Consider the following 57,460-nt stretch of genomic DNA (forward strand, 5'->3'; position numbering starts at 1 on the left):
AAAAGCCAGAATGTGACATCTGGTGGTAATAAGAAAGAAATTCGGTGGAGCGGTAGTTCAGTCGGTTAGAATACCTGCCTGTCACGCAGGGGGTCGCGGGTTCGAGTCCCGTCCGTTCCGCCACTTATAAAAAAATTATGCCTGCTTAATCAGCGGGCTTAATAATAAGCGTTATTTAGGGGCGTAGCTCAGTTGGTAGAGCACCGGTCTCCAAAACCGGGTGTCGCGAGTTCGAGTCTCTCCGCCCCTGCCATATAATGATCCTTTGCTTCGGCAAAGGATTTTTTTTTCCTAAAATTCCTCAAGGTTATCCCTCAAATCTACAAAAGCGCATTACTGCGCCATAAGTGGTGTCTTTAATAACTCTTTGATTGTGCTTTGTTTATCACTATTTTGTAGCCAGATCGCATACAAAGGGCGCGAAAGTGTATTTGTATCGGGTACCTGGTAAATTCCTTCGCATTCTTTGGCCCATTCGATGGGTAAAAATGAACAACCATTGAGCGGTGCCAACAATTTATAGGCTATTTGTGCTGAGCTTGTCGTTAGAACTGGAATGCTATCATTGTTGATAAGGCCCGCTTCATGTTGTTGAAAATCAGGACCCCACTCCAGACGTAAATACGTTAACCCTGTTTTTGAGCTTTGTTGTGAAGAAGAAAATAGTGCCAGGTTAAAATGCCCTAATAACTGGCATGAAAACTCGTCCATCTTTGGCGATTCCGTCGTGATCAGCAGATCAAGTTGACGTTCATGCAATTGTTTAACTAGCGACTGGCGTTGGGAAATACGGGCTTCAAATTGAAGTCCTTTGTGCTGTTGATACAGAGCAACAAGCCATTCAGAAAGCATGCATTCCCAAAGTGAAGAACTAGCACCAATCGTTAGCTCATTGTGCTGAGATGTGTTGGAAACTTCTTTTTTGGCAGCGAGCCAGGTATTCATGAGGTTTTCTGCATAAGGCAACAAACGCTCACCTGCTGTCGTCAGGCGAATATTATTACGATGACGAGTAAAAAGATTCACGCCGAGTTGATTCTCTAATTGACGAATTCTGAAGCTAACTGCTGATTGCGTTAGATAAAGAGCCTCTGCAGCCCGCCCAAAATGCCGCGTTCGGCTCACTTCTAGAAACGTTTTTAATAATTCAGTATCCACAACTCTCTCCCAAAAAAAATTTGTCGTTATGATTTAAATGTTTTGTTTGACGCTCTGTCAAGCGTAACTAATACTCCGCGCCATAAATAGCTCGACCAAGAGAATTAGGAGCGTGCAGGATGGCGGAAAGCTTTACGACGACTAATCGGTTTTTCGACAATAAACATTATCCACGCGGGTTCGCTCGCCATGGTGATTTCACCATCAAAGAAGCCCAGTTATTAGAGCGTCATGGTTATGCGTTCAATGAGCTGGATCTTGGCAAGCGTGAACCTGGTACTGAAGAGGAAGTTCTGTTTGTAGCTGTATGCCGTGGTGAACGTGAGCCGGTGACAGATGCAGAACGTGTGTGGAGCAAATACATGGCGCGAATTAAGCGCCCTAAACGTTTCCATACCCTCTCAGGTGGCAAGCCGCAGGCGGATGCGGTTGAAGACTATACCGACAGTGATGATTAATAAAAATGGGGCGAAAGCCCCATTTTTTATCCTGTTAACTGTTGTAGATGAATGAGTAAGCGATCAATCGCCCGATAGCTCAATGCTTCTAGAAGATGTTCCCTCTGTATCTGTTTATGTTCCTGAATATCTGCAATTGTTCGTGCAACTTTTAATAATCGATGCCATGCACGTACCGACAACCCCAACTTTGCCAATGTCTCTTCAAGCCACATGGCATCATTGTGCTCAATGACACAATGTTTTCTGATTTCATGGTTATCCAGTCTCGCATTTAACTTTTGCTGTCTCTCATACTGCCGCTGTTGTGTAGCGATGACTCTTGCTCTTACGTCTGCGCTACTTTCGCTGCTCACACCTGGATTACTTAGCATTCCAGGTGGCGGAAGTGGGATCTCTGCGGATAAATCAAATCTATCAAGAAAAGGCCCTGAAAGACGGCTAAGGTAGCGCAGCGTTTGTTCGGGTGTGCAGCGATTATGCTTACCTTGATAGTGACCTGTTGGACTTGGGTTCATCGCAGCCAGAAGTTGAAAATTGGCAGGGTAGCTAATTTTTGCACGGGTACGGGAAATATGAATTTCCCCTGATTCTATAGGCTCGCGTAATGCATCAAGCACACGGCGTTCAAATTCCGGGAGTTCATCGAGAAATAACACACCGTTATGTGCCAGAGATATTTCACCGGGTCTTGGTATTGAACCTCCACCAACCATTGCACTCAGTGAAGCGCTATGATGAGGCGCTCTGAATGGGCGCTGACGCCACTGTTGCTGTAACGAATGTGGATTGACCAGGCTTAGAATGGCAGCACTCTCCAGCGCTTCACTGTCGCTTAAAGGGGGGAGTAAAGTATTCAGTCGGCTGACCAGCATGGTTTTACCCGTTCCTGGAGGGCCAATGAGTAATAGGTTATGCCCACCAGCTGCGGTGATCTCTAGCGCTCGCTTCCCCTGAGACTGGCCAAAAATTTCATTAAGGTCTTGCCGATATTCAATGTGTTGCTGCGGCCGCTTTTCTGGAGCAGATAATTCGGCTCTGCCTTCAAGGAATGCGCAAACTTCAGTGAGGTGGTTTGCAATAAGGCAGCCAGCTTGTGTTATCAAACTAAGTTCAGCGGAGTTTTCATCGGCAACGATTATTTTCTTCCCTGATTTTAAAGCCTCCATAGCAGATGAAATTGCGCCTGGGACGCCTCGTAACGCCCCGGTAAGTGCGAGCTCACCAACGAACTCATATTGACTTAACTTATCAATAGAGAGCTGCTCAGACGCTGCCAGCAATGCCAGAGCAATAGGTAAGTCATACCTGCCGCCTTCCTTAGGAAGATCTGCCGGCGCGAGATTTATCGTGATTTTCCGGGCCGGGAAAGTATAGCCACTATTGATGATGGCACTTCGCACTCTGTCTCGCGCTTCACGGACTGTCGTTTCCGGTAAGCCCACAAGCGTCAAACCTGGCAACCCTTGACTGATATGAACCTCAACGGTTACCAATGGGGCGGCAATGCCTAATGCTGCTCTTGTATTAACAACTGCCAGTGACATAGCTCTTTCCTCTGGGTGAACTTTCATCCTGTCAGCTTGCTAATGATGCTGAAAGAGGCGAAATAATGTTCCTCGCAACGCCTTCCAGACTTTCGGGTGAGATTTCTTTTTTGAAAATTATTCTGCGATGCGCTTCGCAAAAGATTTATTTTTGGAAGAAATTTTGAGGAGAGGAATAAGAATTCGCTCTATATGAAATATTTTCACTATCTCCTTATGTGCTGAAAACAAAAAGTTTTTTTGTTGACTGATTTTTGTATCCCCTTTCTCGCCATAAAAAAATCTTGTGCTTGTCTCTGACTCTGTGATAACTCTGTAGGCATTACTTCGAACAAGTAGACAGAATAAACAAACATGAAAGCCCTCCTACAAGTGATTAGCCTGGTCGTGATTAGCGTGGTGGTGATTATTATCCCACCGTGCGGGGCTGCACTTGGAGAAAGAAAGGCTTAAAAATCAAGCCTGAATCGAAAAGAACCCCCGCACCGAAAGGTCCGGGGGTTTTTTGTTGGGCAAAGAAATACGGAGAGGAACAGATGATGCGTTGCAGAATAAAATGCTGTTTCTCCGATAATGAGACGGGGAACTAACTATGAATGGTGCGCAGTGGGTGGTACATGCGTTGCGAGCGCAGGGTGTAGAGACAGTTTTCGGCTATCCGGGTGGCGCAATCATGCCCGTCTATGATGCGTTGTATGACGGCGGGGTCGAACACTTGCTCTGTCGCCATGAACAAGGCGCTGCAGTGGCAGCCATTGGGTATGCACGTTCTACTGGAAAAACAGGCGTTTGCATCGCCACTTCCGGGCCTGGCGCTACCAACCTAATCACTGGCCTTGCCGATGCGCTGTTAGACTCCGTTCCAGTCGTTGCCATCACAGGCCAGGTCGCCGCCCCATTCATCGGTACCGATGCGTTCCAGGAAGTGGATGTTTTAGGATTATCCCTCGCGTGCACCAAACACAGTTTCCTCGTTGAATCATTCGATGATTTACCTCGCGTCCTTGCAGAAGCCTTTGAAATTGCAAACTCTGGTCGTCCGGGCCCCGTGTTAGTGGATATCCCTAAGGATATTCAATTAGCACAAGGCGATCTGGAGCCGTGGTTATCGACAGTTGAAGATGATTTTGCAATGCCGCATGCCGAGCTGCAACAGGCTCGCGAAATGATAGCCAGTGCCCGCAAACCTATGCTGTATGTCGGCGGTGGCGTCGGCATGGCTCAGGCGGTTCCTGCGCTGCGCGAATTCATTGCGGTTACCAATATGCCTTCTACGGTCACCTTGAAAGGTTTGGGTGCCGTTCCAGCAGAGCATCCGTTTTATACCGGCATGTTAGGTATGCACGGCACCAAAGCAGCTAACTTCGCGGTGCAAGAATGCGACTTGCTGATTGCCGTCGGCGCCCGTTTTGACGACCGTGTTACCGGAAAATTGAATACCTTTGCCCCTCACGCGAAAGTGATCCATATGGACATCGACCCGGCTGAATTAAGTAAATTGCGCCAGGCACATGTTGGGTTGCAGGGGGATTTGGTCCAGTTATTACAGGCGCTGCAGCAACCGCTGGATATCGCGGACTGGCAGCAAGAAGTAGCCACTTTGCGCGCTAATAACCCATGGCGCTACGATCATCCTGGCGAAGCCATTTTTGCCCCGTTATTACTGAAACAAATCTCTGACCGCAAGCCGCAGGAATGCGTGGTGACCACTGACGTGGGCCAGCACCAGATGTGGACGGCTCAGCATATGTCATTCACACGTCCGGAGAATTTCATCACTTCCAGTGGCCTGGGAACGATGGGTTTTGGTCTGCCCGCAGCCGTAGGCGCACAGGTAGCCCGGCCGAACGATACGGTTATCTGTATCTCGGGTGACGGCTCTTTCATGATGAACGTTCAGGAGCTGGGCACCGTAAAACGAAAACAGCTGCCGCTCAAAATCGTTTTACTGGATAACCAACGTTTAGGAATGGTACGCCAGTGGCAGCAGATGTTTTTCTCAGAACGATATAGTGAAACCAATCTCTCCGATAACCCCGATTTCCTCACGCTAGCCAGTGCCTTCGGTATCCCAGGTCAACACATTACTCGTAAGGACCAGGTAGAAGCCGCCATCGATACGATGCTCAACAGTGATGGCCCATACATGCTTCACGTCTCGATAGATGAGTACGAAAACGTCTGGCCGTTGGTGCCACCAGGTGCCAGTAACTCTCAAATGCTGGAGAAATTATCATGATGCAACATCAGCTCGCAGTAACGGCCCGTTTTCGTCCAGAAACGCTGGAACGCGTGTTACGCGTGGTGCGTCATCGTGGTTTTCAGGTCTGTTCTATGAACATGGTCACGGTGGGGAACACTGACGATATTAATATTGAATTGACCGTTGCCAGCCTGCGCCCGGTCGAATTACTGTTTAGTCAATTAAGCAAACTGGTTGACGTTGGACGCGTCGAAATCCAGCAACAAACAACACAACAAATCCGCGCCTGAGCGCAGAAGGAAGAGAACAATGACAACGAAGAAAGCTGATTACATCTGGTTCAATGGTGAGATGACGCCGTGGGGCGAAGCAAAGGTCCATGTAATGTCCCATGCGCTGCATTACGGCACATCGGTCTTTGAAGGCATCCGTTGCTATGAATCTCACATTGGTCCAGTGGTGTTCCGCCATCGTGAACACATGCAGCGTTTGCGTGATTCCGCAAAAATCTATCGTTTCCCTGTATCACAAAGTGTTGATGAGCTGATGGAGGCTTGCCGTTCTGTTATCCGTAAAAACAACCTGACCAGCGCGTATATCCGCCCGTTAGTTTTTGTGGGTGACGTCGGTATGGGCGTGAACCCGCCAGACGGTTACACCACTGATGTGATCATCGCAGCCTTCCCATGGGGTGCATACCTCGGCGCAGAAGCGCTGGATCAAGGGATCGACGCAATGGTTTCCTCATGGAACCGTGTAGCGCCAAACACTATTCCTACTGCGGCGAAAGCCGGTGGTAACTACCTCTCTTCCTTGCTGGTTGGCAGCGAAGCTCGTCGTCATGGTTATCAGGAAGGCATCGCGCTGGACGTGAACGGCTACCTGTCTGAAGGTGCGGGTGAAAACCTGTTTGAAGTAAAAGACGGCATCCTGTTTACCCCGCCATTTACCTCTTCCGCGCTGCCGGGCATTACCCGTGACGCCATCATTACGCTGGCGAAAGACCTGGGTATCGAAGTACGTGAACAAGTGCTGTCCCGCGAGTCCCTCTACCTGGCCGACGAAGTGTTTATGTCAGGCACGGCGGCAGAAATCACGCCGGTTCGTAGCGTTGACCGTATTCAGGTAGGCGAAGGCCGCTGTGGCCCGATTACCAAGCGTATTCAGCAAGCATTCTTTGGCCTGTTCACCGGCGAAACCGAAGACAAATGGGGCTGGTTAGATCAGGTCAACCCTAAGTAAAAATATAACCAGGCGGATGGTGATTACCGTCCGCTCGACAGACAGACTGGAGTAAATAAGCATGCCTAAGTACCGTTCAGCCACTACCACCCATGGCCGCAATATGGCGGGTGCCCGCGCATTGTGGCGCGCAACCGGGATGACCGATGACGATTTCGGCAAGCCAATTATTGCGGTAGTTAACTCCTTTACTCAGTTCGTGCCAGGCCACGTTCACCTGCGCGATTTGGGTAAACTGGTTGCAGAGCAAATCGAAGCATCGGGCGGTGTGGCGAAAGAGTTCAACACCATCGCGGTGGATGATGGTATCGCCATGGGCCACGGTGGCATGCTTTATTCTCTGCCGTCACGCGAGCTTATCGCTGACTCCGTGGAATACATGGTCAACGCGCACTGCGCCGACGCCATGGTGTGTATCTCCAACTGCGACAAAATCACCCCAGGGATGTTGATGGCCTCTTTACGCCTGAACATTCCGGTTATTTTCGTTTCCGGCGGCCCGATGGAAGCCGGGAAAACCAAACTGTCTGACCAAATCATCAAGCTCGACCTGGTTGATGCGATGATTCAGGGCGCTGACCCGAAAGTGAGCGATGAGCAAAGCGAGCAGGTAGAACGCTCTGCATGCCCAACTTGTGGCTCTTGCTCCGGTATGTTCACGGCTAACTCCATGAACTGCCTGACCGAAGCGCTGGGTTTATCTCAGCCGGGTAACGGTTCTTTGCTGGCAACACACTCAGACCGTAAAGAGTTGTTCCTCAATGCCGGTAAACGTATCGTCGCTCTGACCAAACGTTATTACGAGCAGGATGATGAAAGTGCTCTGCCACGTAGCATCGCCAGCAAAGAAGCGTTTGAGAATGCCATGACGCTTGATGTCGCCATGGGGGGCTCAACGAATACCGTTCTGCACTTACTGGCAGCAGCTCAGGAAGCAGAACTCGATTTCACCATGACCGATATCGACCAGCTTTCTCGTAAAGTGCCACAGTTGTGTAAAGTCGCACCGAGTACCCAGAAATACCATATGGAAGATGTGCACCGTGCGGGTGGCGTAATCGGTATTTTGGGCGAGCTGGATCGCGGTGGCTTACTGCATCGCAATGTGAAAAACGTTCTGGGTCTGAACCTGACGCAAACGCTGGAACAGTACGATGTCATGCTGACTAAAGACGAAAGTGTGAAAAGCATGTTCTCCGCAGGCCCGGCCGGTATTCGTACCACGAAAGCATTCTCACAATCTTGCCGCTGGGATTCTCTGGATGTTGACCGTCAAAACGGTTGTATCCGTTCGAAAGAACATGCTTACAGCCAGGAAGGTGGTTTGGCTGTGCTGTACGGTAACTTCGCAGAAAACGGCTGTATCGTGAAAACGGCTGGTGTAGACGATGAAAGCCTGGTATTCCGCGGGCCTGCAAAAGTTTACGAAAGCCAGGATGATGCTGTTGAGGCAATCCTTGGTGGCAAAGTCGTCGCGGGCGATGTGGTTGTTATTCGTTACGAAGGGCCAAAAGGCGGGCCGGGCATGCAAGAAATGCTTTACCCAACAACCTTCCTGAAATCTATGGGGCTTGGTAAAGCGTGCGCACTGGTCACTGATGGTCGTTTCTCCGGCGGTACTTCCGGTCTTTCTATCGGCCACGTTTCTCCGGAAGCAGCAAGCGGTGGCAATATCGCGCTGATTGAAGATGGCGACATGATTGCCATTGATATCCCGAACCGTGGGATCCAACTGCAATTGAGCGATCAGGAAATGGCCGCTCGCCGTGAAGCACAAGAAGCTCGCGGCGACAAAGCCTGGACTCCACGCGCACGTGAACGCCAGGTTTCCTTCGCTCTGCGCGCTTACGCAATGCTCGCTACCAGTGCCGATAAGGGCGCGGTGCGCGATAAAAGTAAGCTTGGAGGCTAATGATGGCCGAGTCACAACCACTGCCTGACGCCCCTTGTGGGGCGGAATATCTGCGAGCCATTCTGCGTGCCCCGGTTTATGAAGTCGCGCAGGTTACACCGTTGCAGAAGATGGAAAAGCTGTCATCACGGCTGGATAACGTCATTCTGGTGAAACGTGAAGACCGCCAGCCAGTGCACAGTTTCAAACTGCGTGGCGCATACGCGATGATTGCCGGGCTGAACAGCGAACAAAAAGCCAGTGGTGTGATTACCGCTTCTGCGGGAAACCACGCTCAAGGTGTTGCGCTTTCTTCAACACGTTTAGGTATCAAGTCTCTGATTGTCATGCCCGTGACTACGGCGGATATCAAAGTGGATGCGGTCAGAGCGTTTGGTGGAGAAGTATTGCTGTACGGCGCGAACTTTGATGAGGCGAAAGGGCGTGCCATCGAGCTTTCGCAGCAGCAGGGGTTCACCTATGTACCTCCGTTCGACCACCCGGCAGTCATCGCCGGGCAGGGCACGCTGGCGCTTGAACTGCTGCAACAAGACGCCCATATCGACCGCATATTTGTACCGGTTGGCGGCGGTGGTCTGGCAGCAGGTGTGGCGGTGCTTATCAAACAGCTGATGCCACAAATCAAAGTGATTGCTGTTGAAGCGGAGGATTCTGCCTGTTTGAAAGCGGCACTTGATGCGGGCAAGCCGGTTGATTTGGCGCGCGTCGGTTTGTTTGCTGAAGGTGTTGCGGTTAAGCGTATCGGCGATGAAACATTCCGTTTGTGTCAGGAATATCTCGACGACATCATCACGGTGGATAGCGATGCTATCTGCGCTGCGATGAAAGATTTGTTCGAAGATGTTCGTGCGGTCGCTGAACCGTCTGGCGCTCTGGCGCTGGCAGGGATGAAAAAGTACATCCAGCAGCACCAGATCCGTGGTGAACGCCTCGCGCATGTTCTATCTGGTGCGAACGTTAACTTCCATGGCCTGCGTTACGTTTCCGAGCGTTGCGAGCTCGGTGAACAACGTGAGGCATTGCTGGCGGTCACCATTCCTGAGCAGCAAGGCAGCTTCCTGAAATTCTGCCAGGTGCTGGGCGGGCGTTCTGTCACTGAGTTTAACTATCGTTATTCCAGCTCGGCAGAAGCCTGCATCTTTGTGGGTGTGCGCTTGACTCGTGGTGTTGAGGAACGACAAGAAATTATCGCACTGCTTAACGAAGGTGGTTACGGCGTTGTCGATCTTTCTGATGACGAAATGGCGAAACTGCATGTGCGCTACATGGTGGGCGGGCGTCCGTCTAAACCACTGCTTGAGCGGTTGTACAGTTTCGAATTCCCTGAGTCGCCGGGCGCTTTACTGAAATTCCTGCAAACGCTCGGCACCCACTGGAATATTTCACTGTTCCATTACCGCAGCCACGGTACAGATTATGGCCGCGTACTGGCGGCATTCGAACTGGGCGACAATGAGCCCGATTTCGAAACCCGAATCAATGAGCTGGGTTACGATTGTCATAACGAGACAAATAACCCCGCGTTCCGCTTTTTCCTCGCGGGCTAAGTGCCGCTTAAAGCGGGAGATAACCTGTCTGGGTTATCTCCCGTTTTCCTTTTTCCGCTTTATTTTTCATAATCCGCCGAATTATTTCTCTGTCAACGAATCTCAACGATAAAAATGTGACGTAATTAATAATAAAATGCTCACCGCATTGCGCCAGCCTGAGTACATCTTTTGGGGGCAATATTTGTCGCCCGCTTTCTGCTCCTGAATTAACATTATCTCTAGTTAATTCTTAGCGGTTAGAGAGGATATTCGGATGAGAACGGATATAATTGATGCCCCGAATGAAAGTGCGCAAGGATGTGAATATTTTACACCTCAGCTCACATTTCTGGATAAACATTATAATAATTCCACTGACTTTTTTTCTTCGATATTTTTGCTGCTTAAAGAGCAAGGCTACGTCCGGGACTCTTTTCTTGACGCCATCATCGCCCGTGAAAAGGCGTACCCTACCGCGCTGCCAACGCTGCCGGTGGCCATTGCGCTTCCTCATACCGATCCTCAGCACGTTATTCGCCCCTTTATCTCCGTGACGCGGCTGTCTACACCCATTGCCTGGCAGGAAATGGGTAATGATGACAACACGCTTTACGTTCATTTTATTGTTTTACTTGGTTTTATTGACCACAGCAGCCACCTAACCGCGCTGCAAAAGCTCATGGACTGCCTTGCGGATGAAGAGGTTGTCCAGGCCCTACGCGAAATAGACGATGTAGAAACCTTTCTCTGTACCCTCACATCAAGACTGCAATTAGATAAGGATATATAAGATGAAAAAAGTCATTGTTGCATGTGGAAGCGGCGTTGCTACCTCACAAACTGTTGCCAGTAAAGTGACCCGCTTATTGAATGAACGTCAGCAGTCTCATATCAAAGTTGAAGTCATCGACCTGAAATCGCTTGATAGCCATATAAAAGACAGCGCGGCTTATATCGCCATTACCAAAGTTGATAAGCAATATCCTATCCCGGTAATTAATGGGATTGCTTTTCTTACCGGCATGGGAATGGAGCAGGAATTACAAAAAATTATTGATGCCTGCAAATAAGGTGTAGCTCTTTAATCCGTATAATTATTTTAGTGGAGAAGTGCTATGGACTTTCTTGGTGTAGTCATAAATTATATTCTGAATTTAGGCGCGCCGGTTTTTGTGCCCTTTATTATGCTATTAGCCGGGCTGGTGGTGCGGATGAAATTCCGCGATGCGGCCTCGGCGGCCATCACGCTGGGCGTCGCCTTCGTTGGGATGAGCATGCTGATTGGCTTTATGGTTGATGCCATCGGTGTTGCCGCGCAGACCATGATGAACCGTACTGGCCTTGAGCTAAGTATCGTCGACGGCGGCTGGACGACGATGGCGAATATCTCCTGGGCCTGGCCTTATGCGTTCGCCATGTTCCCGCTTCAGGTTGGCGTAAACATTGTGATGTTGATGCTGAACAAGACCAATACCTTCAACGCCGACCTCTGGAACGTGTGGGGGAAAATCTTTACCGCGTTTATCGTGGTGAGCGTCACCACCCCATTGTTTGGCCCGGTCTGGAGTCTGGTACTGGCGTTCCTCGTTGCCGCTTTCCAGATCATTATGGAACTGAACGCGGGGGATATTCACCAGCATCGTATCGAGAAGCTCACGGGGATCCCGGGGGTGACCTGTACGCACCGTATGGTTTTCTTTGGTGCCATCTATTACCCGTTCGATCTGCTGCTGCGCAAAATTCCGGTCTGCAATAAGCCGATGGATGCCAGCGCGCTGCGCGCTAAAGTCGGGGTCTTTGCTGAAAACCACATCATTGGTTTTATTCTGGGGATCCTGTTTGGGGTGATTGCGGGCTACAGCGTTGCGAAAACGCTGATGCTGGGTGTGCAGGCCTCAACGGCGCTGGTGCTGTTCCCGATGATTTCAAAGCTCTTCATGCAGGCGCTGTCGCCGATCTCTGAGGCCATCAGCGACTATATGAATAAGAAATTCTCCGGTCGTAAGCTGTTCGTGGGTATCGACTGGCCGTTTATGGGCGGTGCAAGCGAGATCTGGTTTGCCATTATCGTTGCCATCCCTTTCACCCTGCTGTGGGCGCTGATTCTGCCGGGAAATAAGATCCTGCCGTTTGCTGGCATCATTAATATTGCGCTGATTGTTCCGGCCTATCTGGTGACGCGCGGTAACACGCTGCGCATGGTTATCCTGAGCATTATTGGCGTACCGTTTTTCCTGTTCGTTGGCACGCAGTTTGCGCCAATGATTACCGACCTCGGTCTGGCCACTAAAGCGATCACCATCCCGGCAGGGCAGCTGATTTCGAACAGCTCGATTGATGCGCCTGTCTTCACCTATGCCTTCTCTTTCCTGTTCAAATTCCTGGAAGGCAACTTTATCCCGCTGATCTTCGCGTTGTGGTGGGGCTGCGGCTACTTCTTCTACTCCCGCGAACTGCGTCGTGAAAGCAATCTGGCACAGCAGGAAGCCGAGCAGCAGGAAAAGGTTCAGCAGGCGTAATTCTGGGTTTCATGTTCGTGTCTGGCGGCAGGCGCCGCCGCCAGGCTTTTCATTGCAGGAGAGTCGGCATGGCTATGGATAAACGCGTGGTTGCAGTGCTGGATGCCATTGTGAACGATTCCGGCATCACGGGGACGAAGCTTGAAGAGCAGTTTTGCCTGACGCGCAAACAGCTGAGCTATACGCTGAAAAAGGTGAATGACTACCTGGAGTCGAACCACTTCGACCGGATCAACCGCCTGAAAACCGGGAAGCTGCATATCCCGCGCCATGTGATTGAGCATTTTCGCCAGAATCAGACCTCTGAAACCGAGCATCGCTATCTCTACTCGGAAGAAGAACGTGGGCAGATGATTATCTTTATGTTGCTGACCCGCAGTGAACGACTGTCATTGCTGCATCTCTACTCTTCGCTGAGCGTTAGCCAGAATACGATTGTCAATGACCTGAAAAAGGTACGAGCTGAGGTTATCGAGCACGGGCTGGAGATAAGCTACGACCGGAGCAACGGCTACCATATTCTTGGTGAGGAGCTGGAAAAACGCTACCTGCTGCTTAACTGTTTACGTCGGGTGCTGGAAATTCCGGTCGCAAAAAATATCCTCGCCCACTACAACAACGTGATGAGCGACTATCTGGAAAAGGTCGGCAATGTTTTTAGCGAAATTGAAAAGCGTTTTAAAATTCAGTTTACCGACCGTCAGCTTCAGGAGCTTATTTATTTTATCTGCTTTGTCCTGCACCGTATTGATTCAGGGAAAGGTCTGGTCAATATTCCGAGTAGCTACGCCGATATTATTGGCAGCAGAGAATTTACCCTGATGCAGAGCGTTATCAGTAAAATCAATATCAATAGTGAAAATGAACTGGTTTTCCTGACGGCACTGATCCAAAGTTCCAATATTCAAAGTATTGCCGATAAATATTTCCACCTGGATACGCTGCAGCGCGAACACGTTCAGTTTGCTACTTCGCTGCCCGGTGACTGGCAGCAGGCGATTACCGAAGCTTCAGCATCGCTGCTGGAAAACGGGGTGATTGAACCGCGCTACCTGCAAATTATGCTGAATAAAATCGCCGATGAGCAGCCCTATATCATGCTGGCTGATGGCGTAATTATCGCCCACGCGGGTGTCGATGATGGCGCGCTGGAAACGGGGATGACGTTATTACGCCTGCCCTCTAAGATTGATTTCGCCGGTTATATGCAGGCCGATATTATTATCGTCCTGGCAACGAATAATCCGCAAAAGCATCTTAAAGCGCTCGCGCAATTAAATGAATTTCTCGAATTCTATGATGGCGGCAATGTTATTCGCCGCGCACAGGATGAATATGCACTGATAAATGAATTTGCCCGTCATTCGTAATTATTAATTAAACGCCGTTGCAGCTTAAAAACTGCAACGTTATTTCCCGGCAATCATTGTCGCGACATCGCTCGCCCCTATAACCGTATACAGGATAAATATTATGCTAGAAATTCAGAAAAAACACGTCGTTGAAATGGCCAGAACCGCTCAGCAATGGGGACTCTGTAAACATAAAGCGGGTAATTCCAGCGTACGGGATAAAGAGACGGGGCTTATTCTGGTGACCCCAACCACTATCGACAAAATGCATTTAACGCCGCGGGAGATCGTGGTGATGGACGTTGAAGCCAACGTGATTGAAAGCGAAGCGGGATTGCGCCCAACCAGCGAATGCCTGATGCATATCGAGATTTATAAAGCGCGTCCCGACGTGTTCGCGATTTCCCACACGCACTCTCTCTACGCGACCTCCTTTGCCGTGCTGAATAAACCCATCCCGGCGGTGGTGTACGAGTGCGCCATTCTCAACCTCAAGGATGGGGTGATCCCGGTCGCGCCGTATGGCCGCCCCGGCACCCGGGCGCTTTCCGATAGCGTGATCGAACCTATCAAGCGTGCCGATGCCATCCTGATGGAAAAACATGGCGCAATCGGCGTGGATAAAGACCCGTATGAAGCGGTGCTGAAATCCGCTTACCTGGAGGAGATGGCGCAGATTTACTACCACGCGCTGGTGATTAACGGCGGTAAGGAGCCTGAATCCTTTGCGCCGGAAGAGCTGCAGCGCTGGGCCTACCCGTCACAGATCAAATTTGCCCGCTAATTGACGCGCCCGTCCGTTCGGGCGGGATATTCATGGAGAGAACGCATGAAAAAATTTCTGAATCAGGCGGAGGATTTTATCCCAGAGATGCTGGAAGGTATCTATCTGGCGCACCCCGATGAGTTCCGCTTTGTGAATGAGGATCTGCACTGCCTTGCCACGGCGCGCCCGGTGCCCGGCAAGGTGGGGATTGTCACCGGTGGCGGATCCGGGCACCTGCCGCTGTTCCTCGGCTACGTTGGGCAGGGCATGCTGGACGGCTGCGCCATTGGCGATGTGTTCCAGTCACCGTCGCCGGAGCAAATTCTGGCCGTCACGCAGGCGGTAGACAGCGGTGCGGGTGTGCTGTACCTGTACGGCAACTACAACGGCGATATCTTCAATTTTGACATGGCGGCGGAAATGGCCGACATGGAGAGCGACATTCGGACCTGCACGGTCGTTGCCGCCGATGATTCTGCCGGTTCCGTGCCGGGTGGCGGTGCCACCACACGACGCGGCGTGGCGGGGATTTTCTTCGTCTACAAATGTGCTGGCGCATCGGCCGGCAGGATGGATGACCTCGACACCGTCCAGCGTATCGCGCAGAAGGCCGGGGAACGCGTGCGGACACTGGGCGTGGCGCTGTCGCCGTGCATCGTGCCGCGTATCGGTAAGCCGGGATTCCATATTGGCGACAACGAGATGGAAATCGGCATGGGTATCCATGGCGAAAGCGGTATCCGCCGCGGGCCGCAGCTGAGAGCTGAAAATATTGCTGAAGAGATGATGTCCTGGCTGATTGCCGACTCGCCCTGCCAGCAGGGCGATGAAGTGGCGGTGCTGATTAACGGCCTCGGTGCGACGCCGCTGGAAGAGCTGTACCTGATGTATCGCCACGTGCACCAGATTCTGGCGCAGAGCAACATCCGCGTCTTCCGCGTATGGGTGGGGGAATTCGCCACGGCGATGGAGATGACCGGCATGTCCATCAGCCTGATGCCGGTAGACGATGAGCTTAAGGCACTGCTGAACGCGCAGGCCGACACGCCGATGTTCCGGCAGTTTCCCGCCTAAGGAGGCGCTATGACGTTAAACAGCGAGAGCTTACGCCCGCTCTTTGCCGAGTGGGCGCGGGTGATGCAGGGCAACAAAACGGTACTGACTGAACTGGACAGCGTGGTGGGCGACGGCGATCTGGGCCTCACCATGAGTGATGGTTTTGCCGCGGCGTCGGACTATGCGCAGCATAGCGATGAACCAGATCTGGGACGGTTTTTCTATCTGGCGGGTAAAGCCATGGCCTCGGCAGTGCCCTCAACGATGGGTACGCTGATGGCTTCCGGCCTGATGCAGGCGGGAAAAGTCTTTAAGGGGCGAGAGACGATGACGCTGTCGGACGTGGGCGACTTTTTCCAGTCCTGGTTTGATGGCGTGCAGCAGCGCGGCAAAGCGCAACTGGGCGAAAAAACCTTTCTTGATGGGATGGCTCCGGCGCTGGTGGTGCTGCGTGGTCAGGGCGACCCGCTGAGCGTGGCGCGGGAAGCGTTGTTAGCGGCACAGCAGGGTGTGCAGCAGACCACCACGATGGTGGCGAAGCACGGGCGTGCGGCTATCCACGGCGAGCGATCCCGTGCGTTCGTCGACCCAGGCGCGATGGTCGCCCAGCTTCTGATTCAGGGCTATTTTAACGTCGTTCAGACTATGTACCTGGCAAACGGGCAGTAAGTAAGGAACCGAAATTATGTTGAAAGAAGTGGTGAAAATCAGCAACCTGCACGGTATTCATGCCCGCCCGGCGGGCGTACTGGCAAAGGCGTGCGCGCAGTACCAGTCGCGGATCGAGATGATCTACGATGGCAAAACCATCAAGGGAAAAAGCATCATGAGTATCCTGGGGGCCGGGATCAAAGGCCGAGGATCGCTTGAGATCATCTGCAGCGGCAGCGACGAGCAGGAGGCGATGGCGAAGTTGAAGGTGCTGTTCGCTGAAGGCTTTGGTTTCGATTAGCCAGGCATCTCAGACCGAATAAAAAAGGGTTCATGCCCAAGCATGAACCCTTTTTACGGCAGCATCAAAAAATTACAGCGTGATCACGTCGAATTCAACTTCGGTGTTCACGTCAGCGTCGTAGTCCACACCGTCGAGGCCAAAACCGAACAGGTTCAGGAATTCCTGCTTGTAGCCTGCATAGTCGGTTTCTTGCGCCAGGTTTTCAGTGGTGATCAGCGGCCATAGGTCGCGGCATGCCTGCTGAATGTCTTCACGCAGTTCCCAGTCATCCATACGGATACGCTGGTTGTCATCAAGCGCCACTTTGTCACCGTACAGGCTGGTGGTTATCAGACGGTTGATCTGCTCGATACAACCTTCGTGAATCCCCTGTGCTTTCATCAGCTTGAAGACCATAGAGATGTACAGCGGCATCACTGGAATGGCGGAAGACGCTTGGGTTATGACGGACTTCAGTACCGCAACGTTGGCAGAACCGTTCAGCGGAGCCAGTTGGTTGCGCAGTTCAACCGCCGCACGGTCGAGGTCTTCTTTCGCTTTACCCAGCGCACCGTGCCAGTAGATTGGCCAGGTCAGGTCGGTACCGATGTAGGAGTAGGCCACGGTTTTCACGCCTTCAGCCAGCACGCCAGCTTCGCTCAGCGCGCCCATCCACAGTTCCCAGTCTTCGCCGCCCATAACGGTAACGGTGTTCTGAACTTCTTCTTCGGTTGCCGGCTCAATGCTGGCGGTTATGATCTGATCTTTGTTGGTATCAATCGCTTTAGAGGTGTAAACCTCGCCGATTGGCTTCAACGCAGAACGGACGACTTCACCGGTTTTCGGCATTTTACGCACTGGGGAAGCCAGTGAGTAAACCACCAGATCAATCTGACCCAGGTCTTCTTTGATGAGTTTGATCACTTCATCGCGGCATTCGTCAGAGAACGCGTCGCCGTTGATGCTTTTGGAATACAGACCTTCACGCTTGGCCGCTTCGTCGAAGGCGGCAGAGTTATACCAACCTGCGGAACCTGGCTTGGTGTCCGTGCCTGGTTTTTCGAAAAATACGCCGATAGTGGCGGCACCACTGCCAAAGGCGGCGGAAATTCTGGAAGCAAGGCCGTAACCGGTGGAAGCACCGATCACCAGCACGCGGGAAGGGCCGTTCTCGATTTTGCCGTTTTGCTTAACGTACTCGATCTGTTTTTCCACATTGACTTTACAGCCAGTCGGATGGGTCGTTGTACAGATGAATCCACGAATTTTTGGTTTGATTATCATAATGATGGCTAATTAAGTTTGTATTTTCGCTGTCAAGCACGCAATGACACCGTCTGTTCTGGCTTGTTTAACGACATGGTTAACAATCCCCCCACTACAATGGATCGCAACATTATACAGAAAAGGAGCACCAATACTGAATCTACCACTGATTTTAGCCGTCAGACGTCGGACCGCAGGCCAGAAAAGGCCATGCGTAAACATGGCCCCTGTGGACGTTGAGCGCTATTGCAGGTTAGTTCTGATGGGCAAATTCCGCCATAAACTGCAGGATCAACGCCATCGACACCGCGCCTGGGTCGCAGTGGCCAATGGTCCGCTCACCCAGATTTTTGGCGCGCCCAAAGCGCGCAACCATCGCGCTGGTGCCCTCTGCGCCCGCCATTGCCGCCTGCGCGCAGTGGGTAAGCGCTTCCGGCAGCGCTAGCGCTACGTCCGCTTTGGCGCACTCGGCGGCGGCGGCCAACGCATCGACCATCGTTTTATCCCCCGGCTCGGCGCCGCCGCGCTGGTGGATGGCCTGCATGCCGATCGCCAACCACTCGGCGAGGGTGGCAGCATCCAGCTCAGTGCGCCCAGTCAGGCCTTTACCCCCAGCGCGGAAAAGGGTACCGAAAATGGCCCCGGACGCGCCGCCCATGCTGGTCATCAGGCGAGTACCGCTTTGCAGCAGAGCGTCACCAATATCAGTGGCGGTAAATTCTTGTGCGGCGAGCAGTGCGTTAAGCGCGATAAAGCCGCGTTTAATGCCGATACCGTGATCGCCATCGCCAATGACCTGATCGAGCACGGTCAGTCGTGGTTCACTGGCGATCATCCCCTCAGAGACGTACCGCAGGCAGGCGATAAATTGTGTGGTGTTCATCTTAGTTTCTCCAGCCGAGGGTGCGGATTGGGTGGTCATACAGGCGCTGCATTTCGTCGTCCAGCCGCAGCATGCTCAGGGAAAAACCGGACATTTCCAGCGAGGTACAGAAATGGCCAACCTGCACGTCGTAGGTTTTGATTCCCCGCGTCGTCAGCGCCATGCCGACTTTACGGGTGACCACCATTAGTTCGGTGTTGCTTAGTGCACCGAGGTTGTTGACGCACACGCACACGCTGTCGCCCTTCGCGAAAGGCAGGTCGTTGCACAGGCGTTCAATCATCATCTCGACCAGCTCATCGCTCTGTGGCATCGGAATACGACACAGCCCAGGTTCACCGTGGATGCCAATGCCCAGCTCGATTTCGTTATCGGCCAGCGTGAAGTTAAAGGCATCGGCCTGCGGCAGCGCGCAACCGCTGAGCGCGACACCAATGGTGCGGGTGTTATGGTTGGCTTTTTTTGCCAGCGCTTCCAACTCTGGCAGGGCGTAGTGCTCAAACTGGGCTGCGGCGCCGGTCAGCTTGTACAAAAACGCTAGCCCACCCACGCCGCGGCGGTCGGACATTCTTTCCGGCGGTGCCGAGGCAATATCATCCGTGGCACGCACGGTGCGGCACTCGATCCCTTCTTCAGCAAGGATTTCAGCAGCGATATCAAAGTTCATGCCATCGCCGGAGTAGTTGCCGTAGAGGAACAGCACGCCGTTGCCCTGATGAACGGCACGGCTGGCTTCAATGATTTGGTCGGGAGAGGGGGAGGTGAAGACTTCGCCCAGCGCGCAGGCATCGATGCCGCCTTCGCCGACGAACCCGGCAAACGTCGGCTCATGGCCGCTGCCACCGCCGCTGACGATAACGGTCTGGCCGTTTTGCGCCAGCGTACGATAAACCGCGCAATACTCCGGCAGGGCGTGGATCTTACCGCGCCCCGCGTACACCAGCCCTTCCATGATTTCGCTACGAATATTATCGGTGTTATTGAAGATCTTTTTGGGTTTTTGCATCGTCACTCCCTCTCGTAAGGTCTTGTTTCTTTAGTGACGATTTTACCTGCGGAGCCCGTTTACACCTGGCACCTTTGATACCAATTAATCTCCCGAACCAGGGGCATGACTGGGGGCTGAATGCGTTAACACTATTCGGCGATTTTGCGCTCCAGAACAATCTTCCAGAAGGCATCCACCAACGGTTCATGCAACCGCTTTTTCTGTACGCAAACACCCAGTTCAAACGGTGTTTTCTCATCGCTACGTTCAAGGATCATCACGCGGTTACGCACCGGCTCGGGACTATTTTCCAGCACGATTTCCGGCAGCAGCGCCACGCCGCAGCCCAGCGCTACCATAGAGACCATCGCCTCATGGCCGCCGACGGTGGCATAAATCGACGGATTGCTGATTTTCTGGCGGCGGAACCATAGCTCAATACGGCGGCGCACCGGGCCTTGATCCGGCAAAATAAACGGCACTTTTGCCCAGTCGGGATCTGGCTGGTTCACCTGCGCCCGCACCGGACACGGTAGCGCTGGGGCGATAAGTGCCACGGATAAATTATCCAGAATAGAGAATGCGACGCCGGGAGGTAATGTTTCTGGCTTACCGGCAATCGCAAGATCTGCTTCGTCTGAATCGACTTTTTCTACCGCATCCGCTGCATCGCCGGTCGTCAGCTTGATCTCTACATTGGGATGTTCCGCACGGAATCGGTCGAGAATCGGGGGTAAATGGCTGTAGGCGGCGGTAACTGAGCAAAACAGATGCAGTTCGCCGGTCAGCGATGGCCCTTCCTGACCGATGGTGTGGCGCATTTGCTGATACTGCAACAGCGTGTGCTGGGCGAACTGTTTTAGTTGTTCCCCGGCCTCAGTCAGCGTCACGGTGCGGTTATCACGTAAAAACAAAGGCTGGCCTAAATCGTCTTCAAGGCGCTGGATCTGGCGCGAAAGCGTAGAAGGGCTAACGTGCATGGCGCGCGCGCTCCTGCCAAAATGGCGGCTTTCCGCAAGATGAAGAAACGTTTTCAGATCGCGTAAATCCATGGTCATCAGCCCTCGTTTTCACGTTGCAAAAACTGCAACGTCACGTTGTTAATATATCAATTTCAGCAACGCATTTCCTGTCATATAGTGAGTTCATTATCGCAAGCAAGACACGGCTGGCGAACCTTACAAAGCACAACACAACAATTACGGAGTACCACCACGATGGCTAACTATTTCAATACTTTGAACCTGCGTCAGCAGTTGGCGCAACTGGGTAAATGTCGTTTCATGGGCCGTGCAGAATTCGCCGATGAAGCAAGCTACCTCAAAGGCAAAAAAGTCGTCATCGTCGGTTGTGGCGCGCAAGGTCTGAACCAGGGTCTGAACATGCGCGATTCCGGTCTGGACGTGGCTTACGCTCTGCGTGCAGAAGCTATCGCTGAGAAACGTGCTTCATGGCGTAAAGCGACCGAAAACGGTTTTAAAGTGGGTACTTACGAAGAACTGATCCCGCAAGCGGATCTGGTTGTTAACCTGACGCCAGACAAACAGCACTCTGCGGTTGTTAAGGCTGTTCAGCCGATGATGAAAGACGGTGCAGCATTGGGTTACTCCCACGGTTTCAACGTGGTTGAAGTGGGCGAGCAAATCCGTAAGGACATCACCGTGGTGATGGTTGCGCCAAAATGCCCGGGTACTGAAGTTCGTGAAGAATACAAACGTGGTTTCGGTGTTCCGACGCTGATTGCGGTTCACCCGGAAAACGATCCGAAAGGCGAAGGCATGGCCATCGCTAAAGCCTGGGCTGCAGCAACTGGCGGCCACCGTGCGGGCGTTCTGGAGTCTTCCTTCGTGGCAGAAGTTAAATCTGACCTGATGGGTGAGCAAACCATTCTGTGTGGAATGCTGCAGGCCGGTTCTCTGCTGTGCTTCGATAAGCTGGTGGAAGAGGGCACCGACCCGGCATACGCTGAAAAACTGATTCAGTTCGGCTGGGAAACCATCACCGAAGCGCTGAAACAAGGCGGTATTACTCTGATGATGGACCGTTTGTCCAACCCGGCGAAAGTCCGTGCTTATGCGTTGTCTGAACAATTGAAAACCATCATGGCTCCATTATTCCAGAAACACATGGACGACATCATCTCCGGCGAATTCTCTTCCGGCATGATGGCTGACTGGGCAAATGATGATAAGAACTTGCTGACCTGGCGTGAAGAGACCGGCAAAACTGCCTTCGAAACCGCTGCACAGTTTGACGGTAAGATTTCTGAGCAGGAATACTTCGATAAAGGCGTTCTGATGATCGCAATGGTGAAAGCGGGCGTTGAGCTGGCGTTTGAAACCATGGTTGATGCGGGCATCATCGAAGAGTCTGCTTACTACGAATCTCTGCACGAGCTGCCGCTGATTGCCAACACCATCGCACGTAAGCGCCTGTACGAAATGAACGTGGTTATCTCTGATACCGCTGAGTATGGCAACTACCTGTTCTCTTACGCAGCAGTTCCATTGCTGAAAGAGTTCATGACAACTTTGCAAGCGGGTGACTTGGGTAAAGAAATCCCGGCTGGTGCGGTTGATAACGCGCAACTGCGTGATGTTAACGAAGCGATTCGTAACCACGAAATCGAAACCGTTGGCAAGAAACTGCGCGGCTATATGAAAGATATGAAGCGTATTGCAGTAGCAGGATAATACCCCGTCGTCTTTCGATTCGCCGCTGTGTTGGCGGCGCTCGTACACCCCAGTCACATAGTTGTCTATGCTTCCGGGACTGTACTTACTTGCCGCCTGGCTGCAAATCGAAATCCATAGGGGTATAGCATTGATACAGGCCCGGTACGCTTAACGCTACCGGGCTTTTTTTAGTTGCGGTATAACACTTTGATAATGTGGTAACCAAACTGAGTATGCAGCGGGCCATATGGCTCCAGCAGCGGGCAGGAGAAAACCACTTTATCGAACGCCGGAACCATCTGGCCCTGACGGAATTCACCTAAGTGACCACCTTTTTTGCCTGATGGGCAGGTGGAATGCTTTTTAGCCAGTTTCTCAAAGTCGCCGCCAGCTTGAAGCTGCGCCAAAATTTCCTGAGCCAGTTTTTCTTCCTTAACAAGGATATGCAATGCTGCCGCGGTTTTTGCCATGATAGTGCCTTGATTGGGTGAATATAAATCTGGCCGCAATAATAGCATGCGTCATGTGATAGCCAAATTTGGTTTATTTTCCTTTTACTTTGCAATAATCCCTTCTTTACCAGTACCAGTCTTTCAGCCGTCGGGCATATGCACTTTGGCGTAGCAGGACAGATGTCCCATCCGATTGAAGGAATCGGGAGGTGGGCAACCTTTTTAAAGGCCTTCTCCCCATTACGCAGGACACCCGTCCTGTCTTTCCCGTTATGGAGAGCGCTATCATAAATATAATGAAAGAGACTGAATTTTCAGATGGTTGGTTATCAGGGCTGACACAGGTTGTGCGTGATCCAGTGCTGTATGAACTATTAAAAAATTGCCCACTGGAGATTATGCAGCGCTGGATTTTTGAAGAAGTGCCTCGTGGAGCAATGCTTTGCCGACAGGGGGATAAATGCCAGCGTTTTTCATTAATTGTTGCAGGTGAAGTTGATGTCTTCTTTGAAGCTGAGGATGGCCGCCGTTATCGGCAGGCTCGTTACTACAAAGGTGACATGTTAGGTGAGCTGGAAATATTTGAATCACGGCATTACATCTGTTCCGTTTCTGCTGTCACTAATACGCAAATATTGAGCTTATCTCAGACACATTTTTGCCGTTGGTTGGAGCTCGATAATTATTTTAACCAGCGGATGCTACGATTTTTCAGCCAGCAATATTACCAGCTGTCCAGGAAGGCCAGCAGCGACAATCTTTATTCACTTCATCAGCGGGTATGTCAGGCGCTCTGGCTGCAGTTTCAACAGCAGAAAACGACTGAAATATTTATTGATAAACAAAATATCAGTCAGGAGTTTGCGGCCACAACGCGCAGTGTTAATCGCATTTTACATGACCTGAAATCGCTTCGGATTATTGATACTGAAGGAGAAAGAGTTGTATTGCTGGCCCCTGAGCAACTCAGGCAGGAGGCTGATATCTAAATAAAGGAAAAGATAAGGAGAGGGATGATGTCGCTTCAGCCACATATTCGGCTTGATCATAATATGACGAGTGCGAAGTACGCTTTGTTACCCGGTGATCCAGATCGCGTAGATCGTATTGCCAGTTTTCTGGATAACCCTAAAAAACTGGGGCAAAACCGTGAGTTTCGGGCCATGAGCGGCTGGTATCAGGGTATTGAAATTCTAGTGCTATCCACGGGGATCGGTGGCCCATCGACGGCGATAGCTATTGAGGAACTGTGCCAGATTGGTGTGAAAACGATGATTCGTATTGGCAGTTGCGGTGCGTTGCAAGATAGCCTGGCACTGGGGGATATCGTTATCGCTCACGGAGCCGTCGCGGATGACGGCACCAGCAGAACCTATGCACCAGCTTGTTACCCGGCCTGCGCCGATCCGCTGTTAACCGCAACACTAGTTCAGCAGGCAAAGCAGATGGGCATCCCCGCCGTTTATGGGTTGGTGCGTAGCCATGACAGTTTTTATACTGATCGAGAAGTGCTGCTGGATGCGGAATGGTCAGCAAGGGGGATCCTGGGCGCGGATATGGAGAGTGCGGCGTTGATGGTTGTTGGAGCATTACGCGGGCTGCGCACAGCGTCACTATTGAATGTGGTTGTCGAACATAACGGTTGCCTTGATAGCAGTATCAACGACTACGTGCAGCAGGAAACTTTGTGTCTGGAGGGTGAAGAACGCCAAATCCTGCTGGCACTACGCGCAATCTATGCTGATAGTCAGCAAGGAGAAGAATAATGGATTTTTTCAGTATTAACAATGTGATGGTCTCGATCCCTTTGGGTGAAGGTGGCTATGCACTATCGTGGATTGAAGCGATTGGTACACTGTTTGGTTTGCTATGTATCTGGTTCGCCAGCAAGGAAAAAATCATCAACTATTTGTTTGGGTTGATTAACGTCACGCTGTTTGCGGCTATCTTCTTTCAGATTCAGCTTTATGCCAGCTTGCTGCTGCAAGTGTTCTTCTTTGCCGCCAATATTTATGGATGGTACGCGTGGAGTCGGCAGACCGAAAATAATGAGGCCACGCTCAAGGTTCGTTGGTTATCTCGTCAGCAAACCGCCGTACTGGGTGCGATTTGTATTGTGGCAATTTTGTTGATGACGTTATTTATCGACCCGGTGTTTGCGGCGCTAACCTACATGATGATTTCCGTCTTGCAGGCTGTGGGTATTTCCGTAGTGATGCCAGAGCTGCAACCTGATGCGATGCCGTTCTGGGACTCAACCATGCTGGTGCTTTCGATAGTGGCAATGGCGCTAATGACCCGTAAATATGTGGAAAACTGGCTGCTGTGGGTCGTGATTGACGTGATAAGCGTGGTTATTTATGCCATTCAAGGTGTTTACGCGATGTCGCTTGAATATGTTTTGCTGACGGCAATTGCGGTGATGGGTTCCTGTAGCTGGGTCGCCCGTGCAAAACGTAATGGCTATGCGCCTCTGGCTTCTGCCTCCTCCTGATTTTTCGGGCAGCTCGATTGGGCTGCCCGCTGCACCATCTGCACCACTTCTGCTACAATCCTTCCCCCGTTCGAAGATTGAGCAATACATCATGCGTTTAAACCCTGGCCAACAACAAGCCGTCGAATTTGTCACAGGACCCTGCCTGGTCCTGGCGGGCGCTGGTTCCGGCAAAACGCGTGTTATCACCAATAAAATGGCGTATCTGATCCGCGAATGCGGTTATCAGGCTCGCCATATCGCCGCCGTGACTTTTACCAACAAAGCAGCGCGTGAGATGAAAGAGCGTGTGGCGCAAACGCTGGGGCGCAAAGAAGCTCGCGGTCTGCTGATCTCCACGTTCCACACGTTAGGGCTTGAGATAATCAAACGTGAATTCGCCGCTCTCGGCATGAAGTCTAACTTCTCGCTGTTTGACGACACCGACCAGATGGCGTTGCTAAAAGAGCTGACGGAGGGTTTGCTCGAAGACGATAAAACGTTATTGCAACAATTGATCTCGACGATCTCAAACTGGAAAAACGATCTGCTGACCCCGTCGCAGGCCGCAGCGCAGGCGAAAGGTGAACGTGACCGAATCTTTGCCCACTGTTATGAGCTTTACGATACGCATTTGAAATCGTGCAACGTACTGGATTTTGACGATCTGATTTTGCTGCCAACGCTGCTTTTACAGCGCAATGAAGAAGTGCGCGAGCGTTGGCAAAACCGCATCCGCTATTTGCTGGTGGATGAATACCAGGATACCAACACCAGCCAGTACGAACTGGTGAAGCTGCTGGTGGGCGCGCGAGCAAGGTTTACCGTAGTGGGCGATGACGACCAGTCGATTTACTCCTGGCGTGGCGCACGACCACAAAACCTTGTTTTGCTAAGCCAGGATTTCCCGGCGCTTCAGGTCATTAAGCTTGAGCAGAATTACCGTTCTTCCGGGCGCATTCTGAAAGCGGCAAACATTTTGATCGCCAATAACCCTCACGTGTTCGAAAAGCGGCTGTTTTCGGAGCTGGGTTACGGCACCGAATTAAAAGTGCTGACCGCGAACAGTGAAGATCATGAGGCCGAACGCGTAACTGGCGAGCTTATTGCCCATCACTTCATCAATAAGACCAACTACAAAGATTACGCCATTCTCTATCGCGGGAATCACCAGTCGCGCGTGTTTGAAAAAATGTTGATGCAAAACCGCATTCCTTATCGTATTTCTGGTGGAGCTTCATTCTTCTCACGTCCTGAAATCAAAGATCTGCTGGCCTATCTGCGTGTGCTGACCAACCCGGATGACGACAGCGCATTCATGCGGATTGTGAATACGCCGAAACGTGAAATTGGTCCGGTTACGATGCAAAAACTCGGTACCTGGGCAACTCAGCGTAATAAAGGTTTATTTGGCGCAAGCTTTGATATGGGTTTGAGCCAAACGCTAAATGGTCGTGGTCTTGAGTCGTTGCAGCGTTTTACTCATTGGTTACGCGATGTGGCAACGCTTGCTGAGCGTGAACCTATCGCAGCGGTACGTGATTTGATTCACGGCATCGACTACGAAAGCTGGCTGTATGAAACCTCCCCCAGTCAGAAAGCCGCCGAAATGCGCATGAAGAACGTTAACCTGCTTTTCAGCTGGATGACGGAAATGCTTGAGGGTTCAGAAATTGATGAGCCGATGACGCTGACTCAGGTCGTCACACGCTTTACCCTGCGCGATATGATGGAACGTGGCGAGAGTGATGAAGACACAGACCAGGTGCAATTAATGACCCTTCATGCCTCGAAAGGGTTGGAGTTCCCGTACGTATTTTTAGTCGGGATGGAAGAGGGCATTCTGCCGCATCAGAGCAGCATCGACGAAGATAATATTGATGAAGAGCGCCGCCTGGCTTACGTGGGGATTACTCGTGCACAGAAAGAGCTAACCTTCACGCTTTGCAAAGAGCGACGTCAGTATGGTGAACTGATCCGCCCGGAACCGAGTCGTTTCTTGCTGGAATTACCCCAAGATGATTTGCAGTGGGAGACTGAACGTAAAGTGGTATCGGCGGAAGAACGTATGACGAAAGGGCAGAGTAATGTCGCCAACATCCGTGAAATGCTGGCAAAAGCGCGTAAAAGCTGAGTTATTTAATTATCAAAGGCCAGTGGACATAACTTTGCCACAGGCTTTCTTGTTCCAGCAGTTCAGCACCTAGAGGGTGGCATTCCAGCCACTTTTCAGGAAGCTCGAGATTTAAGGTTTCACCCTCAACTTTCAGAGTAATTTGCGGCAAGATATCGTCCCGTCTGCGGCTGGCGAAGATAATAGCCAGACGTAACAAGCGACAGAGATGTTCCGCAATACGAGGTGGTACGGCGTTTTGCTGGTGGAGAGAAGAGAGATCGACTGGGTTTGTCTGGTTCAACATTAGCGTTGCCAGCAGCTTTTTCTGCGCTGGTGTATATCCCGGAAGATCAAGATTCTTCACCAGATAGGCGGCATGTTGCGGCGCCTGTTTGAAATCAACACTCAGGCCAATTTCATGCAGCAATGCTGCACTGCTGAGCATTTCTATGCTGAGTGGAGTGAGATTCCATGCATCCGCGACCTGGTTTGCAAGAGCTTGAGCCAACTGTTGGACACGTTCTGCCTGGCTGGTATCAACCATAAAACGGCGCTGAATATTCCGCACTGTGCGGCTGCGGATTTCCTGATTCACCGTCAAATGAAGCATTCCGTAAACCAGGCCTTCGCGCAATGCGCCACCTGCAAGTGTCATACATTCTATTGATAACTCTTCAAAGATAGCGATCAAAATTGCCAGCCCGCTTGGAAAAACCAGCGCTCTTTCCAGCGTTAAGCCTTCGATTTCCAGCTCTTCAAGACGCCCGCATTGAATGGCTCGTTGCTTCAGTTGTTGAAGTTTTGCGAGCGTAATGCGTTCATCCATGCCTTGCGCCATCATGATTTCTTGCAGTGCTTGCACGGTGCCTGACGCACCGACACACACTTTCCAACCGTGGTGTTTTAACCGGTCGCAAATTGGCCTGAGAACCTCTTTTGCAGCGCTTTCGGCAGTATCGAAGTTTTCTTTGGCAAGATTTCGGTCACTGAAAAAACGCTCAAGCCAGGTCACGCAACCCATCGATAAGCTAAAGAGTGCGGTGGTTTGCGCCCCCGAGCCGGTAACCAGTTCTGTGCTGGCACCGCCGATATCAACTACTAAGCGTTGATCGGCACCGCCTGTCGTATGGGCAACACCCTGATAAATCAGACGTGCTTCTTCTTCACCATGAATAATTTGCACCGGGCAGCCGAGGATTTTTTCAGCCTGCTGGATGAATTCACTGGCATTCGTGGCAAGGCGGAGTGTCGCGGTTGCGACAACGCGAATTTGGGTTTGAGGAATATCTTGAAGACGTTCAGCGAACAAGCGCAGGCATTGCCACCCGCGCTCCATTGCTTCACGTGAAAGCGTATTGTCGCTGCTTAAACCAGCAGCAAGGCGTACTTTTCGCTTAATCCGGGCAAGGGTTTGTATGCTCCCTGCCACCTCACGTACAACCAACATATGAAAGCTATTAGAGCCTAAATCTATTGCAGCATACAGCGAGGTGGAGCTGAGCATAAATTTTTAACCTGTGCGACGGCGATTACCGCGAGGAGCGCCACCATTACGGCGAGGACCGTTACCCGGACGGGCGCGAGTCAGACGCTTCGGTGGAGGAAGTTCGCTTAACAGTGCTTCAGTTTTGTATTTGCTGACTGGAATTGAGTGACCAATGTAAGTCTCAATCGCAGACAGGTTCAACGCATAATCTTCACACGCAAGGCTAATGGAATGACCACTTTCGCCAGCACGACCGGTACGGCCAATACGGTGAACGTAATCTTCGCAGTCATCAGGAAGATCGTAGTTGAAAACGTGTGTCACTAACGGGATATGCAAGCCACGCGCTGCAACGTCGGTTGCAACCAGAATATCGAGGTCGCCACGGGTAAATTCTTCAAGAATGCGCAGACGTTTTTTCTGAGCAACATCGCCGGTCAGCAAACCAACACGGTGCCCATCGGCTGCAAGGTGACCCCAGATATCTTCACAACGGTGTTTGGTGTTGGCAAAGATGATGGCGCGATCTGGCCACTCTTCTTCGATGAGGGTCTGCAGCAAACGCATTTTCTCTTCGTTAGAAGGGTAGAACAGCTCTTCCTGAATGCGGTGACCGGTTTTTTGCTCCGGCTCGACTTCCACGTATTCCGCGTTGTTCATTTGCTCGAATGCCAGTTCACGCACACGGTAAGAGAGTGTGGCGGAGAACAGCATGTTCAGGCGTTGAGTGACTGGCGGCATACGGCGGAACAACCAGCGAATATCTTTAATAAAGCCCAGATCGTACATGCGATCGGCTTCATCCAGCACCACAACCTGAATTGCGCCTAAGTTAATGTGGTTTTGCTTGGCATAATCAATCAAACGACCAGTTGTGCCGATAAGAATATCAACACCGCTTTCCAGCACTTTAAGCTGTTTATCGTAGCCGTCGCCACCGTACGCCAGGCCGAGTTTAAGGCCGGTCGATTGTGCTAGTGGCTCTGCATCAGAGTGAATTTGGACTGCCAGTTCACGAGTCGGCGCCATAATTAAGGCACGCGGCTGGTTCACCTGGCGATTCTCTGGAACCGGGTGAGAGAGTAAATAATGGAACGTTGACGTTAAAAACGCCATCGTTTTGCCAGTACCGGTTTGCGCCTGCCCTGCAACGTCACGATTCGCTAGTGTCAGCGGTAGTGCCAGTGCCTGAATAGGGGTGCAGTTATGGAACCCTTTATTTTCAAGGGCTTCAATCACCTTAGGGTGCAGTGCGAAGTCGGAAAACTTCTGTTCGGTCAAATGTGTTTTGCTCATAGTGTGGTAGAATATCAGCTAACTATTGCTTTACGAAAGCGTATCCGGTGAAATAAAGTCAACCTTAAGTTGGTTAATGCTACACCAACAAGGTAGACATAATCCTGCGGAGTAGAACATGAGCGATAAAATTATTCACCTGACTGACGACAGTTTCGACACGGACGTGCTAAAAGCTGATGGGTTGATCCTGGTTGATTTCTGGGCAGAGTGGTGTGGTCCATGCAAGATGATCGCCCCGATTCTTGATGAAATCGCTGATGAATATCAGGGCAATCTGACCGTTGCTAAACTGAACATCGATCAGAACCCGGGCACGGCACCAAAATATGGTATCCGTGGTATCCCAACTCTGTTGCTGTTCAAGAACGGTGAAGTGGCTGCGACCAAAGTTGGCGCGCTGTCCAAAGGCCAGTTAAAAGAGTTCCTCGACGCTAATCTGGCATAATGGAATCTCAGCCGGTGCGTGCGTGGTTCGCAATTTTTTGTGAGCCGCTGGACGCCCGGCGTCAGTCATGCTAAGTTACTTTTACTGCATTTAGAACTTGTCTTGTAGTTTGAATCTTTGTAATACCCAATGCTTCCAGTTTCTCTTCACTAAGACGCTGTTTTACAGTGAACATACGGTCGCATAATCGATTTCGGGCGTATCACCCATTCCGTCGTGTCGTTTCAGTTCTGCGTTTTTCCTATGACCAGGCAGCGATAAGACATGTGGTGGTGGCCATTAAACAGGCATGGATGATCCTGCCATACCATTCACGATACATGTTCGAGATTTACCCCGAGTTTAAGAACCCACCATTATGAATCTTACCGAATTAAAGAATACGCCGGTTTCTGAGCTGATTACTCTCGGCGAAAATATGGGGCTGGAAAACCAAGCCCGTATGCGCAAGCAAGACATTATTTTCTCCATCCTGAAGCAACATGCGAAGAGTGGTGAAGATATCTTTGGTGACGGTGTACTGGAGATATTGCAGGACGGATTTGGTTTCCTCCGCTCTGCAGACAGCTCCTACCTCGCCGGTCCTGATGATATCTACGTTTCTCCCAGCCAAATCCGCCGTTTCAACCTCCGCACAGGGGATACCATCTCCGGTAAGATTCGCCCGCCGAAAGAAGGTGAGCGTTACTTTGCACTGCTGAAAGTTAACGAAGTCAACTACGACAAGCCGGAAAACGCGCGTAGCAAAATCCTGTTTGAAAACTTAACCCCGCTGCATGCTAACTCTCGTTTACGCATGGAACGTGGTAACGGTTCTACCGAAGACTTAACTGCACGTGTACTGGATCTGGCATCGCCAATCGGTCGCGGCCAGCGTGGCCTGATTGTGGCACCGCCAAAAGCCGGTAAAACCATGCTGCTGCAAAACATTGCAACCAGCATTGCATATAACCACCCAGACTGCGTGCTGATGGTTTTGCTGATCGACGAACGTCCTGAAGAAGTAACCGAGATGCAGCGTCTGGTTAAAGGCGAAGTGATTGCTTCTACCTTTGATGAGCCAGCATCACGCCACGTTCAGGTTGCCGAAATGGTTATCGAGAAAGCGAAACGTCTGGTTGAGCATAAGAAGGACGTTATCATTCTTCTCGACTCCATCACTCGTCTGGCCCGTGCGTACAACACCGTTGTACCTGCATCAGGTAAAGTATTGACTGGTGGTGTGGATGCTAACGCCCTGCATCGTCCAAAACGCTTCTTCGGTGCTGCACGTAACGTAGAAGAGGGTGGTAGTCTGACTATCATCGCTACAGCGTTGGTTGATACCGGTTCTAAAATGGATGAAGTTATCTACGAAGAATTTAAAGGTACCGGCAACATGGAACTGCATCTGGCGCGTAAAATCGCTGAGAAGCGTGTGTTCCCTGCTATTGACTACAATCGTTCAGGTACACGTAAAGAAGAGTTGCTTACTACCCAGGAAGAACTGCAGAAAATGTGGATCCTGCGTAAAATCATCCACCCAATGGGTGAGATTGATGCAATGGAATTCCTCATCAACAAGTTAGCGATGACGAAAACCAACGAAGACTTCTTTGATATGATGAAGCGCTCGTAAGTAACAAAAACTCGGGGAACGCCACGCTTAGACGTGGCGTTTTTCATTTCTGGTATATACGATATAGCTGTAATGATCGCAGCTAAGCACATAATTGTGGCAAGGAATGCCATTATGTTATTTACAGCAATGCTGGATGATGTTGTTTGAATAATAACCAGGTTGTTCAAGGATTAGATGTATATAACCATTGGACGGGGTAGACTTCAAAGAAGTTGTCCTTGACCTTTTATTTTGCAGAGAGCTTGCACTGTGAATTTAATCACCGCTGGAACTGACCTGGTTTGTATTTTTTTATTCACCACTATCTTTCTTTTTTTTGCGCGCAAAGCGGCAAAAAAAATCGGTCTGGTAGATAAACCCAACTTCCGTAAACGCCATCAAGGACTCATTCCTTTGGTCGGCGGTATCTCGGTTTATGCTGGGATCTGTTTTACTTTTCTGATTGCTAACTACTATATCCCGCATGCATGGCTTTATTTGATATGTGCTGGAGTGCTGGTATTTGTCGGCGCCCTGGATGACCGTTTTGATATCAGTGTAAAAATTAGGGCTTCGGTTCAGGCTTTAATCGGCATTGTGATGATGGTGGTCGGAAAATTGTACCTGCTCAGCCTCGGCTATATTTTTGGCTCGTGGGAAATGGTTCTCGGCCCGTTCGGTTATTTTTTAACCTTATTTGCGGTTTGGGCCGCAATAAATGCTTTCAACATGGTTGACGGTATCGACGGTCTGCTGGGTGGGCTTTCTTGCGTATCCTTTGCGGCAATGGGGATTATTCTTTATTTCGATGGGCAATTGAGTTTGGCTATGTGGTGCTTCGCAATGATTGCTGCCATCCTGCCTTATATTCTTTTAAACCTTGGGATACTTGGTCGTCGCTATAAAGTCTTTATGGGCGATGCGGGGAGTACTCTTATTGGTTTTACCGTCATCTGGATCTTGCTTGAAACTACGCAGGGCAAAACTCATCCTATTAGTCCTGTCACCGCATTATGGATTATTGCCATTCCATTGATGGACATGATTGCCATCATGTATCGTCGACTACGCAAGGGTATGAGTCCATTCTCACCAGATCGCCAGCATATTCACCATCTGATTATGCGAGCCGGTTTTACTTCTCGGCAGGCATTCGTACTCATCACAGCAGCAGCAGCTCTGCTTGCGTCAATTGGCGTAGCGGCTGAATACATGCATTTCATTCCAGAATGGGTCATGTTGGCATTATTCTTGCTTGCATTTGTTCTCTATGATTACTGTATCAAACGAGCCTGGAAAGTTGCTCGTTTTATAAGACGTCATAAGCGTCGGCAACGTAGAAATACCAGCAGTATTTCTTAATTCTGAAAGTAGTCGGGGAAGTGATGAAACAAAACGTGCCAGGAAGTAATCCGGGAATGGTGGACAACGAGTTGGACATTCGTGGTTTATTCCGGACACTGTGGCAAGGAAAGCTGTGGATTGTTGGTCTGGCAGTGTTATTTGCGGCCATTGCATTTATCTACACTTTCTTTGCCAAGCAGGAGTGGAGTGCTAACGCGATAACCGATCGCCCAACAGTTAACATGATGGGTGGGTATTATTCGCAACAGCAATTCCTGCGCAATCTTGATGCAAAAGCTAATATGGTTTCCGTCGATCAGCCTTCGGTGATGGATGAAGCCTATAAAGAGTTCATCATGCAGTTATCTGCATATGATACTCGTCGTGATTTTTGGCTTCAGACCGACTATTACAAACAGCGTCAGGTTGGCAACAGTAAAATTGATGCCGCGCTGCTAGATGAACTAATTGATAATATTCAATTTTCAGCTGGCGATTCCACACGCAATATCAGCGATAGCGTGAAACTCATTGCAGAAACAGCTGCTGATGCGAATAACTTGCTGCGCCAGTACGTCGCTTTTGCCAGCCAGCGTGCTGCGAGTCATCTTAACGAAGAACTGACGGGCGCCTGGGCTGCTCGTACAATCCAGATGAAAGCACAAGTTAAGCGCCAGGAAGCGGTGGCTCAGTCAATTTTCGACCGCAAAGTGCACAGTGTGGAACAAGCGCTGAAGATTGCGCAGCAGCAAAATATTGCAAAGAGTGAAACAGAAGTTCCCGCCGACGAGTTGCCTGATTCTGAAATGTTCATGTTAGGACGCCCTATGCTGCAAGCTCGTCTTGAAAGCCTGCAAGCTGTTGGTCCGAGTTACAGCATCGACTACGACCAGAATCGAGCCATGCTGGCGACTTTGAACGTTGGGCCAACGCTTGACGCACGCTTCCAGACATATCGCTATTTACGTACCCCTGAGGAACCTGTGAAGCGTGATAGTCCACGCCGGGCATTCTTGATGATTATGTGGGGTATGGTTGGGGCCCTGATTGGCGCGGGTGTGGCATTAGCTCGCCGTCCAAAATATTTGTAACGCCCTTACCCGGTGAAGGCTCGATGGACGGCCTTCACCTTTTTTAACAAAAGAGAATTGCTGTGAAAGTGTTAACTGTTTTTGGCACGCGCCCGGAAGCTATCAAAATGGCTCCTCTGGTTGATGCGTTGGCAAAAGACGCGTTTTTTGACGCAAGAGTATGCGTGACCGCGCAGCATCGCGAGATGTTGGATCAGGTGCTGAATTTATTTTCTATCGAGACGGATTATGATTTAAACATCATGAAACCGGGGCAGGGGCTTACGGAAATTACCTGTCGCATTCTCGAAGGATTGAAACCGATACTTGAGTCATTCAAGCCCGATGTTGTTCTGGTTCATGGTGATACTACAACTACAGTTGCCACTAGTCTTGCCGCATTTTATCAGCGGATTCCTGTAGGACATGTTGAAGCAGGTTTGCGCACTGGTGATCTGTATTCTCCGTGGCCGGAAGAGGCGAACAGAACTCTGACCGGGCACCTGGCTATGTATCACTTCGCCCCGACTGAGAATTCTCGACAAAACTTATTACGCGAAAATATCAGCGACAATAAGATTTTCGTCACCGGTAACACTGTGATTGATGCGCTGATTTCTGTTCGCGATCGTGTACTTGCGGATGATGCTTTGCATAGCTCTCTGGCGCAGTGTTATCCGTTCCTGGATAGCAGCAAAAAGCTGATTTTGGTCACTGGCCACCGTCGTGAAAGCTTTGGTGATGGTTTTGAGCGCATTTGCCACGCACTGGCGCAGATTGCCAAAGAAAACAGTGACGTCCAGATTGTTTACCCTGTGCACCTGAACCCGAATGTCAGCGAGCCTGTGACGCGCATTCTTGGCGATGTCAAAAATGTGGTGCTGATTGACCCACAAGAATATTTGCCATTTGTCTATTTGATGAACCATGCGTACCTGATTCTTACTGACTCAGGTGGCATTCAGGAAGAAGCACCGTCACTGGGTAAACCGGTGCTGGTTATGCGTGATACCACTGAGCGTCCTGAAGCTGTTGATGCAGGCACCGTTCGTCTGGTCGGTACGGATACACAAGAAATTGTTCGCCAGGTTACGCGGTTGTTGAAAGACGAAGATGAATATCAAGTTATGAGTCGGGCGCATAATCCTTATGGTGATGGCAAGGCTTGTGAGCAAATTTTGGCTGCATTGAAAAAGAATCAGGTGACACAACAATGAGTTTTGCAACCATCTCTGTGATTGGTCTTGGTTATATCGGTTTACCAACTGCGGCTGCATTTGCTTCAAAACAGCGAAACGTTGTCGGTATCGATATTAACCAACATGCTGTAGATACCATTAATCGTGGTTCTATTCATATTGTTGAACCAGACCTGGATAAGGTGGTTAAAACGGCTGTAGAGGGTGGTTTCTTACGCGCCAGTACACAGCCGGTTGAGGCAGATGCTTATTTGATTGCAGTGCCAACGCCTTTTAAAGGCGATCATGAACCTGACATGGTTTTTGTTAAAGCAGCTGCAGAGTCCATCGCGCCTGTGCTAAAAAAAGGCGCTCTTGTGATTCTGGAATCAACTTCCCCTGTCGGCTCCACCGAGCAAATGGCGGGTTGGTTAGCGGATCTGCGTCCTGACCTGACTTTCCCTCACCAGGCTGGTGAAGCGGCAGATATCAATGTTGCCTATTGCCCTGAGCGTGTACTGCCAGGCCAGGTGATGGTTGAGCTTATCAAAAACGATCGCGTAATTGGCGGTATGACCCCAGTTTGCTCTGCTCGTGCCAGCGAACTCTACAAAATCTTCCTTGAAGGCGAGTGCGTGGTGACGAATTCCCGCACTGCTGAAATGTGCAAACTAACCGAGAATAGCTTCCGTGATGTGAATATCGCATTCGCCAACGAGCTATCGCTGATTTGTGCGGCTCAAGAGATCAACGTATGGGAATTGATTCGTCTGGCTAATCGCCATCCGCGAGTCAATATTCTGCAGCCGGGCCCGGGAGTGGGTGGTCACTGTATTGCAGTTGATCCATGGTTTATCGTTGCTCAAAACCCTGAGCAAGCACAGCTGATTCGCACTGCGCGTGAAGTCAACGATGGCAAACCACACTGGGTAGTAAACCAGGTGAAAGCTGCTGTCGCTGATTGCCTTGCTGAAACCGGCAAGCGCGCCAGTGAAATTACCATTGCCTGCTTTGGCCTTGCGTTTAAACCGAATATTGATGACCTGCGTGAAAGCCCAGCCATGGAAATCGCTGAGCTTCTCAGCACCTGGCATAATGGTAAAACGCTGGCTGTTGAGCCAAACATTCACCAGTTGCCGAAAAAACTGATCGGTAGTTGTGAATTAGCCTCTATTGATGACGCTCTTCAACAGGCTGATGTGTTGGTGATGCTGGTTGATCACCAGGCATTCAAAGCCATTCCTGGTTCGCAGGTTCAGCAAAGCTGGATTGTTGATACCAAAGGGGTCTGGCGCTAGGTTCTGCCCGAGGTTGGTGAAGCCAATGACGACTTGCTCTGTTCCTGTTCACGCAAGAATTGAATCTCTTAACTGGGAGAATCAGTTCTTTGCGGTGAACAGCGCTATCGTTCGTTTTGACGATGCAGCCTCCTTGCTTACCCCGCAAAGCCTTGATGCGTATTCCCGCGTGCAGGCGAAAATCCCTGCTCAGCGGACCGATTGGCTTGATGGTTTACAGCAGCTTGGTTTTCAGCTGGTTGAAGGGGAAATCGATCTTGCTCTGCAGCCTGGCATACAAAATGCAGCACCTTCTGTCGAGTTAGCCACAAGCGCTGACATTCCTGTATTGCGGGATTTAGCGGCAAGAATTTTCACACAAAGTCGGTTTCGTGCACCCTGGTATCAACCTGCTGACAGCGGCCGTTTTTACGCACAATGGGTTGAAAACGCTGTGCTAGGCACCTTTGACCATGAATGTCTGTTGTTGAAGAACAGTGGCGCGATTCAGGGCTTTGTGAGCATGCGCCAACTTAATGAGAGCGAGGCGCGTATTGGTTTGCTGGCAGGACGAGGCGTGGGTGGTCCGTTAATGGATGCCGCGCGTTTTTGGTGCCAGCAACGCGGAGTAGAAACGCTGCGCGTGGCAACGCAAACCAGTAATACCGCAGCCCTGCGACGTTATATTCAAAGCGGTGCCAATATTGATAGCACCGCCTTCTGGTTATACAGGTGAAAAAATGATCCCATTTAATGCTCCTCCAGTAGTAGGTACGGAAATCGAATACATGCAGGCTGCGATGGGTAGCGGCAAGCTCTGTGGTGATGGCGGTTTCACCCGTCGTTGCCAGCAATGGATGGAGCATCGTTTCGGCAGCAAAAAAGTACTGCTCACCCCTTCCTGTACTGCATCGCTGGAAATGGCCGCGTTACTGTTGAATATTGAGCCCGGCGATGAAGTGATTATGCCGAGTTATACCTTTGTTTCTACTGCCAACGCCTTTGTGTTGCGTGGTGCAAAAATCGTCTTTGTCGATGTGCGCCCGGACACCATGAATATTGATGAAAAGCTGATTGAAGCGGCAATTACTGAGAAAACTCGCGTGATTGTGCCCGTTCACTACGCCGGTGTAGCCTGCGAAATGGACACCATCATGGCCATTGCGGACAAACATAATCTGTTTGTGGTTGAAGATGCCGCACAAGGCGTGATGTCGACCTACAAAGGCCGCGCACTGGGTTCAATTGGTCATATCGGTTGCTTCAGCTTCCATGAAACCAAAAACTACACGGCAGGTGGTGAAGGTGGCGCGACCCTGATTAACGATCCGTCGTTGATTGAGCGTGCAGAAATCATTCGTGAGAAAGGTACCAATCGTAGCCAGTTCTTCCGTGGTCAGGTGGACAAATATACCTGGCGTGATATCGGTTCAAGTTACTTGATGGCTGATCTCCAGGCTGCTTATCTCTGGGCGCAGTTGGAAGCGGCAGAAAAGATTAACCAGCAGCGTCTGAAGCTGTGGCATACCTATCATGATGCCCTGGCTCCGTTGGCAAAAGCCGGGCGTATCGAACTGCCATCGGTTCCAAAAGACTGTGTGCAGAATGCGCATATGTTTTATATCAAATTGCGTGATATTGAAGACCGCAGCGCTCTGATTGCGTATTTGAAAGAGGCAGAAATTCTGGCAGTGTTCCACTACATCCCACTGCATGGCTGCCCAGCTGGTGAGAAGTTTGGTTACTTCTATGGCGAAGATCGTTTCACTACTCAAGAAAGTGAGCGCCTGCTGCGCTTGCCGCTGTTCTATAACTTATCTCCTGCGAACCAACGTACTGTCATTAATACGTTGTTAAGCTTCTTCTCCTGATATGTCGCTCGCTAAAGCCTCAGTGTGGACCGCCGGGTCCACACTGGTAAAAATTGCTGCCGGTTTGCTGGTGGTGAAGTTGCTTGCGGTGGCATACGGGCCGAGCGGAGTCGGGCAGGCGGGAAACTTCCGCCAGATGGTTACCGTATTAGGCGTACTTGCCGGGGCGGGAATCTTCAACGGCGTGACCAAATACGTCGCGCAGTATCACGATCAGCCCGAGCAGTTACGCAAAGTCATCGGTACTTCATCGGCCATGGTATTGGGCTTCTCAACGCTATTGGCGATCATCTTTGTTGTTGCCGCGAAGCCAATCAGTCTGGGCCTGTTCGGGCATGAAAATTACCAGGGATTAGTACGCCTGGTGGCGTTAGTGCAGATGGGCATCGCCTGGGCAAACTTGTCTTTAGCCATCATGAAAGGGTTTCGTGATGCTGCCGGTAATGCGCTGGCACTGATTGGTGGCAGTATCATTGGCGTGATTGCCTATTACCTCTGCTATCGCCTCGGCGGCTATCAAGGCGCGTTGTTGGGTCTGGCATTAGTGCCTGCACTGGTGATCATTCCTGCGGGAGTTATGCTGGTTCGCCGCGAACATGTGCCGCTTAGTTACCTGAAACCGCAGTGGGATAAAGTGTATGCCAGCAGCCTTGGCAAATTCACCATCATGGCGCTAATCACGTCGGTGACACTGCCAGTGGCTTACGTGATGATGCGAAATTTGCTGGCGGCCCACTATAGCTGGGATGATGTCGGTATTTGGCAAGGGGTGAGCAGCATTTCCGATGCTTATCTGCAATTCATCACTGCCTCGTTTAGCGTTTATCTTTTGCCAACGCTTTCGCGCTTAACCAGCAAACATGACATCAGCCGTGAGATTGTTCGCTCCCTGAAGTTCGTTCTGCCCGCGGTTGCTCTGGCAAGTTTCACCGTCTGGCTGTTACGCGACTTCGCGATTTGGCTGCTTTTCTCGCATAAATTTATTGCGATGCGCGATCTCTTCGCCTGGCAGTTGGTAGGCGATGTGCTGAAAGTCGGCTCATATGTGTTTGGTTATCTGGTGATAGCGAAAGCATCACTACGCTTCTATGTTTTGACTGAAATCAGCCAGTTTGCGTTGTTGACTGGTTTTTCACATTGGCTTATACCTGCGCACGGTGCTTTAGGGGCTGCTCAGGCTTATATGGCAACGTATATTATTTATTTCACGCTCTGTTGCAGCGTTTTCCTCATTTATCGTAGACGAGCATGACAACACTGATTCACGTTTTGGGATCGGATATCCCGCATCATAACCAAACGGTGCTGCGCTTCTTCAATGATGCTCTGGCTGCCTCAAATCCGCATGCGCGCCAGTTTATGGTGGTTTCGAAGGACGACTCAATTTTGTCCTCTTTTCCGGCGCTTGCCGTGACACTCTATCCAACGAAAAAAGCGTTGGCGCAGGCCGTTGTAGCAGCAGCTCGTGCTAATCGCCAGCAACGCTTTTTCTTCCATGGCCAGTTTAATAGCTCACTGTGGATTGCGTTGCTAACTGGCGGCTTGAAACCGGCTCAGATGAACTGGCACATTTGGGGCGCTGACCTTTATGAGGCCTCAAAAAGCTTCAAGTTTCGGGCGTTTTATTTGTTGCGCCGCATTGCGCAGGGGCGAGTGGGGAGAGTGTTTGCTACACGAGGTGACCTGAATTATTTCCATGAGCGCCACCCACAGGTTCCAGGTGAGTTAATTTACTTTCCGACGCGTATGGACCCATCTCTAAATACTCTGGCCAACAGTGAAGAGAAAGTTGGCAAAATGACGTTTCTGGTAGGTAACTCCGGCGATCATAGCAACCAACATATTGCAGCATTAAAAGCGATTCATGCACAGTTTGGTGACTCGGTACGCGTGGTAGTACCGATGGGCTATCCAACAAACAATGACGCTTATATCAATGAAGTTCAGCAGGCTGGACGCGCGCTATTTAGTAAAGAAAATCTCCATATCCTGAAGGAAAGCTTGGCCTTTGATGATTATCTGGCTCTTTTGCGTCAGTGCTCACTGGGCTATTTCATTTTCGACCGCCAGCAAGGTATTGGCACGCTTTGCTTGCTGATTCAGGCGGGTATTCCTTGCGTGCTGAGCCGTAAAAATCCGTTCTGGCAGGATATGACTGAACAGCATATTCCCGTGCTGTTTGCCGGCGATACGCTAAACGAGCAGATCGTTCGGGAAGCGCAGCGTCAACTACGCTTACTGGATAAGCAACAGATTGCTTTCTTTAACCCTAATTATATCGACGGTTGGAAGCGGGCGCTGGACGTAGCATCAGGAGAAGCCGCATGAGTTTGCTGGAGTTTGGCGGTTTATTTGCGGTCTGGTTTTTATCAGTGATGTTCATTGGTATTTTAACGTACCAGGAATTCCGCCGGGTGCGTTTCAATTTTAATGTGTTCTTCTCATTACTATTTCTGCTGACGTTTTTCTTTGGCTTCCCCTTCACCTGTACGCTGGTATTTCGTTTTGGGGTCTCGGTTGTACCGGCAGATGTGCTTCTGCAAGCGCAACTCGCTGCCGTCTGTTTCTATGGTATTTACTATGTCGCCTACAAAACCCGGCTGCGGGAGAAACGAACTACAAAGGTTCGGCGTCAGTTGTTTACTATGAACCGTGTTGAAACTCATCTGACGTGGGTCATGCTGATGGTGGTGGCGTTGGTGAGTGTCGGCATCTTCTTTATGCACAACGGTTTCTTACTGTTTAAGTTGCATTCATATAGTCAGATCTTCTCCAGCGAAGTATCTGGTGTCGCGTTAAAACGTTTCTTCTACTTTTTCATCCCTGCGATGCTGGTTGTCTATTTTCTTAAGCAAGATGGTCGAGCCTGGATGTTTTTCCTGGTGAGCACCGTGGCGTTTGGTCTACTGACTTACATGATTGTTGGTGGGACTCGAGCCAATATTATCATCGCGTTCGCCATCTTTTTGTTCATCGGTATTATTCGCGGCTGGATCTCGCTGTGGATGCTGGCGGCGGCGGGTGTATTTGGCATCGTCGGTATGTTCTGGCTGGCATTGAAGCGATATGGGCTAAACGTCAATGGGGAGGAAGCGTTTTACACCTTCTTGTACCTGACTCGCGATACCTTTTCGCCGTGGGAAAATTTGGGATTACTGCTGCAGAATTACGACAAAATTGAGTTCCAGGGTCTGGCACCAATCATACGTGATTTCTATGTCTTTATTCCTACCTGGTTATGGCCTGGCCGTCCGGGGATTGTCCTGAATAGTGCGAACTACTTTACTTGGGAAGTTCTTAACAACCACTCTGGCCTGGCAATTTCACCGACCTTAATCGGTTCACTGGTGGTTATGGGGGGCGTGTGGTTTATCCCATTAGGCGCAGTTGTAGTCGGGCTGATTATTAAATGGTTCGACTGGTTGTATGACCTGGGTAATCGTGAAACCAACAAGTACAAAGCCGCCATTTTGCATAGTTTCTGCTTTGGAGCGATTTTTAACATGATTGTATTGGCGCGTGAGGGATTGGACTCTTTTGTCTCCCGCGTGGTGTTTTTCATGGTTATCTTTGGTGTCTGTTTGCTGTTCGCGAAGCTGCTTTACTGGCTATTTGATAGTGCAGGGCTGATACATCAACGCCTACGCCGTTCACCGCCAGTTGTTTCTGGCTCTCAAAATGTATCGCAGGGAATATCATGACAGAACTCACGACTGCCCCTTCTTATACGATTCGTGGCTTGAGCCTACTGGGTTGGCGCGATATGCAGCATGCATTGGATTATCTCTACGCAGGAGGCTCGCTGCGTAGCGGTACGCTGGTAGCGATTAATGCGGAGAAAATCCTTTCCGCAGAACGTGACCAGCAAGTGAGAGTGTTAATCGATAACGCAGAATACAAATACGCTGACGGTATTAGTGTGGTGCGCTCGATTCGCAAAAAGTTTCCAGGTGCTGCTGTGTCTCGCGTTCCGGGAGCCGACCTCTGGGAGGCATTAATGCAACGGGCAGGCGGAGAAGGCACTCCCGTTTTCCTGATCGGTGGAAAACCTGAAATACTGGCGCAAACCGAAGCCAAACTGCGTAAGCAGTGGAACGTTAATATTGTTGGTAGCCAGGATGGATACTTCAAAGCCGAGCAACAGCAGGCTCTGTTTGAGCGTATTCGGGAAAGCGGTGCCGCTATTGTCACTGTAGCGATGGGATCGCCGCGGCAGGAAATCTTTATGCGCGATTGCCGCAAGGTTTACCCTGATGCTCTGTATATGGGAGTGGGTGGAACATACGATGTCTTTACCGGGCATGTGAAACGCGCACCAAAAGTTTGGCAGAATCTGGGTCTTGAGTGGTTGTATCGCTTATTGTCGCAACCGAGCCGCATCACACGGCAAATAAAGTTGCTGCGTTATCTGGCCTGGCATTACACCGGCCGCCTATAAAACGCAGCCAGGTATCGCGTTAAAGTGAGTATTACGGCTGAATTTGGCTGGATAATCATCAGAATGTGCAAAGCGTAACCAAATGCGCATTTTATTTAAATAAGCACTAGACAGCTGACCATGAAGCCCGTAATATCCGACCCCGCAACGGCGCTATGCGCCCGTAGCTCAGCTGGATAGAGCGCTGCCCTCCGGAGGCAGAGGTCTCAGGTTCGAATCCTGTCGGGCGCACCATTGATTGAATGGGGCCAGAGCTGCGGCGGTACTTCTTGTTAAGAAGGTGGACCGCGCGAAAAGACTTACAGTGGTGGCTATAGCTCAGTTGGTAGAGCCCTGGATTGTGATTCCAGTTGTCGTGGGTTCGAGTCCCATTAGCCACCCCATTTAATTTAGTGATATTGCGAAGGTGGCGGAATTGGTAGACGCGCTAGCTTCAGGTGTTAGTGTTCTTACGGACGTGAGGGTTCAAGTCCCTCTCTTCGCACCATCTCTAAGTTAAGCAGTACGAAGTAAAAGCAGTATTTCGGCGAGTAGCGCAGCTTGGTAGCGCAACTGGTTTGGGACCAGTGGGTCGGAGGTTCGAATCCTCTCTCGCCGACCAATTTCAAGAAAACCCAATCGAAAGATTGGGTTTTTTTACGTCTGGAGTTTATGAGGATGAGAACCTCCGAAGGAGGTTTGAGCCGAGCGAAGCGAGACAACGTTGCTTTAGCAACGGCCCGTAGGGGAATAATCCTTTCTCGCCGACCTATTTCAAGAAAGCCCAACCGCAAGGTTGGGCTTTTTTACGTCTGTAGTTTACCGTTTCGTCGATCGGATTAGTTCAGCGAGGCCGACAAAACCGCCAATCGCAAACCTTCGTCTCAAAATCACGACATCGCGATTTTTATTGTCGCTGTTTGGTGACTCTTAACTCATTGATAAAAAATAATAATTACAAACTTCAATTTAAGTGTCTCTAAAAAGAGACACTATCGCAGCACTACCCTGGTACAAAAATAGCCCATCTATTGCTTAAGGCATCTGAGGTAACATCATGAATATAAAATGATTCCAGGCTAAGGGTAATTATGAATTCAAACCTGGCATGCATCGTGCAATAATATATCTGTAGATGCTCATTCCACTTCTTATGTTTGCTTCGGCTTCATAAACCAAGGAATGACGCAGAGCCGATTACGGTGCTTATCGTCCACCGACAGATGTCGTCTTTCAGACCTCATCCAACACCATGGACATAACGTTGAGTGAAGCACCACTTAGTTGTCTTAAAGACCTGTTTTGACACCTGCCAATTGGCAGGTGTTTTTTTTTGCATGAAGAAAATGGGGAAGGGCGACAGTTATCGCCCTTGGGGTGTTATGAATTGGGGTTGTTTTGCAGGGTTAACAGCAGGCCATCACGGCGCATCAAGGCCGCCTCTTCTGGGTTATGCAGACGATCCAGGCAATCAGCCAACCATGCATAATCAAAGGCATCAGGACGCTGTTTGAGTGCTTCACGGAAAGCATCGCTCGCTTGTTGCCATTCGCCGTGTTTCATCAGTAACTGACCGAGTGTGCTATTAAGCAATGGACGATCGCCTTGTGTCTTGATCTGCTGGCGAAGGGCTTTTTCAAGTTGCTCCGGGTTGCCTGATTTCAGACGTGGCATCAGTAATATCAAACGCTCGTCGTACTGGCGTTTCAGGCCATCAAGAATGATTTCCTGTGCCGCATCATGATCGTCACACTCAATAAGATGCTCCGCCATCGCGACCTGTAGCACGGTTTCATGGCGTGTCTTACGGCTTTGATTTTTCCACCAGGCCTTCAGCCCATCGTTACCCTGATCCGCCATTGCTTGATCCATCAAGCCAATCCAGGCCTGTTGTTGCAATGCGGTGCGGTGGACTTCATCGCCAACCTGTACTTTGTCCATTGCGGGTAAAATGTCGAGCAGCGATCCCCATGCACCAGTGCGGACATATGCCATTTCCGCAAGACGTAGCACTTCAGGGTGACGTGGTGCCGTCTCCAGTAACTTATCAACGCCATGGCGGGCAGCATGGTTTTCGTTACGCGCCAGTTGCAGACGCACACGGGTAATTTCTACCGGGAGTTGGTCGCTGTCTGCCAGTTCGGCTGCGCGTTCCAGATGCTGATTGGCACGAATTTCATCGCCACGCTGTTGTGCGGCTTCTGCTGCCAGTAAATAGTTTACGACTGGCTGTTCGGCATGATCGGCATTTTTCAGCATCAGCTTCTCAACTTGCTGATAATCACCTTCAGCCAGTTTCAGTAATGCCGCTTTGGTTTGCTTGCGCGCGCGACTGCTTTTACGCCCAACAAACCAGCCACGGGTACGAGCCCCGGTGCGGAAAACACGGCGCAGTATCCATTCAATAGCAAACAGCACTACCATTGTCAGGATCAGGATGATCACCAGGCCAGTGACGCTGGTTTCCACGTTGTAATTATCGGTCTGAATCAACACATAACCCTGATGTCCGGCCAGCATTGGTCCAAGGACGATCCCGGCGATCAACAGTAGGAAGAGTAATAAGACTTTAATCATGCTTATTCTCCCTGAGTTGGTGCAGGCGCTTGTTCAGGCGCGGCAGGTTGTTCAGCAGGAGCGGTTGCGCTCGCTGCAGGTTGGGCAAGCAAATTACGCACCCGGGTCTGCATCAGCTTTTCCAGTAGAGGCTGGCTTTCCAGCGTTTGCGGTACATCCATGTTGATGCTTTGCTGGCTGAGAGAATCCAGCTCATCAAGGAAGGATTTTGTCACGCTGTCGTTGGTGTCGTAATAAGCACGAACCCATGTGGAAACATTCTCCAGCGACTGCTTATACGTTTCGTCCTGGTGGCGAGGAACCGCTTGTGCTGCAACTAACAAACGCGAGCGGATATTTTCACGCAGGTAAACATCCTGGTTTGGTGCCAGAAGCGGAACGGCAGTTTCATCGCGGCGGCGAATAGTAATGAAACTATCCATAAAGTTGTGCCAGCTTTTAGTTAGATTTTGACGCCATTCCGTCACTGTAGAAGAAAGCTCGCTACCGTCGGAATCCATAGGCGTGTCGTCGGTATTGTTGTCTGCCAGACGCAGATTATCGACCTGGTTAGAAAGCTGATTGAGCTTGAGGATAATCCCGTCGTAATCAACCTGAGTAATCGCGGAGAGTGCGGAAATATCGTCTGTCAGCGCACGACGCACGGCAATCAGGCTCGGATCGTTCATATCGGCCAGGCTGGCATCAGCACTCTTCAGCAATGCGGCGGCGGTCGTGACATCCTGATCGCTCCACAATTTCCGTCCGGCCAGTTTCACCAGGAAATCGGATTGTGCTAACAACCAGGTTTTTGCATCGCTGCCGGAAATAGTGGCCACTTTTTGCTGAACTTCGTCAAGCTCGCGCGCCAGATTTGCCTGCTGGCGATCCGACTCCTGGAGTGCAGTTGCCTGCTGCTTGATGGTAGTTTCCAGAGAAGCTTGCTGCTGTTCTTGTTGCTTTTGTAAAGCGGTGAGCTGCGTTGCCAATGCATCGGTGTTGGCATTTTGCGCCGCTGCCTGATGCTTACCATAACTGTAAAGACCGCCACCTAACGCAAGGGCAATAGCAATGGCGATCGCACCCAACGCAATTCCGGCAATACCACTACGATTTTTTTGTGGTGGCTGTTCTGAAAGCGGAGCGCTTTCTACCGCAGGTGTGGTCTCTTCAACCATGGCGGAGTTATTCTGTTGTTCCGTCATTGTGGCGTCCCATATTGTATACCCTTCATTCTTCAAGCTGCGTTGGTGCAACTCGAATTATTTTGGGGGTTGATTTATTGTAACGCGCGAAGCAGCGCGTCATTGTCTGCGTTATCGGCGACCCGAATATCTTGCCAGCCCAAATCCCGGGCAAGGTCTGCCAAACGCTCACTGACAACTAACAGTCGGCAGTGTAGTAACCAGTTTTTTCGATACCATTCCGGAATGAGCGCATAAAGTTGTTGTAGCATTTCACCGCTTGTCACGACCAGCGTTGAAACCCCACGTTCGCGCCAGCGAAAGGCTTCTTCCGTTCCGTCATAAATTCTGGCACTTCTTTGGTAGCATTCGCAGAAAGTCACTTCTGCGCCGCGTTCTGCCAGCGTTTCGCCTAACAGTTCACGACCCCCATTCCCGCGTAAAATGAGTGCCCGTTTCCCGGCAACATTCTGTAATTCAGGTAATTGTAGCAAGACTTCCGTTGTTTCCCTGTCTTGCGGATAACGAATCGGCAAATGGCTAACCGTGTGAAACGCTAAGGCAGTCGTACGCCCAATGGCAAACCAGGCAAGATGTGAAGGCCAGGAGATGCCGTTTTGGCGTAATTGCGGGTGGGCATAATTTATGACGTGCTGCGATAATACGAACACCAGGTCGCCTTCGTTCAGGCTCGCCAGAATGGCAGGCAGTTTGTCCAACTGCCGGCCGGGGGAAAACTCGATAAGTGGGAAGCTATACGCCACCTGCCCCAGTGTGCGCAGTCTGCTCACTAACTCGTCCCCAGCGGGGGAAGGGCGGGTGACAAGTATTGTCATGCCGGAGCATCTCCGTCATAAACGGCGGCAAGAATCTCACGCGCGCCTTTATCGAGAAGCTCCTCCGCAAGCGAAACGCCCATAACTTCGGCATCTTCTGGCTTACCGCGGCGTTCGCCACGCACCAGAATCGAGCCATCAGGTGCGCCCACTAATGCCCGCAACCATAACTCACCATTATTAAGCTCGGCATAACTGCCAATCGGCACCTGGCATCCGCCCTCAAGGCGCATGTTCATGGCGCGCTCCGCACGAACGCGAATCGCAGTCTCTTCATGATTAAGTGACGCGAGCAGCGCTTGTGTGTGTTCATCATCAAGACGGCATTCGATTCCCACCGCGCCCTGGCCTACCGCAGGCAAAGAGACTTCTGCGGGCAATGCGTAGCGGATACGTGATTGCAAACCAAGACGGTTCAGCCCGGCGACCGCCAGAATAATTGCGTCGTAGTCACCGTTATCGAGTTTACCCAGGCGGGTACCGACATTGCCGCGCAAAGAACGAATGACAAGGTCCGGGCGGCGCTCGGCGATCTGGCATTGGCGGCGGAGGCTGGAAGTGCCTACTACGCTGCCTGCCGGGAGTGTGTCCAGGCTGTCGAAATGATTGGAGACAAAAGCGTCACGCGGATCGTCACGTTCGCAAATCGTCACTAACCCTAAGCCTTCAGGAAACTCGACTGGCACATCTTTCATGGAATGTACGGCGATATCCGCACGGCCTTCAAGGAGTGCAAGTTCTAACTCTTTGACAAACAATCCCTTGCCACCGACTTTCGCCAGCGGTGTATCAAGAATGATGTCGCCACGCGTAACCATAGGCACCAGTTCAACCGTGAGCTGGGGATGGCACGCTTCCAGGCGTTGTTTGACATAATGTGCTTGCCAGAGTGCTAATGGACTTTGGCGAGTGGCAATTCTTAATACATTGTCTAACATTGCTAGTTACCGTAATTATCGTCCCTGACCATCCTACCACTCTTCAAGGAAGGCTGTCAGTTTCAACGGGTTTGCGGAAAAGAGGGACATATTTCGTATTATGGAAGATAAAGCCGGTAGGCGGAGCGGAAGTTGGCGCGTAGCGCATCTTTCTTTACGGTCAACCAGCAAGGTGTTAAATTGATCACGTTTCCAGCAATTCTTTGCCTTGTCGTTTATAATAGAGGCAACAACCGGGAAACGGGTTTTTTCGTAATACTGAAACCATCAGGCGATATGTCTTGTACCTCTATATTGAGACTCTTAAACAGAGACTGGATGCCATTAACCAACTGCGTGTAGATCGCGCACTTGCGGCAATGGGCCCTGCTTTTCAACAGGTCTACAGTCTTCTGCCAACATTGTTACATTATCATCACCCGCTGATGCCAGGTTACCTTGAGGGTAACGTTCCACATGGCATTTGCATCTACACGCCTGATGAAACCCAACGCCACTACCTCAACGAACTCGAATTGATGCGCGGCATGCCGCCGCAGAAAACAGAATCTGGTGAATTGCCTATCACGGGCCTCTATACCATGGGCAGCACATCGTCCGTTGGGCAGAGTTGTTCATCCGACCTGGATATTTGGGTTTGTCACCAGTCATGGCTCGATAATGACGAGCGCCAGTTGCTGCAACGTAAATGCAGCGTGCTGGAAAGCTGGGCCGCCTCTTTAGGTGTTGAAGTCAGCTTCTTCCTGATTGACGAAAACCGCTTCCGCCACAACGAAAGTGGCAGCCTGGGCGGTGAAGACTGTGGTTCAACACAGCACATCTTGTTGCTCGACGAGTTCTACCGCACTGCTGTGCGCCTGGCCGGGAAACGTATTCTGTGGAGTATGGTTCCTGGCGACGAAGAAGATCATTACGACGATTACGTAATGAGCCTCTACTCGCAGGGTGTGCTCACGCCAAACGAATGGCTGGATCTCGGTGGTTTAAGCTCTCTTTCCGCGGAAGAATATTTTGGAGCCAGCCTGTGGCAGCTCTATAAGAGTATCGATTCTCCTTATAAAGCCGTGCTCAAGACGCTGCTGCTGGAAGCCTATTCCTGGGAATATCCAAACACGCGTCTGCTTGCAAAAGACATTAAGCAGCGACTGCATGATGGCGAGATAGTCTCTTTTGGGCTTGATCCGTACTGCATGATGCTGGAGCGTGTGACTCACTACCTCACACAAATCGAAGACACTGCGCGTCTGGACTTAGTACGTCGCTGCTTCTATCTCAAAGTGTGCGAAAAACTGTCCCGTGAGCGTGCCTGTGTAGGTTGGCGTCGTGAAGTTTTAAGCCAACTGGTCAAAGACTGGGGCTGGGATGAGCCACGTCTGGCGATGCTCGATAACCGCGCTAACTGGAAAATCGACCAGGTTCGTGATGCGCACAACGAACTCCTTGATGCGATGATGCAAAGCTATCGCAACCTGATTCGTTTCGCTCGCCGTAACAACCTGAGCGTCAGTGCAAGCCCGCAAGATATCGGTGTGTTGACCCGTAAATTGTATGCCGCATTTGAAGCGCTACCGGGTAAAGTCACGCTGGTTAACCCGCAGATTTCTCCTGATTTGTCAGAGCCGAATCTGACCTTTATTCATGTTCCGCCAGGTCGTGCCAACCGTTCAGGTTGGTATCTCTACAACCGTGCGCCAAACATGGATTCCATCATCAGCCATCAACCGCTGGAATATAACCGTTATCTTAATAAGCTGGTGGCATGGGCCTACTTCAACGGCCTGCTGACTTCGCGCACCCGCCTGTTTATTAAGGGCAACGGAATCTGTGATTTGCCAAAATTGCAGGAAATGGTGGCCGATGTTTCGCACCACTTCCCGCTGCGTTTGCCTGCGCCAACTGCGAAAGCGTTGTATAGCCCATGCGAAATTCGCCATCTGTCTATCATAGTTAACCTCGAATATGACCCGACAGCGGCATTCCGTAATCAGGTTGTTCATTTCGATTTCCGTAAGCTGGATGTGTTCAGCTTCGGGCAGCAGCAACAGTGCCTGGTGGGAAGCGTTGACCTGCTTTACCGCAACTCCTGGAATGAAGTGCGTACCCTGCATTTCAACGGCGAACAATCAATGATTGAGGCGCTGAAAACCATTCTGGGCAAAATGCACCAGGATGCGGCGCCGCCAGATAGCGTGGAAGTGTTCTGTTACAGCCAGCATTTGCGTGGGCTTATCCGCACACGTGTTCAGCAACTGGTTTCCGAATGTATCGACTTCCGCTTGTCGAGCACCCGTCAGGAACCTGGTCGCTTTAAAGCGCTGCGTATTTCTGGCCAAACGTGGGGGCTATTCTTCGAACGCTTGAGCGTTTCAGTGCAAAAACTGGAGAATGCGGTCGAGTTCTACGGTGCAATTTCCCATAACAAACTGCATGGTTTATCGGTGCAGGTTGAGACTAATCAGGTTCAGTTGCCGTCGGTCGTAGATGGGTTTGCCAGTGAAGGGATCATTCAATTCTTCTTTGAAGAAGCGAGTGAAGACCACGGTTTCAATATCTATATCCTCGATGAGACCAACCGCGCAGAGGTGTATCACCACTGTGAGGGCAGTAAAGAAGATTTAGTGCGTGATGTCAGCCGTTTCTATTCGTCTTCGCACGACCGTTTCACTTACGGCTCAAGCTTCATTAACTTCAACTTGCCGCAGTTCTATCAGATTGTGAAAGTCGATGGGCGCTCGCAGGTAATTCCGTTCCGCACCCAGACTATTACAGCAGCGACGCCGACTAATCATGACGATAGCAATGCGCCGCTACTTCAGCAGTACAGCAACAGCTAGCTAAAGCTAACGGGTTCACCCGCCTGCTGTGTGCAAGCTTCTTCAAGTAATGTCCAAAACTCTGCGCCGCTACGGTCACAAATCCATTTGTCGTCTTTCAAGTTAAAATGGTAACCGCCGCTTTTGGTGGCAAGCCATACCTGATGGAGAGGCTCCTGGCGATTGATAATAATCTTGCTGCGATTCTCAAAACTCAGGGTCAGCACGCCGCCATTGATTTCGCAGTCGATATCGCTATCACCATCCCAGTCATCCAGACGTTCTTCAATTGTTGACCACAGGCCGTCAGCCAGGCGATGAAATTCACTGTCGTTCATTTTCGTTTCTCAGTTGTTCTTCTTCACGGCAGTATAGCAACACTCGCGAATAGAAAAGAGTATTGCTTTTCAGGGATCACCTGCGATGATAGAAGGCAGAATAGTGGATTACAGGCATCTCAATAATGAAGAAAATTTTCTGCCCATTAGCACTCGTGCTGGCACTTTTTAGCCTTTCTGGCTGTGGCCTTAAGGGGCCGCTGTACTTCCCTCCTGCGGACGGTAAAACCAAGCCTACATCTCAGGTCACTCCTAAGCCACAGCCGCAATCAACCACGCCAGATCGTAATAATCGTGGTACTGATAACGCGCCGACTCAGGTTGTCTACTAGCACATTATTAATAAGTAGCCGCGTATATGGAGCAGAAGATGCAGTTTTCGAAGATGCATGGCCTTGGCAATGACTTTATGGTCGTCGACGCGGTGACTCAAAACGTCTATTTCTCCCCTGAGCTTATCCGCCGTCTGGCCGACAGGCATTTGGGAGTGGGTTTTGATCAGTTATTGGTGGTTGAACCGCCATACGATCCAGACCTTGATTTCCATTATCGTATTTTTAACGCTGATGGTAGCGAAGTCTCACAATGTGGCAACGGCGCGCGTTGCTTTGCACGCTTTGTGCGCCTGAAGGGGCTTACCAACAAACGCGATATTCGCGTCAGCACCGCCAATGGCCGCATGGTTCTCAGCGTGACGGAAGATGAGCTGGTACGCGTGAATATGGGCGAGCCTAATTTCGAGCCTTCCGCTGTGCCGTTCCGCGCAAACAAAGCGGAAAAGACCTATATTATGCGTGCCGCCGAACAAACCATTATGTGTGGCGTCGTGTCGATGGGTAACCCGCATTGCGTGATTCAGGTTGATGACTTGACTACGGCCGCTGTGGAAACGCTGGGGCCAGTGATGGAAAACCATGAGCGTTTTCCTGAGCGTGCAAACATCGGCTTTATGCAGGTTGTAACCAAAGAACATATCCGTCTGCGCGTTTATGAACGTGGCGCCGGGGAAACACAAGCTTGTGGCAGCGGTGCTTGCGGCGCAGTTGCTGTGGGCATCTTGCAAGGGATACTTGCGGAACAGGTTCGCGTTGAGCTACCTGGTGGCCGCCTTGATATCGCCTGGAAAGGGCCGGGAACGCCGTTGTTTATGACCGGTCCAGCGGCCCACGTCTATGATGGATTTATACATCTATGAAGAATGCCGAGGAACAGCAAGAAGCCGTACTGGAACTGGATGACCGAATGGTGGCGGAATATCTGCTACGTCATCCCGATTTCTTTATTCGTAACGCCCAGCATGTAGAACAGATGCAGGTGCCGCATCCGGTACGCGGCACTGTTTCGTTGGTTGAGTGGCATATGGCACGTAGCCGTAACCATATCAATTTCCTTGAAGAAAACATGACCTTGCTGATGGAGCAGGCGAGTGCCAACGAAGGTTTGTTCTATCGCTTACTGAAGTTGCAGGGCCGTCTGGCTTCTGCCACTAGTTTGCAGGAAATGCTTAACCGCTTGCACCGTTGGGCGCGCGAAATGGGTCTGGCTGGCGCAAATGTGCGTCTTTTTGCGGACCGTTGGCGGATTGGTGCTCCTTCCGATTTTACCCATTTGGCACTGAATCGGCAGGCTTTCGAGTCGTTGCGTATTCAACGTCTTGGGGATCGTCAGCATTATTTGGGGCCGTTAAATGGCCCTGAATTACTGGTGGTTTTACCTCAGGCGAAAGCCATTGGTTCAGTGGCCGTGTCTCTGATGGGTAGTGACGCAGATTTAGGCGTGCTGGTTTTTAGTAGCCGCGATCCTCAGCATTACCAGGAAGGGCAAGGCACACAATTACTTCATGAACTGGCGCTGATGTTGCCAGACTTGCTGGAGCGCTGGGTCGAGCGAGTATGACGGCCTCCCCACTGCAACCTTTAGTCGATGGCTTTCTGCGCTACCTGAAAGTAGAGCGCCAGTTAAGCCCGCTGACACTGCTCAACTATGGCCGCCAACTGACCGCAATAATCACCCTGGCGGGCGAGATGAACATGAGCACCTGGCAGCAGTGTGATGCCGCCGCGGTTCGTTCAATCACGGTTCGCAGCCGCAAAGCGGGCCTCGGGTCATCAAGCCTGGCATTACGTCTTTCCGCGCTCCGTAGTTTCTTCGACTGGTGTGTCAGCCAGGGTGAGCTCAAAGCCAATCCCGCAAAAGGTATTACTACGCCGAAAACGGGCCGCCATCTACCAAAAAATATCGACGTCGATGACGTTAGTCGCCTGCTGGATATCGACATCAACGACCCACTTGCCGTGCGTGATCGCGCGATGCTGGAGGTGATGTACGGTGCTGGGCTGCGTCTTTCCGAACTGGTTAATATGGATTGCCGCCACATTGATCTGACGACAGGTGAAGTGTGGGTGATAGGTAAAGGTAGCAAAGAGCGCCGGGTGCCGGTGGGGAAATCTGCTGTTACCTGGGTTGAGCACTGGCTTGATCTGCGCGAGCTTTTTGGTCCGGACGACGATGCGTTATTTCTCTCCAAACAGGGGAAGCGTATCTCGACACGTAACGTCCAAAAACGTTTTAGCGAGTGGGGGATAAAACAGGGGCTAAACAGCCATGTGCATCCTCATAAACTGCGCCATTCATTTGCCACGCATATGCTGGAATCGAGCGGGGATCTGCGTGGTGTGCAGGAGTTATTAGGCCACGCCAACCTTTCCACGACGCAAATCTATACCCATCTCGACTTCCAACACTTAGCCTCAGTGTATGATGCTGCGCATCCACGCGCTAAACGAGGGAAATCGTAATGCATTTTTATCGCCCACTTGGGCCTATTGCCGCGCTCACTTTTGATCTCGACGACACGCTCTACGACAACCGCGAAGTGATTATGCGCACCGAGCGCGAATCAATGAGTTTTGTGCAGAACTACCATCCGAAGCTAAACCATCTGCAACGCCCTGATTTTTTGCGCATTCGCCATGCGTTGCGCCTCGCAGAACCGGATATTTACCACGATGTCACCGAATGGCGTCGTCGTGCTGTAGAGCAAGCCATGTTAGATGTCGGATTATCAGCGGAAGAAGCCGCCGCAGGCGCACAAGCTTCGATGGAGAACTTTGCCCATTGGCGCAGCCAAATCGACGTGCCGCAAGAAACGCACGACACGTTAGCGAAACTCGCCGAAAAATGGCCGCTGGTGGCGATTACCAACGGTAACGCTGAGCCACATCTTTTCGGCCTCAATCAATACTTTAAGTTTGTGCTGCGCGCCGGCCCTCATGGGCGATCCAAACCATTTAATGATATGTATCATCTCGCAGCAGAAAAGCTCAATGTTCCGCTCGGCCATATTCTGCACGTAGGTGATGACCTGACTACTGATGTTGCAGGGGCTGTTCGCTGTGGTATGCAGGCTTGTTGGATAAATCTGCGCGATGGCGACCTAATGCAGATTGATGACAGCCGCTTATTGCCACATCTGGAAATTTCGCAGTTGGCATCCCTCACCGCGCTGATATAATCTGATTAATTCTGTATAAAATCACAGTATATTTTTATCTCCTCAACGGCGGTGCCAATGGACGTTTCTTACCTGCTCGACAGCCTCAATGACAAACAGCGCGAAGCCGTCGCGGCCACGCGTAGCAACATGCTGGTACTGGCTGGTGCAGGAAGCGGTAAGACGCGTGTATTGGTGCACCGTATTGCGTGGTTAATTAGCGTGGAAAACTGCTCGCCATATTCGATTATGGCGGTGACGTTTACCAACAAAGCGGCGGCTGAAATGCGCCACCGTATCAGTCAGTTGATGGGAACCAGCCAGGGCGGCATGTGGGTAGGTACTTTCCATGGTCTCGCGCACCGCTTGCTGCGTGCACATCACATGGACGCCAACCTGCCGCAGGATTTCCAAATACTGGACAGCGAAGATCAGCTGCGTTTGTTAAAGCGCCTGATTAAAGCCATGAATCTCGACGATAAACAGTGGCCTGCACGGCAGGCAATGTGGTTTATCAACGGCAAAAAAGATGAAGGCCTACGCCCACATCACATTGAAAGTTATGGCAACCCGGTCGAGCAAACCTGGCAAAAAGTGTATCAGGCGTATCAGGAAGCCTGCGATCGCGCTGGGCTTCTGGACTTTGCCGAACTATTGCTGCGTGCTCATGAACTCTGGCTGAACAAGCCACACATTCTTAATCACTACCGCGAACGCTTCACCAATATTCTGGTGGACGAATTCCAGGATACCAACAGCATCCAGTACGCATGGATTCGCATGTTGGCAGGTGATACAGGCAAAGTGATGATTGTTGGTGATGATGACCAGTCAATCTACGGCTGGCGCGGCGCGCAAGTTGAGAATATCCAACGCTTCCTGACCGATTTCCCTGGCGCACAAACCATTCGCCTTGAGCAAAACTACCGCTCAACCAACAACATTCTGAATGCCGCCAACGCCCTGATTGCGAACAACTCAGGTCGTTTAGGCAAAGAGCTGTGGACGGATGGCAGCGACGGCGAGCCGATCTCACTGTATTGCGCATTTAACGAATTAGATGAAGCGCGTTTCGTGGTTAACCGTATCAAAACGTGGCAGGAAGCGGGTGGAGCACTCGAGCAATGCGCCATTCTTTATCGCAGCAACGCCCAATCGCGAGTGCTGGAAGAGGCGTTATTGCAGGTCGGCATGCCGTACCGCATCTATGGCGGCATGCGCTTCTTCGAACGTCAGGAAATCAAAGATGCGCTCTCGTATCTGCGCCTGATTGCCAACCGCAATGATGACGCAGCGTTTGAGCGCGTGGTTAACACGCCAACGCGTGGCATCGGCGACCGCACATTAGACGTGGTGCGCCAGACATCGCGTGACCAGCAACTGACAATGTGGCAAGCCTGCCGCTTGTTACTCCAGGAAAAAGCATTAGCAGGCCGTGCCGCTTCTGCGTTGCAACGCTTCATGGAACTTATCGACGCGCTGGCACATGAAACCATCGACATGCCGCTGCACGTACAAACTGACCGGGTTATTAAAGATTCTGGCCTGATGATGATGTACGAGCAGGAAAAGGGCGAGAAGGGCCAGACGCGTATTGAAAACTTAGAAGAACTGGTCACGGCAACGCGCCAGTTCAGCTATCAGGATGAAGATGAAGATCTGATGCCGCTTCAGGCATTCTTGTCTCATGCGGCGCTTGAAGCGGGTGAAGGGCAAGCCGATACCTGGCAAGATGCGGTGCAATTGATGACGCTGCACTCGGCGAAAGGTCTGGAGTTCCCGCAGG

At 50.9% G+C, this 57,460-nt stretch carries 53 protein-coding genes, 6 tRNA genes and 1 other RNA gene (1 of these 60 cut by a window edge); 46 read left to right on the plus strand and 14 right to left on the minus strand.

Going from position 1 to position 57,460, the window contains the following annotated elements:
• The first annotated feature begins 46 nt into the window (after positions 1-46).
• Both LVQ79_RS20465 and LVQ79_RS20470 read left to right on the plus strand, forming a co-directional pair.
• A tRNA-Asp gene (locus tag LVQ79_RS20465) sits at positions 47-123 on the plus strand.
• A gap of 54 nt (positions 124-177) precedes the next feature.
• Positions 178-253, plus strand: a tRNA-Trp gene (locus LVQ79_RS20470).
• Between the two features lie 80 nt (positions 254-333).
• On the opposite strand, the gene hdfR is transcribed toward LVQ79_RS20470, so the two are convergent.
• Positions 334-1,188: an HTH-type transcriptional regulator HdfR gene (hdfR, locus tag LVQ79_RS20475; RefSeq protein ID WP_370639870.1), complete on the minus strand. Its 855-nt coding sequence runs from the start codon at positions 1,186-1,188 to the stop codon at positions 334-336.
• Positions 1,189-1,277: 89 nt separating this feature from the next.
• Here hdfR and LVQ79_RS20480 point away from each other — a divergent pair, with 89 nt between their 5' ends.
• Entirely contained in the window at positions 1,278-1,616 is a 339-nt protein-coding gene (locus LVQ79_RS20480) for a MaoP family protein (protein ID WP_151996167.1), read from the plus strand.
• Between the two features lie 26 nt (positions 1,617-1,642).
• On the opposite strand, the gene LVQ79_RS20485 is transcribed toward LVQ79_RS20480, so the two are convergent.
• The gene (locus LVQ79_RS20485) at positions 1,643-3,163 is read right to left on the minus strand and encodes a YifB family Mg chelatase-like AAA ATPase (RefSeq protein ID WP_232866424.1); all 1,521 of its coding nucleotides are present in this window, start codon (positions 3,161-3,163) and stop codon (positions 1,643-1,645) included.
• A 354-nt stretch (positions 3,164-3,517) separates the two neighbouring features.
• Here LVQ79_RS20485 and ilvL point away from each other — a divergent pair, with 354 nt between their 5' ends.
• The 14 genes from ilvL (at position 3,518) to LVQ79_RS20555 (ending at position 16,694) form a co-directional block, all read left to right on the plus strand.
• Positions 3,518-3,616, plus strand: coding sequence for an ilv operon leader peptide (gene ilvL, locus LVQ79_RS20490; protein ID WP_072009493.1), 99 nt, complete (start codon positions 3,518-3,520; stop codon positions 3,614-3,616).
• A 139-nt stretch (positions 3,617-3,755) separates the two neighbouring features.
• On the plus strand, positions 3,756-5,402 hold the full coding sequence (ilvG, locus tag LVQ79_RS20495) for an acetolactate synthase 2 catalytic subunit (protein ID WP_232866426.1): 1,647 nt from the start codon (positions 3,756-3,758) through the stop codon (positions 5,400-5,402).
• Positions 5,399-5,656 (plus strand): acetolactate synthase 2 small subunit, encoded by a 258-nt coding sequence (gene ilvM / locus LVQ79_RS20500; RefSeq protein WP_064515142.1) that lies wholly within the window; start codon positions 5,399-5,401, stop codon positions 5,654-5,656. Before ilvG ends, ilvM begins: the two co-directional genes overlap by 4 nt.
• Before the next feature lie 19 nt (positions 5,657-5,675).
• On the plus strand, positions 5,676-6,608 hold the full coding sequence (locus LVQ79_RS20505) for a branched-chain amino acid transaminase (RefSeq protein ID WP_064515144.1): 933 nt from the start codon (positions 5,676-5,678) through the stop codon (positions 6,606-6,608).
• 61 nt (positions 6,609-6,669) lie between these two features.
• Entirely contained in the window at positions 6,670-8,520 is a 1,851-nt protein-coding gene (ilvD, locus tag LVQ79_RS20510; protein ID WP_064561582.1) for a dihydroxy-acid dehydratase, read from the plus strand.
• A 2-nt stretch (positions 8,521-8,522) separates the two neighbouring features.
• Entirely contained in the window at positions 8,523-10,067 is a 1,545-nt protein-coding gene (gene ilvA, locus LVQ79_RS20515; protein WP_151996171.1) for a threonine ammonia-lyase, biosynthetic, read from the plus strand.
• A 256-nt stretch (positions 10,068-10,323) separates the two neighbouring features.
• On the plus strand, positions 10,324-10,839 hold the full coding sequence (locus tag LVQ79_RS20520) for a PTS sugar transporter subunit IIA (protein ID WP_232866429.1): 516 nt from the start codon (positions 10,324-10,326) through the stop codon (positions 10,837-10,839).
• 1 nt (position 10,840) lies between these two features.
• The gene (locus LVQ79_RS20525) at positions 10,841-11,119 is read left to right on the plus strand and encodes a PTS sugar transporter subunit IIB (RefSeq protein WP_232866432.1); all 279 of its coding nucleotides are present in this window, start codon (positions 10,841-10,843) and stop codon (positions 11,117-11,119) included.
• Positions 11,120-11,164: 45 nt separating this feature from the next.
• Positions 11,165-12,568, plus strand: a complete 1,404-nt coding sequence (locus LVQ79_RS20530; protein WP_232866435.1) for a PTS galactitol transporter subunit IIC — start codon at positions 11,165-11,167, stop codon at positions 12,566-12,568.
• A gap of 68 nt (positions 12,569-12,636) precedes the next feature.
• A complete protein-coding gene (locus LVQ79_RS20535; protein ID WP_232866438.1) occupies positions 12,637-13,938 on the plus strand; it encodes a BglG family transcription antiterminator in 1,302 nt (433 codons plus the stop codon).
• Positions 13,939-14,041: 103 nt separating this feature from the next.
• Entirely contained in the window at positions 14,042-14,704 is a 663-nt protein-coding gene (locus LVQ79_RS20540; RefSeq protein WP_232866441.1) for a class II aldolase/adducin family protein, read from the plus strand.
• Positions 14,705-14,749: 45 nt separating this feature from the next.
• The gene (locus LVQ79_RS20545) at positions 14,750-15,760 is read left to right on the plus strand and encodes a dihydroxyacetone kinase subunit DhaK (protein ID WP_232866442.1); all 1,011 of its coding nucleotides are present in this window, start codon (positions 14,750-14,752) and stop codon (positions 15,758-15,760) included.
• Between the two features lie 9 nt (positions 15,761-15,769).
• Positions 15,770-16,411: a dihydroxyacetone kinase family protein gene (locus LVQ79_RS20550; RefSeq protein WP_232866443.1), complete on the plus strand. Its 642-nt coding sequence runs from the start codon at positions 15,770-15,772 to the stop codon at positions 16,409-16,411.
• Between the two features lie 16 nt (positions 16,412-16,427).
• Complete coding sequence (locus LVQ79_RS20555) at positions 16,428-16,694, plus strand: HPr family phosphocarrier protein (protein WP_035896560.1); 267 nt, start codon at positions 16,428-16,430, stop codon at positions 16,692-16,694.
• Between the two features lie 72 nt (positions 16,695-16,766).
• On the opposite strand, the gene fabV is transcribed toward LVQ79_RS20555, so the two are convergent.
• The 4 genes from fabV to ilvY all read right to left on the minus strand — a co-directional run bounded on the left by fabV (position 16,767) and on the right by ilvY (position 20,865).
• A complete protein-coding gene (gene fabV, locus LVQ79_RS20560; RefSeq protein WP_232866446.1) occupies positions 16,767-17,960 on the minus strand; it encodes an enoyl-ACP reductase FabV in 1,194 nt (397 codons plus the stop codon).
• 235 nt (positions 17,961-18,195) lie between these two features.
• Positions 18,196-18,825 (minus strand): dihydroxyacetone kinase subunit DhaL, encoded by a 630-nt coding sequence (gene dhaL, locus LVQ79_RS20565; protein ID WP_232866449.1) that lies wholly within the window; start codon positions 18,823-18,825, stop codon positions 18,196-18,198.
• A gap of 1 nt (position 18,826) precedes the next feature.
• Entirely contained in the window at positions 18,827-19,831 is a 1,005-nt protein-coding gene (locus LVQ79_RS20570; RefSeq protein WP_232866451.1) for a dihydroxyacetone kinase subunit DhaK, read from the minus strand.
• Between the two features lie 131 nt (positions 19,832-19,962).
• Complete coding sequence (gene ilvY / locus LVQ79_RS20575; RefSeq protein ID WP_151995971.1) at positions 19,963-20,865, minus strand: HTH-type transcriptional activator IlvY; 903 nt, start codon at positions 20,863-20,865, stop codon at positions 19,963-19,965.
• A gap of 165 nt (positions 20,866-21,030) precedes the next feature.
• Between ilvY and ilvC the strand changes: the two genes are divergently transcribed.
• A complete protein-coding gene (ilvC, locus tag LVQ79_RS20580) occupies positions 21,031-22,506 on the plus strand; it encodes a ketol-acid reductoisomerase (RefSeq protein ID WP_232866453.1) in 1,476 nt (491 codons plus the stop codon).
• Between the two features lie 170 nt (positions 22,507-22,676).
• On the opposite strand, the gene ppiC is transcribed toward ilvC, so the two are convergent.
• The gene (gene ppiC, locus LVQ79_RS20585) at positions 22,677-22,958 is read right to left on the minus strand and encodes a peptidylprolyl isomerase PpiC (protein WP_064515151.1); all 282 of its coding nucleotides are present in this window, start codon (positions 22,956-22,958) and stop codon (positions 22,677-22,679) included.
• Between the two features lie 278 nt (positions 22,959-23,236).
• Between ppiC and LVQ79_RS20590 the strand changes: the two genes are divergently transcribed.
• The 4 genes from LVQ79_RS20590 (at position 23,237) to rep (ending at position 27,547) form a co-directional block, all read left to right on the plus strand.
• Positions 23,237-23,929 (plus strand): Crp/Fnr family transcriptional regulator, encoded by a 693-nt coding sequence (locus tag LVQ79_RS20590; RefSeq protein WP_233338077.1) that lies wholly within the window; start codon positions 23,237-23,239, stop codon positions 23,927-23,929.
• A 27-nt stretch (positions 23,930-23,956) separates the two neighbouring features.
• Positions 23,957-24,706, plus strand: coding sequence for a nucleoside phosphorylase (locus tag LVQ79_RS20595; RefSeq protein ID WP_232866500.1), 750 nt, complete (start codon positions 23,957-23,959; stop codon positions 24,704-24,706).
• Positions 24,706-25,434 carry a nicotinamide riboside transporter PnuC gene (gene pnuC / locus LVQ79_RS20600; RefSeq protein ID WP_232866456.1) on the plus strand — a complete coding sequence of 243 codons (729 nt, stop codon included), beginning with the start codon at positions 24,706-24,708 and terminating at the stop codon, positions 25,432-25,434. The genes LVQ79_RS20595 and pnuC overlap by 1 nt, the downstream gene beginning before the upstream one ends.
• Before the next feature lie 91 nt (positions 25,435-25,525).
• Positions 25,526-27,547, plus strand: a complete 2,022-nt coding sequence (rep, locus tag LVQ79_RS20605) for a DNA helicase Rep (protein WP_232866459.1) — start codon at positions 25,526-25,528, stop codon at positions 27,545-27,547.
• A 1-nt stretch (position 27,548) separates the two neighbouring features.
• On the opposite strand, the gene gppA is transcribed toward rep, so the two are convergent.
• Both gppA and rhlB read right to left on the minus strand, forming a co-directional pair.
• Positions 27,549-29,033, minus strand: a complete 1,485-nt coding sequence (gene gppA, locus LVQ79_RS20610; protein WP_232866462.1) for a guanosine-5'-triphosphate,3'-diphosphate diphosphatase — start codon at positions 29,031-29,033, stop codon at positions 27,549-27,551.
• 6 nt (positions 29,034-29,039) lie between these two features.
• A complete protein-coding gene (rhlB, locus tag LVQ79_RS20615; RefSeq protein ID WP_034461719.1) occupies positions 29,040-30,311 on the minus strand; it encodes an ATP-dependent RNA helicase RhlB in 1,272 nt (423 codons plus the stop codon).
• A 118-nt stretch (positions 30,312-30,429) separates the two neighbouring features.
• On the opposite strand from rhlB, the gene trxA reads away from it, so the two are divergent.
• The 17 genes from trxA (at position 30,430) to LVQ79_RS20700 (ending at position 44,287) form a co-directional block, all read left to right on the plus strand.
• Positions 30,430-30,759: a thioredoxin TrxA gene (gene trxA, locus LVQ79_RS20620; protein WP_034461718.1), complete on the plus strand. Its 330-nt coding sequence runs from the start codon at positions 30,430-30,432 to the stop codon at positions 30,757-30,759.
• 358 nt (positions 30,760-31,117) lie between these two features.
• Positions 31,118-32,377, plus strand: a complete 1,260-nt coding sequence (gene rho / locus LVQ79_RS20625; protein ID WP_034492237.1) for a transcription termination factor Rho — start codon at positions 31,118-31,120, stop codon at positions 32,375-32,377.
• Positions 32,378-32,629: 252 nt separating this feature from the next.
• The gene (gene wecA, locus LVQ79_RS20630) at positions 32,630-33,721 is read left to right on the plus strand and encodes a UDP-N-acetylglucosamine--undecaprenyl-phosphate N-acetylglucosaminephosphotransferase (RefSeq protein WP_134187791.1); all 1,092 of its coding nucleotides are present in this window, start codon (positions 32,630-32,632) and stop codon (positions 33,719-33,721) included.
• 23 nt (positions 33,722-33,744) lie between these two features.
• Positions 33,745-34,794 (plus strand): ECA polysaccharide chain length modulation protein, encoded by a 1,050-nt coding sequence (gene wzzE, locus LVQ79_RS20635; RefSeq protein ID WP_232866463.1) that lies wholly within the window; start codon positions 33,745-33,747, stop codon positions 34,792-34,794.
• Positions 34,795-34,856: 62 nt separating this feature from the next.
• On the plus strand, positions 34,857-35,990 hold the full coding sequence (gene wecB / locus LVQ79_RS20640) for a non-hydrolyzing UDP-N-acetylglucosamine 2-epimerase (protein ID WP_232866466.1): 1,134 nt from the start codon (positions 34,857-34,859) through the stop codon (positions 35,988-35,990).
• Positions 35,987-37,249 carry a UDP-N-acetyl-D-mannosamine dehydrogenase gene (wecC, locus tag LVQ79_RS20645; protein ID WP_232866469.1) on the plus strand — a complete coding sequence of 421 codons (1,263 nt, stop codon included), beginning with the start codon at positions 35,987-35,989 and terminating at the stop codon, positions 37,247-37,249. The genes wecB and wecC overlap by 4 nt, the downstream gene beginning before the upstream one ends.
• A 25-nt stretch (positions 37,250-37,274) precedes the next feature.
• Complete coding sequence (gene rffC, locus LVQ79_RS20650) at positions 37,275-37,964, plus strand: dTDP-4-amino-4,6-dideoxy-D-galactose acyltransferase (protein WP_232866472.1); 690 nt, start codon at positions 37,275-37,277, stop codon at positions 37,962-37,964.
• 4 nt (positions 37,965-37,968) lie between these two features.
• Positions 37,969-39,099 (plus strand): dTDP-4-amino-4,6-dideoxygalactose transaminase, encoded by a 1,131-nt coding sequence (rffA, locus tag LVQ79_RS20655; RefSeq protein WP_232866473.1) that lies wholly within the window; start codon positions 37,969-37,971, stop codon positions 39,097-39,099.
• A gap of 1 nt (position 39,100) precedes the next feature.
• Positions 39,101-40,351 carry a lipid III flippase WzxE gene (wzxE, locus tag LVQ79_RS20660; RefSeq protein ID WP_151995957.1) on the plus strand — a complete coding sequence of 417 codons (1,251 nt, stop codon included), beginning with the start codon at positions 39,101-39,103 and terminating at the stop codon, positions 40,349-40,351.
• Positions 40,348-41,427: a TDP-N-acetylfucosamine:lipid II N-acetylfucosaminyltransferase gene (locus LVQ79_RS20665; RefSeq protein ID WP_232866475.1), complete on the plus strand. Its 1,080-nt coding sequence runs from the start codon at positions 40,348-40,350 to the stop codon at positions 41,425-41,427. The genes wzxE and LVQ79_RS20665 overlap by 4 nt, the downstream gene beginning before the upstream one ends.
• Positions 41,424-42,800, plus strand: coding sequence for an ECA oligosaccharide polymerase (gene wzyE, locus LVQ79_RS20670; RefSeq protein ID WP_232866476.1), 1,377 nt, complete (start codon positions 41,424-41,426; stop codon positions 42,798-42,800). Before LVQ79_RS20665 ends, wzyE begins: the two co-directional genes overlap by 4 nt.
• Complete coding sequence (gene wecG / locus LVQ79_RS20675; RefSeq protein ID WP_232866479.1) at positions 42,797-43,537, plus strand: lipopolysaccharide N-acetylmannosaminouronosyltransferase; 741 nt, start codon at positions 42,797-42,799, stop codon at positions 43,535-43,537. The genes wzyE and wecG overlap by 4 nt, the downstream gene beginning before the upstream one ends.
• Before the next feature lie 157 nt (positions 43,538-43,694).
• A tRNA-Arg gene (locus LVQ79_RS20680) sits at positions 43,695-43,771 on the plus strand.
• Between the two features lie 73 nt (positions 43,772-43,844).
• A tRNA-His gene (locus tag LVQ79_RS20685) sits at positions 43,845-43,920 on the plus strand.
• A gap of 17 nt (positions 43,921-43,937) precedes the next feature.
• A tRNA-Leu gene (locus LVQ79_RS20690) sits at positions 43,938-44,024 on the plus strand.
• A 37-nt stretch (positions 44,025-44,061) separates the two neighbouring features.
• Positions 44,062-44,138 (plus strand) — tRNA-Pro (locus LVQ79_RS20695).
• Positions 44,139-44,174: 36 nt separating this feature from the next.
• Positions 44,175-44,287: non-coding RNA, RtT sRNA (locus tag LVQ79_RS20700), on the plus strand.
• Between the two features lie 609 nt (positions 44,288-44,896).
• Here LVQ79_RS20700 and hemY read toward each other — a convergent pair.
• The 4 genes from hemY to hemC form a co-directional block, all read right to left on the minus strand.
• Entirely contained in the window at positions 44,897-46,093 is a 1,197-nt protein-coding gene (gene hemY, locus LVQ79_RS20705) for a protoheme IX biogenesis protein HemY (protein WP_232866482.1), read from the minus strand.
• A gap of 2 nt (positions 46,094-46,095) precedes the next feature.
• On the minus strand, positions 46,096-47,277 hold the full coding sequence (gene hemX / locus LVQ79_RS20710) for a uroporphyrinogen-III C-methyltransferase (RefSeq protein ID WP_151995952.1): 1,182 nt from the start codon (positions 47,275-47,277) through the stop codon (positions 46,096-46,098).
• Positions 47,278-47,351: 74 nt separating this feature from the next.
• A complete protein-coding gene (hemD, locus tag LVQ79_RS20715; protein ID WP_232866484.1) occupies positions 47,352-48,092 on the minus strand; it encodes a uroporphyrinogen-III synthase in 741 nt (246 codons plus the stop codon).
• Entirely contained in the window at positions 48,089-49,030 is a 942-nt protein-coding gene (gene hemC, locus LVQ79_RS20720; protein WP_232866486.1) for a hydroxymethylbilane synthase, read from the minus strand. The genes hemD and hemC overlap by 4 nt, the downstream gene beginning before the upstream one ends.
• Positions 49,031-49,311: 281 nt before the next feature.
• Here hemC and cyaA point away from each other — a divergent pair, with 281 nt between their 5' ends.
• Positions 49,312-51,864, plus strand: a complete 2,553-nt coding sequence (gene cyaA / locus LVQ79_RS20725; RefSeq protein ID WP_232866487.1) for a class I adenylate cyclase — start codon at positions 49,312-49,314, stop codon at positions 51,862-51,864.
• On the opposite strand, the gene cyaY is transcribed toward cyaA, so the two are convergent.
• Positions 51,861-52,181 carry an iron donor protein CyaY gene (gene cyaY / locus LVQ79_RS20730; RefSeq protein WP_151995948.1) on the minus strand — a complete coding sequence of 107 codons (321 nt, stop codon included), beginning with the start codon at positions 52,179-52,181 and terminating at the stop codon, positions 51,861-51,863. The genes cyaA and cyaY overlap by 4 nt on opposite strands.
• 125 nt (positions 52,182-52,306) lie before the next feature.
• On the opposite strand from cyaY, the gene lptM reads away from it, so the two are divergent.
• The 6 genes in view from lptM to uvrD are tightly spaced (at most 57 nt apart) and all read left to right on the plus strand, a layout consistent with a single transcriptional unit that may run on beyond the window.
• Complete coding sequence (gene lptM, locus LVQ79_RS20735) at positions 52,307-52,513, plus strand: LPS translocon maturation chaperone LptM (RefSeq protein ID WP_151995947.1); 207 nt, start codon at positions 52,307-52,309, stop codon at positions 52,511-52,513.
• Between the two features lie 38 nt (positions 52,514-52,551).
• A complete protein-coding gene (gene dapF, locus LVQ79_RS20740) occupies positions 52,552-53,376 on the plus strand; it encodes a diaminopimelate epimerase (RefSeq protein ID WP_232866488.1) in 825 nt (274 codons plus the stop codon).
• A complete protein-coding gene (locus LVQ79_RS20745) occupies positions 53,373-54,077 on the plus strand; it encodes a DUF484 domain-containing protein (RefSeq protein WP_232866490.1) in 705 nt (234 codons plus the stop codon). The genes dapF and LVQ79_RS20745 overlap by 4 nt, the downstream gene beginning before the upstream one ends.
• A complete protein-coding gene (gene xerC / locus LVQ79_RS20750; RefSeq protein ID WP_232866492.1) occupies positions 54,074-54,979 on the plus strand; it encodes a tyrosine recombinase XerC in 906 nt (301 codons plus the stop codon). Before LVQ79_RS20745 ends, xerC begins: the two co-directional genes overlap by 4 nt.
• Complete coding sequence (yigB, locus tag LVQ79_RS20755; RefSeq protein WP_232866495.1) at positions 54,979-55,695, plus strand: 5-amino-6-(5-phospho-D-ribitylamino)uracil phosphatase YigB; 717 nt, start codon at positions 54,979-54,981, stop codon at positions 55,693-55,695. Before xerC ends, yigB begins: the two co-directional genes overlap by 1 nt.
• 57 nt (positions 55,696-55,752) lie before the next feature.
• Positions 55,753-57,460 carry the 5' portion of a DNA helicase II gene (uvrD, locus tag LVQ79_RS20760; RefSeq protein WP_154155098.1) on the plus strand. 455 nt of this gene lie beyond the right edge of the window, so only the first 1,708 of its 2,163 coding nucleotides appear in the window; its start codon is at positions 55,753-55,755; its stop codon lies off the right edge, out of view.

This window comes from Buttiauxella cochleicola (genome assembly GCF_021282405.1).
In the GTDB taxonomy this organism is placed as follows: Bacteria; Pseudomonadota; Gammaproteobacteria; order Enterobacterales; family Enterobacteriaceae; genus Buttiauxella; species Buttiauxella massiliensis.

What these genes read in the sequence shown, in the direction of transcription:
- LVQ79_RS20480 (WP_151996167.1), top strand. Translation starts at nt 1,278, where the DNA reads ATGGCGGAAAGCTTTACGACGACTAATCGGTTTTTCGACAATAAACAT.
- LVQ79_RS20485 (WP_232866424.1), bottom strand. Translation starts at nt 3,163, where the DNA reads ATGTCACTGGCAGTTGTTAATACAAGAGCAGCATTAGGCATTGCCGCC.
- ilvL (WP_072009493.1), top strand. Translation starts at nt 3,518, where the DNA reads ATGAAAGCCCTCCTACAAGTGATTAGCCTGGTCGTGATTAGCGTGGTG.
- ilvG (WP_232866426.1), top strand. Translation starts at nt 3,756, where the DNA reads ATGAATGGTGCGCAGTGGGTGGTACATGCGTTGCGAGCGCAGGGTGTA.
- ilvM (WP_064515142.1), top strand. Translation starts at nt 5,399, where the DNA reads ATGATGCAACATCAGCTCGCAGTAACGGCCCGTTTTCGTCCAGAAACG.
- LVQ79_RS20505 (WP_064515144.1), top strand. Translation starts at nt 5,676, where the DNA reads ATGACAACGAAGAAAGCTGATTACATCTGGTTCAATGGTGAGATGACG.
- ilvD (WP_064561582.1), top strand. Translation starts at nt 6,670, where the DNA reads ATGCCTAAGTACCGTTCAGCCACTACCACCCATGGCCGCAATATGGCG.
- ilvA (WP_151996171.1), top strand. Translation starts at nt 8,523, where the DNA reads ATGGCCGAGTCACAACCACTGCCTGACGCCCCTTGTGGGGCGGAATAT.
- LVQ79_RS20520 (WP_232866429.1), top strand. Translation starts at nt 10,324, where the DNA reads ATGAGAACGGATATAATTGATGCCCCGAATGAAAGTGCGCAAGGATGT.
- LVQ79_RS20525 (WP_232866432.1), top strand. Translation starts at nt 10,841, where the DNA reads ATGAAAAAAGTCATTGTTGCATGTGGAAGCGGCGTTGCTACCTCACAA.
- LVQ79_RS20530 (WP_232866435.1), top strand. Translation starts at nt 11,165, where the DNA reads ATGGACTTTCTTGGTGTAGTCATAAATTATATTCTGAATTTAGGCGCG.
- LVQ79_RS20535 (WP_232866438.1), top strand. Translation starts at nt 12,637, where the DNA reads ATGGCTATGGATAAACGCGTGGTTGCAGTGCTGGATGCCATTGTGAAC.
- LVQ79_RS20540 (WP_232866441.1), top strand. Translation starts at nt 14,042, where the DNA reads ATGCTAGAAATTCAGAAAAAACACGTCGTTGAAATGGCCAGAACCGCT.
- LVQ79_RS20545 (WP_232866442.1), top strand. Translation starts at nt 14,750, where the DNA reads ATGAAAAAATTTCTGAATCAGGCGGAGGATTTTATCCCAGAGATGCTG.
- LVQ79_RS20550 (WP_232866443.1), top strand. Translation starts at nt 15,770, where the DNA reads ATGACGTTAAACAGCGAGAGCTTACGCCCGCTCTTTGCCGAGTGGGCG.
- LVQ79_RS20555 (WP_035896560.1), top strand. Translation starts at nt 16,428, where the DNA reads ATGTTGAAAGAAGTGGTGAAAATCAGCAACCTGCACGGTATTCATGCC.
- fabV (WP_232866446.1), bottom strand. Translation starts at nt 17,960, where the DNA reads ATGATAATCAAACCAAAAATTCGTGGATTCATCTGTACAACGACCCAT.
- dhaL (WP_232866449.1), bottom strand. Translation starts at nt 18,825, where the DNA reads ATGAACACCACACAATTTATCGCCTGCCTGCGGTACGTCTCTGAGGGG.
- LVQ79_RS20570 (WP_232866451.1), bottom strand. Translation starts at nt 19,831, where the DNA reads ATGCAAAAACCCAAAAAGATCTTCAATAACACCGATAATATTCGTAGC.
- ilvY (WP_151995971.1), bottom strand. Translation starts at nt 20,865, where the DNA reads ATGGATTTACGCGATCTGAAAACGTTTCTTCATCTTGCGGAAAGCCGC.
- ilvC (WP_232866453.1), top strand. Translation starts at nt 21,031, where the DNA reads ATGGCTAACTATTTCAATACTTTGAACCTGCGTCAGCAGTTGGCGCAA.
- ppiC (WP_064515151.1), bottom strand. Translation starts at nt 22,958, where the DNA reads ATGGCAAAAACCGCGGCAGCATTGCATATCCTTGTTAAGGAAGAAAAA.
- LVQ79_RS20590 (WP_233338077.1), top strand. Translation starts at nt 23,237, where the DNA reads ATGAAAGAGACTGAATTTTCAGATGGTTGGTTATCAGGGCTGACACAG.
- LVQ79_RS20595 (WP_232866500.1), top strand. Translation starts at nt 23,957, where the DNA reads ATGTCGCTTCAGCCACATATTCGGCTTGATCATAATATGACGAGTGCG.
- pnuC (WP_232866456.1), top strand. Translation starts at nt 24,706, where the DNA reads ATGGATTTTTTCAGTATTAACAATGTGATGGTCTCGATCCCTTTGGGT.
- rep (WP_232866459.1), top strand. Translation starts at nt 25,526, where the DNA reads ATGCGTTTAAACCCTGGCCAACAACAAGCCGTCGAATTTGTCACAGGA.
- gppA (WP_232866462.1), bottom strand. Translation starts at nt 29,033, where the DNA reads ATGCTCAGCTCCACCTCGCTGTATGCTGCAATAGATTTAGGCTCTAAT.
- rhlB (WP_034461719.1), bottom strand. Translation starts at nt 30,311, where the DNA reads ATGAGCAAAACACATTTGACCGAACAGAAGTTTTCCGACTTCGCACTG.
- trxA (WP_034461718.1), top strand. Translation starts at nt 30,430, where the DNA reads ATGAGCGATAAAATTATTCACCTGACTGACGACAGTTTCGACACGGAC.
- rho (WP_034492237.1), top strand. Translation starts at nt 31,118, where the DNA reads ATGAATCTTACCGAATTAAAGAATACGCCGGTTTCTGAGCTGATTACT.
- wzzE (WP_232866463.1), top strand. Translation starts at nt 33,745, where the DNA reads ATGAAACAAAACGTGCCAGGAAGTAATCCGGGAATGGTGGACAACGAG.
- wecC (WP_232866469.1), top strand. Translation starts at nt 35,987, where the DNA reads ATGAGTTTTGCAACCATCTCTGTGATTGGTCTTGGTTATATCGGTTTA.
- rffC (WP_232866472.1), top strand. Translation starts at nt 37,275, where the DNA reads ATGACGACTTGCTCTGTTCCTGTTCACGCAAGAATTGAATCTCTTAAC.
- rffA (WP_232866473.1), top strand. Translation starts at nt 37,969, where the DNA reads ATGATCCCATTTAATGCTCCTCCAGTAGTAGGTACGGAAATCGAATAC.
- wzxE (WP_151995957.1), top strand. Translation starts at nt 39,101, where the DNA reads ATGTCGCTCGCTAAAGCCTCAGTGTGGACCGCCGGGTCCACACTGGTA.
- LVQ79_RS20665 (WP_232866475.1), top strand. Translation starts at nt 40,348, where the DNA reads ATGACAACACTGATTCACGTTTTGGGATCGGATATCCCGCATCATAAC.
- wzyE (WP_232866476.1), top strand. Translation starts at nt 41,424, where the DNA reads ATGAGTTTGCTGGAGTTTGGCGGTTTATTTGCGGTCTGGTTTTTATCA.
- wecG (WP_232866479.1), top strand. Translation starts at nt 42,797, where the DNA reads ATGACAGAACTCACGACTGCCCCTTCTTATACGATTCGTGGCTTGAGC.
- hemY (WP_232866482.1), bottom strand. Translation starts at nt 46,093, where the DNA reads ATGATTAAAGTCTTATTACTCTTCCTACTGTTGATCGCCGGGATCGTC.
- hemX (WP_151995952.1), bottom strand. Translation starts at nt 47,277, where the DNA reads ATGACGGAACAACAGAATAACTCCGCCATGGTTGAAGAGACCACACCT.
- hemD (WP_232866484.1), bottom strand. Translation starts at nt 48,092, where the DNA reads ATGACAATACTTGTCACCCGCCCTTCCCCCGCTGGGGACGAGTTAGTG.
- hemC (WP_232866486.1), bottom strand. Translation starts at nt 49,030, where the DNA reads ATGTTAGACAATGTATTAAGAATTGCCACTCGCCAAAGTCCATTAGCA.
- cyaY (WP_151995948.1), bottom strand. Translation starts at nt 52,181, where the DNA reads ATGAACGACAGTGAATTTCATCGCCTGGCTGACGGCCTGTGGTCAACA.
- lptM (WP_151995947.1), top strand. Translation starts at nt 52,307, where the DNA reads ATGAAGAAAATTTTCTGCCCATTAGCACTCGTGCTGGCACTTTTTAGC.
- dapF (WP_232866488.1), top strand. Translation starts at nt 52,552, where the DNA reads ATGCAGTTTTCGAAGATGCATGGCCTTGGCAATGACTTTATGGTCGTC.
- LVQ79_RS20745 (WP_232866490.1), top strand. Translation starts at nt 53,373, where the DNA reads ATGAAGAATGCCGAGGAACAGCAAGAAGCCGTACTGGAACTGGATGAC.
- xerC (WP_232866492.1), top strand. Translation starts at nt 54,074, where the DNA reads ATGACGGCCTCCCCACTGCAACCTTTAGTCGATGGCTTTCTGCGCTAC.
- yigB (WP_232866495.1), top strand. Translation starts at nt 54,979, where the DNA reads ATGCATTTTTATCGCCCACTTGGGCCTATTGCCGCGCTCACTTTTGAT.